Origin of the sequence: Nocardioides aquaticus (genome assembly GCF_018459925.1) — a bacterium.
GTDB lineage: Bacteria > Actinomycetota > Actinomycetes > Propionibacteriales > Nocardioidaceae > Nocardioides > Nocardioides aquaticus.
Window position 1 is genome coordinate 3429137 of record NZ_CP075371.1, and the last position, 57671, is coordinate 3486807.

46 protein-coding genes and 1 pseudogene (2 of these 47 running past the window's edge) are annotated in these 57671 nt (G+C 74.4%); 10 read left to right on the top strand and 37 right to left on the bottom strand.

Annotated elements, in window-relative coordinates; genetic code table 11:
* The 7 genes from ENKNEFLB_RS16545 to gatC form a co-directional block, all read right to left on the bottom strand.
* On the bottom strand, positions 1–1149 hold the 5' portion of the coding sequence (locus tag ENKNEFLB_RS16545) for an energy-coupling factor transporter transmembrane component T (RefSeq protein ID WP_214056389.1). The gene continues 27 nt to the left of window position 1, outside the view; 1149 of the gene's 1176 nt are visible here — the first part of the coding sequence; the start codon lies at positions 1147–1149; its stop codon lies beyond the left edge, outside the window.
* The gene (locus tag ENKNEFLB_RS16550) at positions 1146–2207 is read right to left on the bottom strand and encodes a hypothetical protein (RefSeq protein ID WP_214056390.1); all 1062 of its coding nucleotides are present in this window, start codon (positions 2205–2207) and stop codon (positions 1146–1148) included. Before ENKNEFLB_RS16550 ends, ENKNEFLB_RS16545 begins: the two co-directional genes overlap by 4 nt.
* Positions 2204–3253, bottom strand: a complete 1050-nt coding sequence (locus ENKNEFLB_RS16555; protein WP_214056391.1) for a prenyltransferase/squalene oxidase repeat-containing protein — start codon at positions 3251–3253, stop codon at positions 2204–2206. The genes ENKNEFLB_RS16550 and ENKNEFLB_RS16555 overlap by 4 nt, the downstream gene beginning before the upstream one ends.
* A gap of 279 nt (positions 3254–3532) precedes the next feature.
* A complete protein-coding gene (locus tag ENKNEFLB_RS16560) occupies positions 3533–4642 on the bottom strand; it encodes a prenyltransferase/squalene oxidase repeat-containing protein (RefSeq protein ID WP_214056392.1) in 1110 nt (369 codons plus the stop codon).
* The gene (gatB, locus tag ENKNEFLB_RS16565; protein WP_214056393.1) at positions 4639–6147 is read right to left on the bottom strand and encodes an Asp-tRNA(Asn)/Glu-tRNA(Gln) amidotransferase subunit GatB; all 1509 of its coding nucleotides are present in this window, start codon (positions 6145–6147) and stop codon (positions 4639–4641) included. The genes ENKNEFLB_RS16560 and gatB overlap by 4 nt, the downstream gene beginning before the upstream one ends.
* On the bottom strand, positions 6144–7676 hold the full coding sequence (gene gatA / locus ENKNEFLB_RS16570; RefSeq protein ID WP_214056394.1) for an Asp-tRNA(Asn)/Glu-tRNA(Gln) amidotransferase subunit GatA: 1533 nt from the start codon (positions 7674–7676) through the stop codon (positions 6144–6146). Before gatA ends, gatB begins: the two co-directional genes overlap by 4 nt.
* Complete coding sequence (gatC, locus tag ENKNEFLB_RS16575; protein WP_214056395.1) at positions 7673–7978, bottom strand: Asp-tRNA(Asn)/Glu-tRNA(Gln) amidotransferase subunit GatC; 306 nt, start codon at positions 7976–7978, stop codon at positions 7673–7675. Before gatC ends, gatA begins: the two co-directional genes overlap by 4 nt.
* A gap of 98 nt (positions 7979–8076) precedes the next feature.
* On the opposite strand from gatC, the gene wrbA reads away from it, so the two are divergent.
* From wrbA to ENKNEFLB_RS16590, 3 genes are all read left to right on the top strand, one after another.
* Positions 8077–8676: an NAD(P)H:quinone oxidoreductase gene (gene wrbA / locus ENKNEFLB_RS16580; protein ID WP_214056396.1), complete on the top strand. Its 600-nt coding sequence runs from the start codon at positions 8077–8079 to the stop codon at positions 8674–8676.
* 124 nt (positions 8677–8800) lie between these two features.
* On the top strand, positions 8801–9322 hold the full coding sequence (locus tag ENKNEFLB_RS16585) for a SigE family RNA polymerase sigma factor (protein ID WP_214056397.1): 522 nt from the start codon (positions 8801–8803) through the stop codon (positions 9320–9322).
* Positions 9315–10475 (top strand): YncE family protein, encoded by a 1161-nt coding sequence (locus ENKNEFLB_RS16590; protein ID WP_214056398.1) that lies wholly within the window; start codon positions 9315–9317, stop codon positions 10473–10475. The genes ENKNEFLB_RS16585 and ENKNEFLB_RS16590 overlap by 8 nt, the downstream gene beginning before the upstream one ends.
* On the opposite strand, the gene ligA is transcribed toward ENKNEFLB_RS16590, so the two are convergent.
* Positions 10463–12604, bottom strand: a complete 2142-nt coding sequence (ligA, locus tag ENKNEFLB_RS16595) for an NAD-dependent DNA ligase LigA (protein WP_214056399.1) — start codon at positions 12602–12604, stop codon at positions 10463–10465. The two genes, ENKNEFLB_RS16590 and ligA, sit on opposite strands and share 13 nt — an antisense overlap.
* A gap of 86 nt (positions 12605–12690) precedes the next feature.
* Between ligA and ENKNEFLB_RS16600 the strand changes: the two genes are divergently transcribed.
* Entirely contained in the window at positions 12691–13335 is a 645-nt protein-coding gene (locus ENKNEFLB_RS16600) for an alpha/beta hydrolase (protein WP_246535619.1), read from the top strand.
* Positions 13336–13360: 25 nt separating this feature from the next.
* Here ENKNEFLB_RS16600 and betT read toward each other — a convergent pair whose 3' ends face one another.
* The 3 genes from betT to ENKNEFLB_RS16615 are packed head-to-tail and all read right to left on the bottom strand — an operon-like array spanning position 13361 to position 18706.
* Complete coding sequence (betT, locus tag ENKNEFLB_RS16605; RefSeq protein ID WP_214056400.1) at positions 13361–15424, bottom strand: choline BCCT transporter BetT; 2064 nt, start codon at positions 15422–15424, stop codon at positions 13361–13363.
* 43 nt (positions 15425–15467) lie between these two features.
* Positions 15468–17201: a choline dehydrogenase gene (betA, locus tag ENKNEFLB_RS16610; protein ID WP_214056401.1), complete on the bottom strand. Its 1734-nt coding sequence runs from the start codon at positions 17199–17201 to the stop codon at positions 15468–15470.
* Positions 17198–18706 carry an aldehyde dehydrogenase family protein gene (locus tag ENKNEFLB_RS16615; RefSeq protein ID WP_214056402.1) on the bottom strand — a complete coding sequence of 503 codons (1509 nt, stop codon included), beginning with the start codon at positions 18704–18706 and terminating at the stop codon, positions 17198–17200. Before ENKNEFLB_RS16615 ends, betA begins: the two co-directional genes overlap by 4 nt.
* Before the next feature lie 108 nt (positions 18707–18814).
* Between ENKNEFLB_RS16615 and ENKNEFLB_RS16620 the strand changes: the two genes are divergently transcribed.
* Both ENKNEFLB_RS16620 and ENKNEFLB_RS16625 read left to right on the top strand, forming a co-directional pair.
* On the top strand, positions 18815–19864 hold the full coding sequence (locus tag ENKNEFLB_RS16620) for an aldo/keto reductase (RefSeq protein WP_214056403.1): 1050 nt from the start codon (positions 18815–18817) through the stop codon (positions 19862–19864).
* Between the two features lie 100 nt (positions 19865–19964).
* Positions 19965–20948: a DUF4349 domain-containing protein gene (locus ENKNEFLB_RS16625; protein ID WP_214056404.1), complete on the top strand. Its 984-nt coding sequence runs from the start codon at positions 19965–19967 to the stop codon at positions 20946–20948.
* A 6-nt stretch (positions 20949–20954) separates the two neighbouring features.
* On the opposite strand, the gene ENKNEFLB_RS16630 is transcribed toward ENKNEFLB_RS16625, so the two are convergent.
* The 12 genes and pseudogenes from ENKNEFLB_RS16630 to ENKNEFLB_RS16685 all read right to left on the bottom strand — a co-directional run bounded on the left by ENKNEFLB_RS16630 (position 20955) and on the right by ENKNEFLB_RS16685 (position 36631).
* The gene (locus ENKNEFLB_RS16630; protein WP_214056405.1) at positions 20955–21959 is read right to left on the bottom strand and encodes a uroporphyrinogen decarboxylase/cobalamine-independent methonine synthase family protein; all 1005 of its coding nucleotides are present in this window, start codon (positions 21957–21959) and stop codon (positions 20955–20957) included.
* Positions 21956–23077 (bottom strand): tRNA 2-thiouridine(34) synthase MnmA, encoded by a 1122-nt coding sequence (gene mnmA / locus ENKNEFLB_RS16635; protein WP_214059547.1) that lies wholly within the window; start codon positions 23075–23077, stop codon positions 21956–21958. The genes ENKNEFLB_RS16630 and mnmA overlap by 4 nt, the downstream gene beginning before the upstream one ends.
* 23 nt (positions 23078–23100) lie before the next feature.
* On the bottom strand, positions 23101–24303 hold the full coding sequence (locus ENKNEFLB_RS16640) for a cysteine desulfurase family protein (RefSeq protein ID WP_214056406.1): 1203 nt from the start codon (positions 24301–24303) through the stop codon (positions 23101–23103).
* 13 nt (positions 24304–24316) lie between these two features.
* Positions 24317–25309: an endonuclease/exonuclease/phosphatase family protein gene (locus tag ENKNEFLB_RS16645; protein WP_214056407.1), complete on the bottom strand. Its 993-nt coding sequence runs from the start codon at positions 25307–25309 to the stop codon at positions 24317–24319.
* 85 nt (positions 25310–25394) lie between these two features.
* Positions 25395–26525 carry a glutamate 5-kinase gene (gene proB, locus ENKNEFLB_RS16650; protein ID WP_214056408.1) on the bottom strand — a complete coding sequence of 377 codons (1131 nt, stop codon included), beginning with the start codon at positions 26523–26525 and terminating at the stop codon, positions 25395–25397.
* Entirely contained in the window at positions 26522–28060 is a 1539-nt protein-coding gene (gene obgE / locus ENKNEFLB_RS16655) for a GTPase ObgE (protein ID WP_214056409.1), read from the bottom strand. The genes proB and obgE overlap by 4 nt, the downstream gene beginning before the upstream one ends.
* A gap of 110 nt (positions 28061–28170) precedes the next feature.
* Entirely contained in the window at positions 28171–28425 is a 255-nt protein-coding gene (gene rpmA / locus ENKNEFLB_RS16660) for a 50S ribosomal protein L27 (protein ID WP_214056410.1), read from the bottom strand.
* Positions 28426–28469: 44 nt separating this feature from the next.
* Positions 28470–28772 carry a 50S ribosomal protein L21 gene (gene rplU, locus ENKNEFLB_RS16665; RefSeq protein WP_160008619.1) on the bottom strand — a complete coding sequence of 101 codons (303 nt, stop codon included), beginning with the start codon at positions 28770–28772 and terminating at the stop codon, positions 28470–28472.
* Positions 28773–29637: 865 nt separating this feature from the next.
* A pseudogene (locus tag ENKNEFLB_RS23235) lies at positions 29638–31521 on the bottom strand (Rne/Rng family ribonuclease); the annotation flags it as partial.
* A 1240-nt stretch (positions 31522–32761) separates the two neighbouring features.
* On the bottom strand, positions 32762–33517 hold the full coding sequence (locus tag ENKNEFLB_RS16675) for a TIGR03936 family radical SAM-associated protein (protein ID WP_246535620.1): 756 nt from the start codon (positions 33515–33517) through the stop codon (positions 32762–32764).
* The gene (locus tag ENKNEFLB_RS16680) at positions 33514–34665 is read right to left on the bottom strand and encodes a winged helix DNA-binding domain-containing protein (protein ID WP_214056412.1); all 1152 of its coding nucleotides are present in this window, start codon (positions 34663–34665) and stop codon (positions 33514–33516) included. Before ENKNEFLB_RS16680 ends, ENKNEFLB_RS16675 begins: the two co-directional genes overlap by 4 nt.
* Before the next feature lie 7 nt (positions 34666–34672).
* Positions 34673–36631 (bottom strand): TIGR03960 family B12-binding radical SAM protein, encoded by a 1959-nt coding sequence (locus tag ENKNEFLB_RS16685; RefSeq protein WP_214056413.1) that lies wholly within the window; start codon positions 36629–36631, stop codon positions 34673–34675.
* Between the two features lie 155 nt (positions 36632–36786).
* Here ENKNEFLB_RS16685 and ENKNEFLB_RS16690 point away from each other — a divergent pair, with 155 nt between their 5' ends.
* Both ENKNEFLB_RS16690 and ENKNEFLB_RS16695 read left to right on the top strand, forming a co-directional pair.
* Positions 36787–38730 (top strand): hypothetical protein, encoded by a 1944-nt coding sequence (locus tag ENKNEFLB_RS16690; protein WP_214056414.1) that lies wholly within the window; start codon positions 36787–36789, stop codon positions 38728–38730.
* A 31-nt stretch (positions 38731–38761) separates the two neighbouring features.
* Positions 38762–39991, top strand: coding sequence for an alpha/beta fold hydrolase (locus tag ENKNEFLB_RS16695; protein WP_214056415.1), 1230 nt, complete (start codon positions 38762–38764; stop codon positions 39989–39991).
* 72 nt (positions 39992–40063) lie between these two features.
* Here the strand turns inward: ENKNEFLB_RS16695 and rodA are convergent, their stop codons facing one another.
* From rodA to ENKNEFLB_RS16730, 7 genes are all read right to left on the bottom strand, one after another.
* On the bottom strand, positions 40064–41239 hold the full coding sequence (gene rodA / locus ENKNEFLB_RS16700) for a rod shape-determining protein RodA (protein ID WP_214056416.1): 1176 nt from the start codon (positions 41237–41239) through the stop codon (positions 40064–40066).
* Positions 41236–43353, bottom strand: coding sequence for a penicillin-binding protein 2 (gene mrdA, locus ENKNEFLB_RS16705; RefSeq protein ID WP_214056417.1), 2118 nt, complete (start codon positions 43351–43353; stop codon positions 41236–41238). The genes rodA and mrdA overlap by 4 nt, the downstream gene beginning before the upstream one ends.
* A complete protein-coding gene (mreD, locus tag ENKNEFLB_RS16710; protein ID WP_214056418.1) occupies positions 43350–43871 on the bottom strand; it encodes a rod shape-determining protein MreD in 522 nt (173 codons plus the stop codon). The genes mrdA and mreD overlap by 4 nt, the downstream gene beginning before the upstream one ends.
* On the bottom strand, positions 43868–44857 hold the full coding sequence (gene mreC / locus ENKNEFLB_RS16715) for a rod shape-determining protein MreC (RefSeq protein WP_214056419.1): 990 nt from the start codon (positions 44855–44857) through the stop codon (positions 43868–43870). The genes mreD and mreC overlap by 4 nt, the downstream gene beginning before the upstream one ends.
* Positions 44857–45885 carry a rod shape-determining protein gene (locus ENKNEFLB_RS16720; protein ID WP_214056420.1) on the bottom strand — a complete coding sequence of 343 codons (1029 nt, stop codon included), beginning with the start codon at positions 45883–45885 and terminating at the stop codon, positions 44857–44859. The genes mreC and ENKNEFLB_RS16720 overlap by 1 nt, the downstream gene beginning before the upstream one ends.
* Positions 45886–46027: 142 nt before the next feature.
* Positions 46028–46435, bottom strand: a complete 408-nt coding sequence (gene ndk, locus ENKNEFLB_RS16725; RefSeq protein WP_214056421.1) for a nucleoside-diphosphate kinase — start codon at positions 46433–46435, stop codon at positions 46028–46030.
* 10 nt (positions 46436–46445) lie between these two features.
* The gene (locus ENKNEFLB_RS16730; protein WP_214056422.1) at positions 46446–47156 is read right to left on the bottom strand and encodes a pyridoxamine 5'-phosphate oxidase family protein; all 711 of its coding nucleotides are present in this window, start codon (positions 47154–47156) and stop codon (positions 46446–46448) included.
* Positions 47157–47222: 66 nt separating this feature from the next.
* Between ENKNEFLB_RS16730 and pdxR the strand changes: the two genes are divergently transcribed.
* Positions 47223–48578, top strand: a complete 1356-nt coding sequence (gene pdxR, locus ENKNEFLB_RS16735; protein WP_214056423.1) for a MocR-like pyridoxine biosynthesis transcription factor PdxR — start codon at positions 47223–47225, stop codon at positions 48576–48578.
* 11 nt (positions 48579–48589) lie between these two features.
* On the opposite strand, the gene ENKNEFLB_RS16740 is transcribed toward pdxR, so the two are convergent.
* From ENKNEFLB_RS16740 to ENKNEFLB_RS16750, 3 genes are read right to left on the bottom strand one after another with little or no spacing between them, the layout of a single operon-like run.
* Positions 48590–49012: a DUF4233 domain-containing protein gene (locus ENKNEFLB_RS16740; protein WP_246535621.1), complete on the bottom strand. Its 423-nt coding sequence runs from the start codon at positions 49010–49012 to the stop codon at positions 48590–48592.
* Positions 49009–50397 carry a bifunctional folylpolyglutamate synthase/dihydrofolate synthase gene (locus ENKNEFLB_RS16745; RefSeq protein WP_214056424.1) on the bottom strand — a complete coding sequence of 463 codons (1389 nt, stop codon included), beginning with the start codon at positions 50395–50397 and terminating at the stop codon, positions 49009–49011. The genes ENKNEFLB_RS16740 and ENKNEFLB_RS16745 overlap by 4 nt, the downstream gene beginning before the upstream one ends.
* A 48-nt stretch (positions 50398–50445) precedes the next feature.
* Positions 50446–51339 carry a GNAT family N-acetyltransferase gene (locus ENKNEFLB_RS16750; protein WP_214056425.1) on the bottom strand — a complete coding sequence of 298 codons (894 nt, stop codon included), beginning with the start codon at positions 51337–51339 and terminating at the stop codon, positions 50446–50448.
* A 65-nt stretch (positions 51340–51404) separates the two neighbouring features.
* Between ENKNEFLB_RS16750 and valS the strand changes: the two genes are divergently transcribed.
* On the top strand, positions 51405–54032 hold the full coding sequence (gene valS / locus ENKNEFLB_RS16755; protein WP_214056426.1) for a valine--tRNA ligase: 2628 nt from the start codon (positions 51405–51407) through the stop codon (positions 54030–54032).
* 92 nt (positions 54033–54124) lie between these two features.
* Here the strand turns inward: valS and ENKNEFLB_RS16760 are convergent, their stop codons facing one another.
* The 4 genes from ENKNEFLB_RS16760 to ENKNEFLB_RS16775 all read right to left on the bottom strand — a co-directional run.
* Positions 54125–55051, bottom strand: a complete 927-nt coding sequence (locus ENKNEFLB_RS16760) for a hypothetical protein (protein ID WP_214056427.1) — start codon at positions 55049–55051, stop codon at positions 54125–54127.
* A 146-nt stretch (positions 55052–55197) separates the two neighbouring features.
* Positions 55198–56481: an ATP-dependent Clp protease ATP-binding subunit ClpX gene (gene clpX / locus ENKNEFLB_RS16765; protein ID WP_214056428.1), complete on the bottom strand. Its 1284-nt coding sequence runs from the start codon at positions 56479–56481 to the stop codon at positions 55198–55200.
* Between the two features lie 87 nt (positions 56482–56568).
* Positions 56569–57183 carry an ATP-dependent Clp protease proteolytic subunit gene (locus ENKNEFLB_RS16770; RefSeq protein WP_214056429.1) on the bottom strand — a complete coding sequence of 205 codons (615 nt, stop codon included), beginning with the start codon at positions 57181–57183 and terminating at the stop codon, positions 56569–56571.
* A gap of 4 nt (positions 57184–57187) precedes the next feature.
* Positions 57188–57671, bottom strand: partial view of an ATP-dependent Clp protease proteolytic subunit gene (locus ENKNEFLB_RS16775; protein WP_214059550.1) — the 3' portion only. The gene runs 122 nt beyond the window's last position; the window shows 484 of its 606 coding nt (coding positions 123–606); its start codon lies beyond the right edge, outside the window; it ends in the stop codon at positions 57188–57190.

Consider the following 57671-nt stretch of genomic DNA (forward strand, 5'->3'; position numbering starts at 1 on the left):
CCGCAGCGCCACGGGGTCGGGCCGCGCGGCCAGGACCGGCGGCGGCGCGGCCAGCGCCGCGACCAGCCCGAGCAGCGGACCGACGAGCGCGAGCAGGGTGACCGGCGGGACGGCGGAGAGGTCGGGGTAGGCCACGGCGACCTGGGGGTCGAGGAGGAACCGGCCGTCCACCTCGATGCCCCGGGCGAGTGCGACGCCGGCCACCGCCACGGCGACCCCGCTGACCGCGACCACGACCTCGGGCCAGCGCCACCGGTCGGGCCGGTAGCGGGTGCGCTCCACCCGGCGCCCGGCGCTGACCAGGCCGCCGGCGGCGAGCAGCAGCCCGCCGAGGAGGAACCCGCGCCCGACGGGCCGCGACACGGCACCGGTCTGGTCGAGCAGCGCGTACGTCCCGACGCAGACCCCCAGCAGGCCGCTGAGCATCAGCGCGCCGGTGGTGCGCCGCTGACCCGGCGTGGCCGAGCCGGCGCGGCCGTACCCCCGGGTGTCCATCCCGGCGGCGAGCGCCAGGGACCGCTCGAAGGCGTCCTCGAGGACGGGCACCACGATCCGTCGCAGGCCACGCACGCGGCCACGGCTCGCGGGGTCCCCGGCACGCAGCGCCTGCGCCGCTCGGACCCGGCGCACGCTGTCGGCCAGCTGCGGCAGCACGCTGACCGCGACCACCAGCGCCGTGCCGATCTCGTAGAGCGCCGGCGGGACCGAGCGCAGCAGCCGCTTGGGGTTGGCCAGCGCGTTGGCCGCGCCGACGCAGACGATGATCGCCGCCAGCCGCATCCCGTCGTACAGCCCGCCGAGCAGCGACTCGAGGGTCACCGGGCCGAGGAACGTGATCGCGAGGACCGGCTCGGGCAGCGGCAGGGACCAGGCCGGCAGGTCGAGCACGACGGTGCCCGGGTAGCCGCTGCCGACCAGCACCCGGAAGACGACCCGGACCACCACGACGAGCAGCCCGAGCCACAGGTAGAGACGGAAGGACCGGCTCCACGGCTGGTCGCCGCGGCGGGCCAGCACGGTCAGCGTCGCCGTGCCGACCAGCAGGAGCAGCAGGTACGGGTTGGTGGTGAGCGACGCCGCCACCGCGAGACCGATCGCCCACAGCCACCAGGCCACGGGGTGCAGGTCGCGGGGCAGGCGCGCGCTCACGGTCGGCCCGGGGCTCCCCGGAACCGTCGGACGCCGGCCACGGCGCCACCGACCAGGAGCAGCCCGACCACCAGCACCGGCGCGACCCAGACGGGCAGGCCGTCGGCCGCGGCGGCCTCGGCGGCCTGCGGGTCGACCGGGTCGTCGACCAGGGTGGTCTCCTGCTCGGTCTCCGGCTCGGCCGAGGGTGCCACCGCGGCGTCGCGGCGGTCCCTCGCACCCTTGCGGTCCTCGTCGGGCCTGGCCTTCTGCTCGGCACGGTCGCGGCCGAGCCCGTCGCCCGGTGCCGCCCGCCGGCGGTCGCCGCGGTCGTCCTGCGCGTCGGGCGCGCCCGACGCCGTCGGGGTCGGGGTGGCCGGGGTGGCCGGAGACGCGCTGGGCGTCGGGGCCGTGGCCGACGGCGCGGGCTTCGACGGAGCGGCGGCACCGCCGCTGCCGGCACCTGCACCCGCACCGCCGGAGCCGCCCGAGCCGCCCGAGCCGCCGGAGCCGCCCGAGCCGCCCGAGCCGCCCGAGCCGCCCGAGCCGCCCGAGCCACTGGAACCGCCCGAACCGCCGCTCACGGTCCTGACCGGCGGGTCCACCGAGGGCGGGGTCCTGTCACCGTTGTTGAAGCGGAAGGCCACCGAGCCGCCGGCGGGGACCGTGAGGCTGCGGACCCCGAGGGTGGAGTACTGCCAGCTGCCGGACTTCCCGTCCGACCACCACAGGCCCCAGTACGCGTCGGCCGGCGAGGCGTTCACGCACGGGTCGTCGGCGGGTGTGCCGCCCACGCGACAGACGAACCCGGGATCGCGCTGCGCGTACTTCAGGGCCGCGCCAGGGCCGGCGTCGGAGAAGTTGTCGGTCGCCGTCCCGCCGTCGCCGTCGCACCCCGTGGTCGTACCGCCGCCCAGGTTGGTGCGGTCCACGACCACGGTGACGCCCGGCCCGCCGCCGCAGGTCGCGGCGGCGGCGGGCCCGGCGGTCAGCACGGACGCCGCCGTCACCGGGACGGCGAGGCCGCCCACGGCGAGGGCGAGCGCCGCTGCGGACCGGGCGAGGCGGGCGGTGCTCACGCCCGGCAGGCCTTCACGCGGAGGTACTCCAGGCCGGGGGCGGCCTGGGCGGTCGCCCGACGGAACTGGTCGCGGGTCTGCGGGGTGACCCCGTCGCCCAGCGCGGCCCGGTAGGACGGACGGTCGTAGGCGATCGCCCCGTTGGCGAGCTGGAACCCGCGGACCCACCCGGCGGCCGCGGCCGCCGGGCGGCAGCGCCCGGCCTGCCCCAGCGCCCAGGCGGCGAGCCCGGTGCTGTTGGTGTTGGGAACCGCGGTCGGGCCCGTGCCGACGAAGCTGCCGTTGCGCCGCTGCTGGTCGGCCACCCAGGCCAGGCCCGCGGCGGTCGCCCGCTTCACGGCGCGGGTCGGGCCGTCGACCGCCTGCAGGTTGAGCAGGGCGAGGGCGGTGACGTCGAGGTCGGCCTCTCCCCCGGCCGCGTCGCAGCCCTGGTCGGTCGCGTCCGGGTCGGAGAACGAGAGGCGGAAGTAGCCCTCGCGGCACTGCTGCTGCAGCAGGAAGGAGGTCGCGGCGGCCGCCTCGCCCGATCCGGCCGCGTGGAGCCCGCGCACGGCGAAGGCCTGGCCGATGGTGTTGGCGTAGTCGGGGGTGCCGGAGTCCGCGAGGCGACCGGTGTCCGAGACCCGGGCCTCGAGGCGCTCCACCAGGTCGACCCCGCCGAAGCTGCGCGGACGCGCCCGCGGTGCCTCGGTCGCGAAGGTCAGCGCCTTGGCCACGGACCCGGCGTAGACGTCGTCGCTGCCGAAGTCGACGCCGGTGGTCCAGCTGTCCACGTTCGCGGCGAGCGCCTGGCGGACCTGCTTGACCTTGCGGGCCTTGCCACCGACCTCGATCAGCGCGAAGCCGGCGTCGGCGGTGAGGCCGTAGTCGTCGAAGTCGAACTGGTCGTTGACCATGAGCCCGCCGCGGAGCTCGGAGGCGAGCCAGCCGGCGGCGTCGTCGGCCGGGGCCGCCGAGGCGGTGGGGGCGGAGCTGAGGACGCCGGTGACGGCGAGGGCGCCGGTGGCCAGGGTGAGCCCGGCGCGGCGCCAGAGGGTCTGAGACATGGGCGGTGCTTCCTTCCCGCTGCACAGCGGGTGGTCGCACGCGGGCCGGTGCCGCGGGTCGATCCCCGCTGCTTTCCACGACAGCGATGTGATCAGGGACGCGTCGTGGCAGGCGTTCCGGCTCGCCCCGCGAGGGGGCCTACGGTTGCGGGTCAGCGCCGGACTCGGACCGGCTTCCCCCGCCACGGGCGTACGAGGTGGTGCGAGCCGCACTGTACATCTGTGCGGGCCCGACCCGCGCCGCGTCGACGGCGCCGATCCGGGCCGGTCAGGCGCGGGTCAGGCGCCGGGCACCGCGGCCAGGGCCAGGACGGCCTGGGCGGTCGTGCGCCGCCACTGGTCCTGCTGGGGCACCGTGATGCCCTGCCCGGCGCCGCGGTCGAGCGCGTCCTGGTCGTAGGCCACGGCCCCGACCTCCTCGGCCAGCGGCCCCGGGGCGTCGGCGTCGACCTGCAGCCCCGAGACCCAGCGCGCGGCCTGCCCGGCCGCGTCGTCCTCACCGGCCAGGGCGAGCGCCTGGCCGGCCAGGCCGGTGCTGTTGGCGTTCGGCTCGGGGTCGTCCTGGGCGCCGACGACGCCACCGGCGAAGGAGCCGTCGTCCCCCTGCTCGGCCAGCAGCCAGGAGAGGGCCTCCTCGGCGGCCGCGGCGGCCTTCTCGTCGTCGTCACGGCCGAGCAGCGCGACCACGGCCAGGGCGGTGGTGTCGGTGTCGGGCACGTCGGCGTCCCCGCACCCCTGGTCGGCGGCCCGGGGGGCGCTGAAGGTGCTGCGGAAGCCTCCGTCGTCGCACTGCTGCTGGACCAGGAAGGCGGACACGTCGTCGGCCAGGTCGCCGTCGCCCGCACCGTCGAGGGCGCGCACGGCGAAGGTCTGCCCGACCACGTTGGCGAAGTCGTCGGGTCCGGCGTCCACCACGCGCCCGACGGTCGGACCCTCGGTCGAGACCAGGCCCTCGAGCCGCGCCGGCAGGTCGAGGCCGCCGACGTCGGTGGGGTCGAGGTCCAGCGTCGTCGCGAGCACCGCCGCCTTGGCGGTCGCCCCGGCGTACGCCGCGGTGTCCGGGTCGCCGACGTACCCCGCGAGCGTGCGCGGCTCCGTCACGGCGTCCCCGACCGCCGCGGCGGTCACCGGGTCGACGTCGGCCAGCCCGAGGGCGACGTCGATGCTCAGCCCGACGTCGGCCACGTCGTACTGCTCGTTGACGACGAGGCCGTCGGTCAGCTGGCCGCCCAGCCAGTCCGCGGCCGCCACGGCGTCCGGGGACGGCGCCGGGGAGGACGGCGGCGCCGACGGGTCCGCGGTGGGCCCGGACGACCCGCCGGAGCAGCCCGCCAGGGCCAGCGACCCCACGACCAGCAGCGCCGGCAGCCCGGCGTGACCCCGCCTCACGTCAGCTTCTCGAGCACCAGCTCGCGCACCCGGGCCGCGTCGGCCTGGCCGCGCATCTCCTTCATCACGGCGCCGATCAGGGCCCCGGCTGCGGCGTGCTTGCCGGCCCGGATCTTGTCGGCCACGTCGGGGTTGGCCCCGATCGCTGCGTCCACGGCGGCCGAGAGCGCGCCCTCGTCGGAGACGACGGCCAGCCCACGGGCGGCCACGACCTCGTCGGGGGTGCCCTCGCCGGCCACGAGGCCGTCGATCACCTGGCGGGCCAGCTTGTCGTTGAGGGTGCCCTCGTCGACCAGGGCCTGCACGCGGGCCACGTCGGCGGGGGCGACGCCGAGCGCGGCGATGTCCTTGCCGGAGTCGTTGGCCGCGCGGGCCAGCTCACCCAGCCACCACTTGCGCGCGGCCTGCGGCGACGCACCGGCCGCGACGGTCTCCTCGACCACGCCCAGGGCGCCGGCGTTGGCGGTGTCGCGCATCTCGAGCTCGGAGAAGCCCCAGGCCCCCTGCAGGCGCGCCCGGCGTACGGCCGGGGGCTCGGGCAGCGCGGCACGCAGCTGCTCGACCCACTCCCGCGAGGGCGCGACCGGCACCAGGTCCGGCTCGGGGAAGTAGCGGTAGTCCTCGGCGTCGGACTTCTCGCGACCCGAGGTGGTGACCCCGGTGTCCTCGTGCCAGTGCCGCGTCTCCTGCAGGATCGACCCGCCGTCGCCCAGGACGGCCGCGTGCCGCTGCATCTCGTAGCGCACCGCCCGCTCGACCGAGCGCAGCGAGTTCACGTTCTTGGTCTCCGTGCGCGTGCCGAGGCCCCCCTGGTCCTTCGGGGCCAGCGACAGGTTGACGTCGCAGCGCAGCGAGCCCTGCTCCATCCGCACGTCGGAGACGCCGAGGCCGAGCAGGATCTCGCGGAGCGCGGCGACGTACGCCTTGGCCACGTGCGGCGCGCGGGCGCCGGTGCCCGTGACCGGGCGGGTGACGATCTCGATCAGCGGGATGCCGGCGCGGTTGTAGTCGACCAGCGAGTGGTCGGCCCCGTGGATGCGGCCGGTGGCGCCGCCGACGTGCAGCGACTTGCCGGTGTCCTCCTCCATGTGCGCGCGCTCGATCTCGACCCGGACCGTCTCGGTGCCGCCGTCCTCGGTCGGCACGGCCACGTCGAGGTAGCCGTCGAAGCAGATCGGCTCGTCGTACTGGCTGGTCTGGAAGTTCTTCGGCATGTCGGGGTAGAAGTAGTTCTTCCGCGCGAAGCGGCACCACTCGGCGATGTCGCAGTTCAGCGCCAGGCCGATCCGGATCGCGGACTCCACCGCGGTCGCGTTGACCACCGGCATCGCCCCGGGCAGGCCCAGGCAGGTCGGGCAGACCTGGGTGTTCGGCTCGGCACCGAACTCCGTGGCGCACCCGCAGAACATCTTCGAGGCGGTGTTCAGCTCGACGTGCACCTCCAGCCCGAGGGCGGGGTCGTACGCCGCGAGGACGTCGTCCCAGGCGACCAGGGTGTCGCTCACAGCGATCCTCCAGGGGTGGTCAGGGCGGGGGCGCGGTCCAGGAGCGGGCCGCCCCACTTCTGGGTCAGCAGCGCCTCGGCGGCGGCGCCGACGCGGTAGCAGCGGTCGTCGGCCAGGGCCGGGGCGAGGACTTGGAAGCCCGCAGGCAGCCCGTCCTCGTCTGCCAGGCCGCTGGGCACCGAGATGCCCGGGAGCCCGGCCAGGTTGGCCGGGATCGTCGCGAGGTCGTTGAGGTACATCGCGATCGGGTCGTCCAGCTTCTCGCCCAGCTTGAAGGCGGTGGTGGGCGCGGTCGGCGAGACCAGCACGTCGACCTGCTCGAAGGCGGCGGCGAAGTCGCGGCTGATCAGCGTGCGCACCTTCTGGGCCTGGCCGTAGTAGGCGTCGTAGTAGCCGCTGGACAGCGCGTAGGTGCCGATCATGATCCGACGCTTCACCTCGTCGCCGAAGCCGGCGTCGCGCGAGGCGCGCATGACCTGCTCGGCCGACGGCGAGTCGACGCCCTCGGGCAGGACCCGCAGACCGTAGCGCATGGCGTCGAACTTGGCCAGGTTGCTGGAGGCCTCGGCCGGCAGGATCAGGTAGTAGGCGGCCAGCGCGTGCTCGAAGCTCGGGCAGGACACCTCGACCACCTCGGCGCCGGCCCCGACGAGCAGGTCGACGGTCTCGGTGAACCGGGTCAGGACGCCGGCCTGGTAGCCCTCGCCGCCGAGCTCGCGGATCACCCCGACGCGGACGCCGGTCAGGTCGCCCTGGGCACCCTGGCGGGCGGCGTCGAGCAGACCGGTGAGCGGCTGCTCGACCGAGGTGGAGTCGCGGGGGTCGTGGCCCCCGATCACCTCGTGCAGCATCGCGGCGTCCTCGACGGTGCGGGTCACCGGACCGACCTGGTCCAGGGAGTTCGCCAGCGCGACCAGCCCGTAGCGGCTGACCGCGCCGTAGGTCGGCTTCATCCCGACGGTGCCGGTCACGGCGCCGGGCTGGCGGATCGAGCCGCCGGTGTCGGTGCCGAGGGCCAGCGGGGCCTGGAAGGACGCCACGGCCGCGGCGGACCCGCCACCCGAACCGCCGGGGATCCGGTCGAGGTCCCACGGGTTGTGGGTGGGGCCGTAGGCGGAGTGCTCGGTGGAGGAGCCCATCGCGAACTCGTCCATGTTGGTCTTGCCGAGGATCGGCAGGCCCGCGGCGCGCAGCCGGGTCACCACGGTCGCGTCGTACGGCGGGCGCCAGCCCTCCAGGATCCGCGAGCCGCAGGTGGTGGGCAGGCCCTGCGTGGCCAGCACGTCCTTGACCGCGACCGGCACGCCGTCCAGGGGCGAGGCCGGCTGCCCGGCGGCGCGACGGTCGTCGGAGGCGGCGGCCTGCGCCAGCGCGCCCTCGGCGTCGACGTGGAGGTAGGCGTGGACGCTGCCGTCGACCTCGGCGGTGCAGTCGAGCGCGGCCTGCGTCAGCGCGACCGACGTGGTCTCCCCGGCGGCCAGCGCGGCGGCCAGGGCGGCGGCGCTGCTGCGGGTGGGGTCGGCGCTCACTGCTCGTCCCCCAGGATCCGCGGGACGGAGAAGCGCTGCTGCTCGGTCGCGGGGGCGCCGCCGAGGGCCTGCTCGGGGCTCAGGCCCGGCTCGACGACGTCGGCGCGGAACACGTTGGTCAGCGGCAGCGGGTGGGAGGTCGGCGGCACGTCGTCGCCGGCGACCCCGGCGATGGAGGCCACCGACTCTAGGATCACGGACAGCTGGGGGGCGAGGTGGTCCAGCTCGGCGTCGTCGAGGTCGATCCGGGCGAGGTCGGCGAGGTGGCGCACCTCCTCGCGGGTGATCCGGGCTTCAGGCATGCCCGCCATCCTAGGAGCCGTCGCCCGGCGGCTCCTCAGGGGTCGGTGGGTACACTCGGTTGAAAGTTCAAGTTTCTAGCTCCTCAGGAGGACGCTCCATGACGAAGGTCGCGATCATCTACTACTCGGGCTACGGCGCGGTCCACGCGATGGCGCAGCGCGCCGCGCGCACCGCCGAGCAGGCCGGGGCCGAGGTGCGCCTGCGCCACGTCGCCGAGACCGCCCCCCGCGAGGCCGTCGAGTCGCAGGACGCCTGGAAGGCGCACGTCGACGAGGTCGCCGACCAGCCGACCGCCACCCCGGACGACATCGACTGGGCCGACGTGGTCCTGATGGGCTCCGGCACCCGCTACGGCCACGTGACCAGCCAGCTGCAGTCCTACATCGACACCCTCGGCCCGCTCTGGGGCCAGGGCAAGCTGGCCGACAAGGTCTACTCGGCCTTCACCGCCAGCCAGACCCTGCACGGCGGCCAGGAGACCACGCTCCAGGCGATGCACACCACGTTCGCCCACTTCGGCGGGATCATCGTCCCCCCCGGCTACACCGACCCGATCAAGTTCGGCGCCACGGACGGCAACCCGTACGGCGTCGGCAAGGTGACCGGCGCCGGCAGCGAGCTGACCGACGACGACCACGCGAGCATCGACCACCTGGTCACCCGCTGCCTCTCGGTGTCCGCGAAGCTCACCGCCTGAGCGCCTGCAGGACCCGCAGCACCCGCGACCCGCCACCGTCCCCGGTGGCGGGTCGTGCTGCGTCCGGCCCAACCGGACGGGGGGTCCACCGCATCTGGGAGGGTGACCGACCGAGGAGGTCCGGATGCCCCGATCCCCCAGTGACGACGAGTTCACCGCCCTGGTGCACGCGTCGTGGCCCTCGCTCTACCGCACCGCCTACCTGCTGGTGGGTGATCGCGGGGAGGCCGAGGACCTCGTCCAGACCGCGCTGGCGAAGACCTACGCCTCGTGGCCGAAGGTCCGCGACGTCGCGGCGGCGCCGGGCTACGCCCGCACCGTCCTGGTCAACACCGCGACGTCGTGGTTCCGACGCCGGTCGTGGAACGCCGAGTCGCCGCACGACGTGCTGCCCGAGCGGCCCGGTCCGGTCGGCGACCCGGACGACCGGCCCCTGCTGGTCGCGGCCCTCGCCACCCTCGCCCCACGACAGCGGGCCGTCGTGGTCCTGCGCTACTACGAGGACCTGTCCGTCGCGGAGACCGCCCGCCTGCTCGGCGTCAGCGACGGCACGATCAAGTCCCAGACCTCCGACGCCCTCGCCCGCCTCCGGACGCTGCTCGGCGACGCCGTCGTCCCCTCCTCCCTGGGAGCCACCCGTGACTGACCGCCTGCAGCAGATGCTCCGCGACGAGGCCGACGGCCTCACCGTCCCCCCGGCCCCCGCCGGGGCCGTGCTGGTGGCCGGTCGGCGACGCCGACGGCGCCGCACCGTGGCCGCCGCAGCCGCCGCGGGGGCGCTGACGGTCGTCGTCGCGGGTGCTGCCGTGGGGCTGGGTGGTCTCGACCGGGACGCCCCCTCCCCCGACACCGCCTCCGACCCGGCAGCCGGCTCCGGTGCGGTCTTCTCCGTCGGTCGCACGGTCTACCTCGACGACGGCGCGACGTCCGCGCGGGTCGACGACACGGTCGTGAAGTCGCTCTACTACACCTCCGCGGGAGTCCTGGTACGTCACGGGGACGACCCCGCCAGCGACGGCGGCGGGCCCCAGCGCTTCTCCCTCGTCCGGCCCGACCGCTCGGTCAGCCCGGTCTCGGTCGAGACCGAGGAGACCGCGCACGCCACCGACCCCGCCCAGCCCTACCTGGCGTGGGCCGAGGCCACGCCCGGGGGCGCCGAGGTCGTCGTGCGCGACGTCGGCACCGACACCGAGGTCGCTCGCGTCCCCGTACCGGGCCGCTTCTCCTGGTCGCCGCCACCCGTCTCGCTGGACGGCGACACCGTCTACGTCGGCGGCGGCCGCACCACCTGGGCCGTCGACTGGCGCACCGGCGAGGTGGTCGACAGCGGGCTCGACACCCTCCTCCCCCAGGTGGCCGGCGGTCACGCCGTCAGGACGGACCGGGGTGGCAGTGGCGTCGTCGACGTGGCCACCGGGGAGGTGCTGGTGGACGTGCCGACCGAGGACGGGATCTTCGTCGACGTCCGGCTCTCGCCCGACGGGCGGTACGCGTTGCTCGTCCCGGAGCAGGACTACACGACCGGCGGGTCCGAGGGTACGGAGGCCTCCGTCGTCGACATCGCCACCGGCAGCGCGGTCCTGCTCCCGCCCGAGGTCGGGCAGGGGTTCCCCGGCTGGACCCCGGAGGGCGAGCCGTTCGTCGTCACCGGGGACACGCTGCTCGCCTGCTCGCCGGTGGACGGCGCGTGCACCCGGACCGGGCTCGAGATCGAGGACCTGCCCGACCAGGGCGACGACGCCCCCGCCCCGGGCTCCAGCCAGGAGCTGCGCCTCGGCGGGGTGACCTACGAGTCCTGAACCGGGTCCTCGGGCGGGTCCTCGGGGACCGGCTCGGGGGCCGGCGGGGGTCCGTCGGCGAGCAGCGCGGTGAACCCCGCCTCGTCGAGGACGGGGACGCCGAGCTGCTCGGCCTTCTCGGCCTTGGTGCCGGCGTTCTCGCCCACCACGACGAAGTCGGTCTTCTTCGAGACCGACCCCGAGGCCTTCCCGCCGCGGGACAGGATCGCCTCCTTGGCCGAGTCGCGGCTGTAGCCCTCGAGCGAGCCGGTCACCACGACGGTGAGGCCCTCCAGGGTGCGCGGGACGGACTCGTCGCGCTCGTCGGCCATGGAGACGCCCGCGCGGGTCCACCGGTCGACGATCGAGGCGTGCCAGTCGACGCGGAACCACTCCGTGACGGCCTCGGCGATCGTCGGCCCGACGCCGTCGGCGTCGGCGAGCTGCTCCTCGGTGGCCGCGCGGATGGCCTCCATCGAGCCGAGCTCGGTGGCCAGCGCCCGGGCGGCGGTGGGGCCGACGTGGCGGATCGAGAGCGCCACCAGCACCCGCCACAGCGGGACCTCGCGCGAGGCCGCCAGCCCGGCCAGCAGCGAGCGACCGTTGGCCGACAGGACCCGGCCGCGCTCGTCGGCGTCCTCGCCCTTCTTGGCCGCACGCGTGAAGAGCTCGGTGCGCAGCAGCTTGTCCTCGTCGAGGTCGAAGACGTCGCCCTCGTCGGTGATCACGCCGGCCGTCAGCAGGGCGTGCGCCGCCTCCGAGCCGAGACCCTCGATGTCGAAGGCCCCGCGCCCGGCCACGTGGAAGACCCGCTCGAGCGCCTGGGCCGGGCAGGCCCGGTGGTTGGGGCAGCGCAGGTCCTTGTCTCCCTCCTTCTGCTGGGTCAGCGGGGTGCCGCACGAGGGGCACTCGGTCGGCATCTGCCACGCGGGCAGGCCCTCGGGACGCAGCGCGAGCACCGGCCCGACGATCTCGGGGATCACGTCGCCGGCCTTGCGCAGCACGACGGTGTCACCGGGGCGCACGTCCTTGCGGCGCACCTCGTGGGCGTTGTGCAGGGTGGCCATCTCGACGGTCGACCCGGCCACCCGGGTGGGCACCATCCGACCGAACGGGGTCACCCGGCCGGTCCGCCCGGTGTTGACCTCGATGGCCAGCAGCTCGGCGTTGACCTCCTCGGGCGGGTACTTGAAGGCGATCGCCCACCGCGGCGCGCGGCTGGTCGAGCCGAGCCGGCGCTGCAGCGCGTAGTCGTCGACCTTGACCACGACGCCGTCGATCTCGTGCTCGACGTCGTGGCGGTGCTCGCCGTAGTGCTCGACGAACTCGCGCACCTCGGCCAGGCTGTCCAGCACGCGGACCCGGTCGGAGACCGGGAGGCCCCAGGCGGCGAGGGCGTCGTACGCCCCCGACTGCGACCCGGGCTCGAAGCCCTCGCGGGCGCCGATGCCGTGGCAGACCATCCCCAGCGCCCGGGTCGCGGTGACCCGCGGGTCCTTCTGCCGCAGCGAGCCGGCCGCGGCGTTGCGCGGGTTGGCGAAGACCGGCTTGCCGGCCTCGGTCATCGCCTCGTTCAGCCGCTCGAAGGCCGCGGTCGGCAGGAACACCTCGCCGCGCACCTCCACCAGGTCGGGCACCGGGTGCTCGTCGGTGCCGCTCAGCCGGGTGGGGACGCCGTCGATCGTGCGGACGTTGGGCGTGACGTCCTCCCCGGTACGCCCGTCGCCCCGGGTCAGCGCCCGGGTCAGCCGGCCGCGCTCGTAGAGCAGGTTGATGGCGAGGCCGTCGACCTTGAGCTCGACCAGCAGCTGTGGGTCGACCACGCCGTCGCGGGCCAGCCGGGCGTGCCAGGAGGCCAGCTCCTCGTCGGAGAAGGCGTTGTCCAGGCTCTCCATCCGGCGCAGGTGGTCGACCGCGGTGAACTCGGTCGAGACCGCCCCGCCGACCTTCTGCGTCGGGCTGTCCGGCGTCCGCAGCTCGGGGTGGGCCTCCTCGAGCTCCTCCAGGCGCCGCATCCGCCGGTCGAAGTCGGCGTCGTCGAGGGTCGGGTCGTCCAGGACGTAGTAGCGCCAGCGCGCGTCCTCGACGTCCTCGACCAGCTGGCGGTGCTCGTCGCGGGCCTCGGTGGGCGCCGGCTCGGGCGTGCTCATGGGTTCATCCTGCCGGGTCCCGCCGACAGCCCCGCTCGCCCGTGCGGGCGACGGCCCCCTTCTACCTGCCGGACACACTGGAGCACGTGCCCGCTCCCTCCCTGACCCGGCTCGACCCGACCTCCGACCCGACCTCCGACCCGACCTCCGCCCCGACCTCGGTGGTGCTGCTGCTGCACGGCGGCAAGCCGCACGGCCGCGACGAGGTCGGGGCGCGGAGCGCGTCCTGGCGCCGGATGGCCGCGCTCCAGCGCGGGGTCACTCCCCGGCTCCACCAGGCCGGCGCGGCCACCTGGCTGGTGCGCTACCGCGAGCGCGGCTGGAACGGCACCGGCGCCTCGGCCACCGAGGACGCGCGCTGGGCCCTGGCCGAGGTGCGCGACGAGCTCGGCGAGGTGCCGGTCGTGCTGCTCGGGCACTCGATGGGCGCGCGCACCGCCGTCCACGTCGCCGACGACCCCTCGGTGGTCGGCGTGGTGGCCCTGGCGCCGTGGTGGGACCGCTCCGACCCGGTCTCCGCCCTCACCGGCCGTCACCTGCGCGCCGCGCACGGCCGCGCGGACCGGATCACCTCGGCCCGGATGACGCGGGACTACGTGCGTCGCGCCGGACCGGTCGCCGCCTCGACGGGCTTCGAGGACATGGGTCGGGTGGGGCACTACATGCTGCGCCGCGTCGCCCGGTGGGAGGACGTGGCCGTCCGGGCCTGCCTGGACATGGTCGGCGCCTGACCGTCCTGGCGCCGGCCCGGCCCGGTCAGGTCCCGGACGCGTCGTGCAGGCGCAGGAACTCCAGGTGCCGCTCGTACTGGTCCAGCACGTCGTCGATCAGCTGGGTCCGGCTGTAGCCCATCACGTCGTAGCCCTGCCCGCCGTCGCGCAGGTGCACCTCGAGGCGGGAGTAGCGCTCGTCGCCGCGGGGCGCCCACCCGCCGTACGACGGGATCGGCTGGTCGCAGCGCTGGACCCGGTAGACGAAGGGCAGCTCGGCACCGACGTCGGTGACCAGCTCGGTCCCGGGCTGGCCGTCCTCGTCGGCGCGCTCGACCACCTCGACGCCCACGCCCTGGCTCCGCAGCTCGTCGGCGACCTCCGCCAGCGCGGGACCCACGACGGAGGCGAGGTGGTCGTCGGCCTTCGCGCGGTCCGGGAACGTCATGACCCGGCGTACCCGGGCCTGCCAGGGCACGTGGCTGGGCCGGCCGGCCGGCTCGGCGGACCCGCTGCGGCTCGACAGCATGCCCGGCAGCATCCCGGACCGGCTCTCCGCGACCTGGGCCTCGACCGACAGCGCCCGGTACAACCCCCACATCACCGGGACCAGCACGATCGCGAACGGCAGCCCCACGATGATCGTGGCGTACTGCAGGGCGAAGATGCTCCCGGCCTGCAGGATCGCCAGGGTCAGCGCGCCGGTGGCGGTCGCCCAGAAGATCCGCAGCCAGGCCGCGCCGTCGTCGCTGCTGGAGCGGAGGGTGGAGGACAGGTTGGCCATCACCAGGGCGCCGGAGTCGGCGGAGGTGACGTAGAACAGCAGCCCGACCAGGATCGCCAGGGTCGCGACCACCGGGAAGGCGGGGTACTCCTGCAGCAGCGCCCACAGTCCCTCGGACGGGTCGACGCCCTCCTCGATGACCGTCTGGAAGGACGCGTTGCCGCTCCGGATCTGGTCGAGGGCGGCGTTGCCGAAGATGCTGACCCACATCACGATGTAGGTGAAGGGGATGATCAGGGCGCCGAGCACGAACTGCCGGATGGTGCGCCCGCGCGAGATCCGCGCCAGGAACATCCCGACGAAGGCGGACCAGGCGACCCACCAGGCCCAGAAGAACAGGGTCCACAACCCCATCCAGCCGCTGTTCTCCTCGAAGGCGAAGGTCTGGTTGGTCATCTCCGGGAAGAGCCGCGCGTAGTCACCGACGTTGAGCACCAGTGCGTCGAGCAGGTACGCCGTGCGCCCGGTGACCAGGATGAACAGCGCCAGCGCGATCGCCAGCAGCACGTTGATCTGGGAGATGATCTTGATCCCCTTCTCGACCCCGGTGGTGGCCGAGACGGCGGCGATCACGACCGCCAGGATGATCAGGGCGGACTGGGTGGCCAGGCCCTCGGGCAGGCCGAAGACGATGTTCAGCCCGACGTTCAGGCTGACCACGCCGATGCCGAGCGAGGTGGCCACCCCGAAGATGGTGCCGAGCACGGCGGCGATGTCGGTGGCGTGCCCGATCGGACCGTCGATCTTCTTCCCGATCAGCGGGTAGAGCGCCGAGCGCACCGCGAGCGGCAGGTTCATCCGGTAGGCGAAGTAGCCCAGGGCCATCCCCATCAGCGTGTACATGCCCCAGCCGGACAGGCCGTAGTGGAACAGCGTCCACACCGTGCCCTCGCGCGCGGCCTGGACCGTGCCGCCCTCGATCGAGGGCGGGTCGAGGTACTGCACGGCCGGCTCGTAGACGGAGTAGAAGATCAGGTCGGTCCCGATGCCGGCCGCGAACAGCATCGACGCCCACGCCGCGGTGGAGAACTCCGGACGGGAGTGGTCGGGCCCGAGCCGGATCGAGCCGTACTTGGAGAACGCCAGGTAGACCACGAACACCAGCACCGAGGTGGTCAGCGCGATGTAGAACCAGCCGAAGCCGGTCGAGACCTGCCCGACCAGGGACGCGAGGGTGGCCTCGGCCCCCTCCGGCCTGACCACGCACCAGACGGTGACCGCCAGCGTGATCAACGCCGCCGGGACGAACACCGGCAGGTTGAGCCGGGAGGCCGGCTCCTCGGGGACCGGCCCGGCCGCCCCGGGTCGTGAGTCGAGATCGGTCATCGCTGTTCTCCTCTTCACCTCGCCGGCCCCGCGGGGCCGGCGCTCAGTGGACCTGGACGGTGCCGGGCCGCGCGTCGTTGCGCGGGTCCCCCTGCGGGTACAGCGGCATGCCGGTTCCGTGACGGTAGAACGGCACGTCCTCGGGCGCCAGTGGCGTGTTCCCGGCGATCAGGTCCGCGGCCTTCTCGGCGAGCATCATCACCGGGGCGTAGATGTTGCCGTTGGTGACGTAGGGCATCACCGAGGCATCCACGACGCGCAGCCCCTCCACGCCGTGCACCCGCATGGTCGAGGGGTCGACGACGGAGTCCGCGTCGGTGCCCATCCGCGCGGTGCAGGACGGGTGCAGCGCCGTCTCGGCGTCCTCGGCGACCCAGTCCAGGATCTCCTGGTCGGTGCTGACGCCGGGGCCGGGCGAGATCTCCCCGGCCGAGAACGGCGCGAACGCCGGCTGCTCGAGGATGTCGCGGGCCGCACGGACCATCTCGATCCACTCGCGCCGGTCGTTCTCGGTCGACAGGTAGTTGAACTGCAGCGCCGGGTGCTCGAACGGGTCGGTGCTGCGGATCTTCAGGGTCCCGCGCACGTCGGAGTACATCGGGCCGATGTGCACCTGGTAGCCGTGCTCGGCGGCCGGCTGCGAGCCGTCGTACCGGATCGCGATGGGCAGGAAGTGGAACATCAGGTTGGGGTAGTCCACCTGGTCGTTGCTGCGCAGGAACCCGCCGGCCTCGAAGTGGTTCGACGCCCCCACCCCGCGTCGGCCGAAGAGCCACTCGGCGCCGATCCGGGGCTTGTGCCGGTGCTTGAGCCACGGGGCGATCGAGACCGGCTGCTTGGCGGCGTGCTGGATGTAGACCTCGAGGTGGTCCTGCATGTTGGCCCCGACGCCGGGCAGGTCCGCGATCACGTCGATGTCGAGCCGCTTGAGCAGCTCGGGGTCGCCGATCCCGGCCAACTGGAGCAGCTGCGGGGAGTTGATCGCGCCGCCGCAGAGGATGACCTCACCGGCCTCGACGCTGCGTCGCGCCCCGCGCCGTCCCACGCCGCGCACGTAGTCGACCCCGGTGACGCGGGGCCCGCCGGCCTCCCGGGCGACCCGCAGGCCGGTGACCTGCGCGAGCGTGTGGACGTCGAGGTTGGGCCGGCTCATCACCGGGTGCAGGTAGGCCTGGCTGGCCGAGAGGCGCCGCCCGCGGCTGACGTTGCGGTCGAAGGGCGCGAAGCCCTCCTGGCGGTAGCCGTTGACGTCGTCGGTCAGCGGGTGGCCGGCCTGCTGGACGGCCTCGAAGAAGGCACCGAAGAGCGGCGAGGACGCCGGCCCCCGCTCGAGCACCAGCGGCCCGGCACCGCCGCGCCACGCGTCGGCGCCCGCGGTGGTGGTCTCCATCCGCTTGAAGTACGGCAGGCAGTGGGCGTAGTCCCAGTGCTCCATGCCGGCGTCGGCGCCCCAGCGCTCGTAGTCGAGCGGGTTCCCGCGCTGGAAGATCATCCCGTTGATGCTGGAGGAGCCGCCCAGGATCTTGCCGCGGGCGTGGTAGACCGTCCGCCCGCCCATGTGCGGCTCCGGCTCGGAGGTGTACTTCCAGTCGTAGAGCCGGTTCCCGATCGGGTACGGCAGCGCGGCCGGCATGTGGATGAACGGGTCGAGCTTGGTGTCGGTGCGACCCGCCTCGAGCACGAGCACCCGGGTGCCGGGGTCGGACGACAGCCGGTTGCCCAGCGCGGAGCCGGCCGAGCCGCCCCCCACGATCACGTAGTCGTAGCGCTCGCTCATGACGGGTCTCCCTCGCTCGGTCCGAACCAGCCCTGGGGGACGGGGCGGGTGTTGTGCCACACGTGCTTGGTCTCGCGGTACTCGTCGAGGCCGGCCAGCCCCAGCTCGCGACCGACGCCGCTCTGCTTGTAGCCGCCCCACTCGGCCTGGGGCACGTACGGGTGGTAGTCGTTGATCCAGATCGTGCCGTGGCGCAGCCGCCCCGCGACCCGCTCGGCGCGTCCGGCGTCGCGGGTCCAGACCGCGCCGGCCAGGCCGAAGATGGTGTCGTTGGCGATCGACACCGCGGCGTCCTCGAGGCCGCCGGCGTCGGCACCGGTGAAGGTCTCGACGGTCAGCACGGGTCCGAACGACTCGTCCTGCACGCAGCTCATGTCGGCCGCGCAGCCGTCGAGGATCGTGGGCCGGTAGAACCAGCCCCGCTCGTAGGCCTCCCCCTCGGGCCGCGACCCGCCGGCGCGGAGGACCGCGCCCTCGGCGAGGCCGGCCGCGACGTAGGCCTCCACCTTGTCGCGGTGCGCCTCGGAGATCAGCGGGCCGGTCTCGGCGTCGCCGTCGAAGGGGCCGCCGAGCCGGATCTGCTCGGTGCGCGCCACCAGCGCGTCGACGAACTCGTCGTGGATGGAGTCCTCGACGACCAGCCGGGCCCCCGCGGAGCAGACCTGGCCGGAGTCGAGGAAGACCGCGGTCAGCGCCATGTCCAGCGCGGTCTCCAGGTCGGCGTCGGCGAAGACGATGTTGGGGTTCTTGCCGCCCAGCTCGAGGGCGACCTTCTTCACGGTCTCCGCGGCCGAGGCCATCACCCGTCGCCCGGTGACCAGCCCGCCGGTGAACGAGACGAGGTCCACCTCGGGCGCGGTGGTCAGCGTCGGGCCGACGCGGTCGCCGGCGCCGAGCACGAGGTTGGCGACGCCGTCGGGCAGCCCGGCGTCGGCCAGCGCGCGCATCAGCCAGATCGCGGTGGACGGCGTCAGCTCGCTGGGCTTGAGCACGAAGGTGTTGCCCGCGGCCAGGGCCGGGGCGACCTTCCAGGAGGTCTGCAGCAGGGGGAAGTTCCACGGGGTGATCAGCGAGCACACGCCGACCGGCTCGTGGACGACCTTGCTCACCACGTCGGGCATGCCGGTGTCGACGACCCGCCCGGCGTCGGCCTGCGCCAGCCCGGCGTAGTGGCGGAAGACGGTGACGATGTCGTCCACGTCGAGGCGCGACTCGACCATCCGCTTGCCGGTGTCGAGGGACTCGAGCCGGGCCACCTCCTCCTTGTCGGTCTCGAGGCGGTCCGCCAGGCGGTGCAGCAGCGCGGCCCGTTCGGGCGCGGGCGTGCGTGGCCAGGGGCCGTTGTCGAAGGCGCTGCGGGCCGCCACGACGGCGGCGACCGCGTCCTCGGCGGTGGCCTCGGAGACCTCCGCGACGACCTGGGTGGTGTCCGCGGGGCAGCGGACCTGGCGCGTGGAGCCGTCGGAGGCGTCGCGCCACCGACCGGCGATGAAGAGCTCGGGCACCCCCTGACGCAACCGCACCGGACCGGCCAGGTCAAACCCGGGTCCGCCCCACGCCGCCGGGTCGTGACGAACGTCCCAGGGTGTGGGCACATGGCCTAGCGTCGAGGCATGGACTACAGGAGCCTCGGACCCACCGGCATGATGGTCAGCCCCCTCTGCCTCGGCGCGATGATGTTCGGCGCCTGGGGGGAGCCGGACCACGACGAGTCGACGCGGATCATCCACCGCGCGCTCGACGGCGGGATCAACGTCGTCGACACCGCCGACATCTACTCCCGCGGCGAGTCCGAGGAGATCGTCGGCAAGGCGCTGGAGGGCCGGCGCGACGAGGTCGTCCTGGCCACCAAGTTCCACGGGCCGATGGACGTCGACATGGGTCAGACCGGCAACCCGCTGAACCGCGGCAACTCGCGCCGCTGGATCGTCCAGGAGGTCGAGGCCAGCCTGCGCCGGCTCCGCACCGACTGGATCGACCTCTACCAGGTGCACCGCCCCGAGCGGGAGACCGACGTCGAGGAGACCCTCGCCGCGCTGACCGACCTCCAGCGCCAGGGCAAGATCCGGGCGTTCGGCTGCTCGACCTTCCCGGCCGCCGACGTGGTCGAGGCGCAGGGGATCTCGCAGCGGCGCGGTCTGGGCCGCTTCGTGACCGAGCAGCCGCCGTACTCGATCCTGGCCCGCGGGATCGAGGCCGACCTGCTGCCGGTGACCGAGCGGTACGGCATGGGCGTCATCCCGTGGAGCCCGCTCAACGGCGGCTGGCTGACCGGCCGCTTTCGCACCGGCCAGGACGCGCCCGACAACCACCGCTCGCGGATGCGGTCGAGCCAGTACGACCTCACGCGCCCCGAGAACCAGGCCAAGCTCGAGGCGGCCGAGGCCCTGGCCGTCCTGGCCGAGGAGACCGGCGTGACGCTGGTGCACCTCGCGCTGGCCTTCGTGATGCAGCACCCGGGCGTCACCGCCCCGATCGTCGGCCCCCGCACGATGGAGCAGCTCGAGACCCAGCTCGGCGCCGTCGACGTCACGCTGTCGACCGACGTGCTGGACCGGATCGACGAGATCGTCCCGCCGGGCGTCAACCTCGCCCGCGACGACGCCGGCTACCTCCCGCCGTCGCTGCAGGACCCCTTCCTCCGGCGCCGCCGCACCGCCTGAGCCCGCCCGGACGGCACGTTCGTGGGCGCCGGTACGGCGTGTCGCCCCACGAACGTGCCGTACGGCGGAACCGGGACGAGGCCGCGGCCGTCGGACCGGCATGACCACCACCGGCACCACCGTGAAGCGCCTGCCGTCCCTGGGCCTGGCCCTCCTCCTCGCGACCGGGCTCGGGCTCGCCGGCTGCTCCTCGGGCGGCGGTGAGTCGTCGTCCGCCGGGTCCGTGGCCGCGGACACCGAGGTGCGCGAGGAGCGGGCCGGCGTCGGTTCCGACGCGCTGTCCGACAGCGCGTCGTCCCTCGACGTCGCCTCGGACGCGCGGCGCGCCGCACCGGTCGAGCAGGCGGCCGACACCGGTCCCGCCGCCGATCCCGCCACCGGTCCCGCGATCATCCAGACCGGCACGCTGACGGTCGAGAGCAACGACGTCGCCGGGGCGCGGTTCGACCTCGACAAGCTGCTCGACACCTACGGCGGGTCGGTCGCGGACGAGAGGACCACGGCCGGCGACGAGGGGCAGGTACGGCTCTCCCGGGTCGAGCTGCGGGTGCCCAGCGAGGAGTTCGACGCCGCGATGACCGGCATCGGCGGGCTCGGCACGGTCACCGAGTCCACCCGCAAGGCCCAGGACGTCACCGGCGAGGTGATCGACACCGAGGCGCGCATCCGGGCCCAGGAGCAGAGCCTCCAGCGGGTCGAGGTGCTCTTCGGCCAGGCCGAGGACCTCCGCGACATCGTCGCGATCGAGGCCCAGCTGAGCCGGCGGCAGGCCGAGCTCGACTCGCTGAAGGGGCGGCTGGCCTACCTGCAGGACCAGACCACGCTGTCCACGATCACCGTCTACCTCGAGCAGGCCGACGACGAGGCCGCACCGCCCCGGCCCGAGGACGACGACCTCGCCTTCGTGGGCGGCCTGAAGGACGGGTGGCAGGCCCTGGGCCGGCTCGGGGCGGGCGTCGCCGTCGTGGCGGGCGCGCTGCTGCCCTTCGCCCTCGTCCTGGCCCTGCTCGGGGTGCCGGCGGTGGTCGCGGGCCGCCGCCTGCTCGCCCGGCGCCCGACCCGCGGTCCGGTCGCCGAGGCCTGAGCAGCCCTACGGCGTGAGGTTGCGGGCGGTCGCCGCGGCGAGCCGCAGCGCGTCCCGCGCCCACCCGGCCGACGCGCCGGCCAGGCCGCAGGACGGGGAGACGCCGAGCTGGTCGCCGACGACCTCGGGGTCGAGCCCGAGCATCTCCAGCCACCGCTCGACGCGCGCGGTGACGTCCTTGTCGGAGGGTCGGGTGGCCGGGTCGGTCGGGGGCAGGACGCCGAGCACGACCGACTCCCCCGCCTCGAGCGCCTCGCCGAGCTGGTCGTGGTCCTCGGCGGCGAGCTGGTCGAGGTCGACGACGAGACCGCGGGCTCCCGCGCCGCGGAGCAGGTCCAGCGGGGTACGCGGGGCGCAGGCGTGGACCCACGGCTCGCCCCCGGCCGCGACGACCGCGGCGAGCACGGCGGCCAGGGTGTCGGAGGCCTCGGGCAGGTCGACGCTGCGGTGCCGGTGCAGGCCCGACGCGGTGGGCACCCGCCCGCCGAGCACCGACGGGAGCGCCGGCTCGTCGACCTGCACGACGAGGCGCTCGACGCCGGGCAGCCGGCGCCGGACGTCGGCGACGTGGTCGACGAGGCCCTCGGCCAGCGCCTGGGCCAGCTCGCGGCGCGCCCCGTGGTCCCCCAGGACCGCGTCGCCGCGCGGACGCTCCACGGTGGCGGCGAGGGTCCACGGCCCGGTGACCTGGATCTTGAACGCCCCCGTCAGGCCCTGGGCCTGCTCCTCGAGGCTGTCGAGGTCCTGGCCGACGAGGCTGCGCGCCCGCCGCTGGTCGACCCCGGAGGCGCCCTGGCCCGTGAGCCGCCAGCCCGCCGGCTGCAGGTCGGCGCCGAGCTCGGCCACGAGCGCGAGCGCGCGGCCGGTCATCGCGGCGCCGGCACCCCGGCCCGGCACCTCGGGCAGGTGCGGCAGCTGGCCGACCAGCTCGCCGAGCACCAGGCCGACGGCGTGGTCGAAGGACCGCTGGTCCTCGCCGGGCATCGAGCCCACCGCGGTCGCGTGGGTCATCGCTGCTCCTCCTGGGGTGACGCGCCGGCGGCGGTGCCGGTGCGGTCGATCGTGGCGCTGCCGACCACGCGGGTGCCGTCGTAGACGACCGCGGTCTGGCCCGGGGCGATGCCGTACGCCGGCTCGAGCAGCTCGACCTCGACCCGGTCCCCGTCGACCCGGACGACCGCCGGCAGCTCCGCGCCGTGGGCGCGCAGCTGCACGGTGCCGCGCAGGAGGCCCGGCGCCGCACCGCACCAGCGGGGGTGCGTGCAGGTGAGCCGGTCCACGGCCAGCCGCTCGTGCGGGCCGACCGTCACCGTGCCCGACACCGGCTCGATGTCGAGCACGAACCGGGGACGGCCGTCGGGGGCCGGGCGACCGATCCGCAGGCCCTTGCGCTGGCCGACGGTGAAGCCGTAAGTGCCGTCGTGGCGGCCGAGGACCTCCCCGGTCGCGTCGTCGACGATGTCGCCACCGTCGTTCGGGGCGCGCTCGCCGAGCTTCTCGCGCAGCCAGCCGGCGTTGTCGCCGTCGGCGACGAAGCAGATGTCGTGCGAGTCGGGCTTGTCGGCGACCAGCAGCCCGCGCTCGGCGGCCTCGGTGCGCACCTTCGCCTTCGGGGTGTCGCCGAGCGGGAACAGCGAGTGCGCGAGCTGGCGCTGGTCGAGCACGCCGAGGACGTACGACTGGTCCTTGCCGTGGTCCTCGGCCCGGTGCATCTCGACGGTGCCGTCGCCCGCGCGACGCAGCTGCGCGTAGTGGCCGGTCGCGACGGCGTCGAACCCCAGGGCGAGCGAGCGCTCGAGGACGGCCTCGAACTTGATCTTCTCGTTGCACCGCAGGCACGGGTTGGGCGTCCGGCCGGCGGCGTACTCGTCCATGAAGTCCTCGACGACGTCGGCGTGGAAGCGCTCGGAGAGGTCCCAGACGTAGAACGGGATGCCGATCACGTCGGCGGCCCGGCGCGCGTCGTTGGCGTCCTCGACGGTGCAGCAGCCCCGGGCCCCGGAGCGGTACGACGCGGGGTTGCGCGACAGCGCGAGGTGGATGCCGGTGACCTCGTGACCGGCCTCGACCGCGCGCGCCGCCGCGACCGCGGAGTCGACGCCGCCGGACATGGCGGCGACGACCCGCAGCGGGCCCGGGCCGGTGTGGGCGGTCACCGGCGGGCCGCGCGGGCCCGTTCGACGCACGGGCCGATCGCGGCGACGAGCGCGTCGACGTCTGCCTCGGTCGAGGTGCGGCCCAGCGAGAAGCGCAGCGAGCTGCGGGCGAGCTGCTCGTCGCGCCCCATCGCCAGCAGCACGTGGGAGGGCTGCGGGACGCCGGCCGAGCAGGCGGAGCCGGTCGAGCACTCGATGCCCCGGGCGTCGAGCAGCATCAGCAGCGAGTCGCCCTCGCAGCCGGGGAAGGACAGGTGGGCGATGCCCGGGAGGCCGGCGCCGGGGTCGTCCAGGGGCGCACCGTTGAGGACCGCCTCGGGGACGACCTGCTGCACCCCGCGCACCAGGCGCTCGCGCAGGACCGACATCCGCGCCGCGTGCTCGACCTGGCCGGCCACGGCCAGCTCGACGGCCGTGGCCAGGGCGCTGATCGCGGGCGGGTCGAGGGTCCCGGAGCGCACGTCGCGCTCCTGCCCGCCGCCGTGGACCAGCGAGGTGAGGTCCAGCTCCCGGCGCACCAGCAGGGCGCCCACGCCGTACGGGCCCCCGACCTTGTGGCCGGTCAGGGTCAGGGCGTCGACGCCGGAGGCGGCGAAGTCCACCGGGACGGCGCCGACGGCCTGCACGGCGTCGGTGTGCACCGGCACGCCGTGCTCGGCGGCGAGGGCGACCACGTCGTCGAGCGGCTGGAGGGTGCCGACCTCGTTGTTGCCCCACATCACCGACACCGCCGCGACCGACCCCGGGTCGCGCTCCAGGCACGTCCGCAGGGCGTCCACGTCGAGGCGTCCGCGGTGGTCGACCGCGACGTGGTCGACGACCGCGCCCTGGTCGGTCGCCAGCCAGTCGAGCGGGTCGAGCACCGCGTGGTGCTCGACGGCGGTCGTCAGGAGCCGGACGCGGCGGGGGTCGGCCGCACGTCGGGCCCAGGCCAGGCCCTTCAGGGAGAGGTTGTCGGACTCCGTGCCGCCGGAGGTGAAGACCACCTCGCCCGGGCGGCAGCCCAGCGACCCGGCCAGCGACTCGCGCGCCTCCTCGACGACCCGTCGGGCCCGTCGGCCCGAGGCGTGCAGGGAGCTGGCGTTGCCGACCTCGCGCAGCCGCGCGACCAGCGTCCCGACCGCGGCCTCGACCATCGGCGTGGTCGCGGCGTGGTCGAGGTAGACGCTCGCCTCGGGGCGCGGCAGGACTTCGGACATCGCACCGACCAGACTACGCGGGCACCACGGTCGTCACGATCGCCAGGTGGTCGGTGCCCGGCACCGCGACGGTCCCCGTGCTGGTGGCGGTCCACCCCGGGGCCAGCAGCAGGTGGTCGATGGGTGCCGTCGGCGGCAGCCGTCCCAGGACGGGGAAGAACCCGTTGACCGGCCAGGTGGCCGTCAACCCGGTGTTCAGCAGCTCGGCGCTGTCGCGGTAGCCCTCGGCGACGAGGGCCCGCACGGGCGCGTGGTCCAGGGTCGCGTTGAGGTCGCCGACGACCACGTCGGGCCGCTCCGCGACGACCACGTCGTGCAGCACGGCGTGGTCGTCGGCCCAGTCGTCGGGGTCCAGCGGGGCGGCCGGGTGGGCCGCCAGCACGTCCAGGCCGCCGGTGCGCACCAGCAGGTTGTCGAACCGCGTGCCCGCGACGGGCTCCACCCGCTCGAAGGGTTCGGCGGAGAACACCATCGTGCCCTCGTAGGTCTCCCCCGTCCGCCCGGCCCGGTGCGGCAGCAGGTCGTCGAGCCCGGCGTCCTCCATGGCGGCCAGGGTGCGCGGGGTGACCTCGCTGGCCACCAGGACGTCGACGTCGCGCCCGGCGACCTCGCGCACCACCGCGGCGCCGTCGCCGCGCCCGAAGTAGAGGTTGGCACTGAGGACGACCACCCCTTCCCCGGGGCCGGCGGCCGGCGACGGGGCGCGCCCCTCCCCGGTGTAGGACGGCAGCAGCCAGCTGACGTGCAGGCCCGCCGCGGCGAGCACCAGGACCGCGACCCCGGCCGGCACCAGCCGCCGCGGGCCGCGCCGGGCGAGCAGGACGCCGAGCACCACCGCCGCCAGCGCGTAGGGCACCAGGGCGAACGGGGTGAACGCCTGCGCCTGCACCAGCAGCCCCGCCGACGGGTCCGTGAACCGGAGCACCGTCAGCGCACCGGCCGGCACCAGCAGGAGCACGAGCACCACGACCAGCACCGCGCGGGCCACGGCGGGGGGCGTCGGCATGACTGCGAACGTACCGACCCGGTGGCCACCACCGACCGTCCCGACGCGTCGCCCCGGCGACGCCGCGGTGAACGCCCGGGACCTCCTACAGCAGGACGAGGTCGTCGCGGTGCACGACCTCGCGGTCGTACGCCGGGCCGAGCTCGGCCACCAGGTCCGGGGTCGAGCGGCCGAGCAGCGCCGGGAGCTCGTCGGCGTCGAAGCCGACCCGTCCCCGGGCGAGCACCGCTCCGGCCGGGTCCACGAGGTCGACGGGGTCGCCGGCGGCGAAGGCCCCCTCGACACCGGTCACGCCGGCCGCGAGCAGCGAGGTGTGCCGCTGGGTGACGGCGCGGACCGCACCGGCGTCGAGCACGAGGCGGCCCTGGGGCTCGGTGGCGTGCGCCAGCCACAGGAGCCTGGTCGGGCGACGCCGGCCGGTGGCCCGGAACAGCGTGCCCACGTCGGCGCCGGTCAGCGCCTCGGCGGCCTGCGGGGCGGCGCTGAGCACCACCGGGATCCCGGCGCCGGTCGCGATCATCGCGGCGTCGACCTTGGTGCGCATCCCGCCGGTGCCGACCCCGGCCGTGCCGGCCGCACCCAGCCGGACCCCACCCAGGTCCTCGACCGACTCCACGACCGGGACCCTGCGCGACCCGGCCTCGGCGGGCGGGCCGTCGTACAGGCCGTCGACGTCGCTGAGCAGCACCAGCAGGTCCGCGTGGACGAGGTGGGCGACCAGGGCGGCGAGACGGTCGTTGTCACCGAACCGGATCTCGCTGGTGGCCACGGTGTCGTTCTCGTTGACGATCGGCAGCACCCCGAGCTCGAGCAGGCGGGCGAAGGTCTGGTGGGCGTTGCGGTAGTGCGTGCGCCGCACGACGTCGTCCGCGGTCAGCAGGACCTGTCCCGCGGTCACGCCGTGACCGGCGAGCTCCTCGGTGTAGCGGTGCACCAGCAGGCCCTGGCCGACCGACGCCGCGGCCTGCTGGGAGGGCAGGTCGCTGGGGCGCCGGCGCAGGCCCAGCGGGGCGAGCCCGGCGGCGATGGCGCCCGAGGAGACCAGGACGACCTCGACCCCGCGGTCGCGGGCCGCGGCGACGACGTCGACCAGCGCGCGCACCCGGTCGGGGTCGATGCCCCCGGCGGCCGTCGTCAGCGAGGACGAGCCGACCTTGACCACGACCCGGCGCGCCGCGACGACCTCCGGCCGGGCGCCCGAGGGCGCCACGCTCATCGCTCGGAGCCGCCCGGGCCCGCCGGGTCGGCGGGGGCGGCGTCCGGGTCCGCGTCGGAGCCGATCTCGTAGGAGGTCGGGCCCCGGTCGTAGCGGCGGGCGACGTCGGCGCGGGTCTCGTTCTCCCCGCGGTCGGGCATGGCCTCGTCGATGGCCCGGCGCCGGCGCGCAGCCGGCCGGTCCTCGGTGAGGCGCACGTCCTCGCCACGGCGCGAGAGGATCTCGCCGCCGGCGTCCATCCCGGGGCGGAAGTCGAAGACGACCGCGTCCTCGGGGTCACCGATCAGCACGGCGTCGCCCTCCACCGCCCCGAGCGCCAGCAGCTTGCGCTCGACGCCCAGGCGGTCGAGCCGGTCGGCCAGGAAGCCCACGGCCTCGTCGTTGGAGAAGTCGGTCTGCCGCACCCAGCGCTCGGGCTTGGTGCCGCGCACGCGCCAGCCGGCGCCGGTGGCGCGCACGCTGAAGTCCTCCTCGCGCACGGCCTGCGGCCGCAGCACGATCCGCTCGGCGACCACGCTCTCGCGCTCGGTGCGCGCGGCCTGGACGATCTCGGCCATCGCGAAGCCCAGCTCGCGCAACCCCTCCCCCGACGCCGCGGAGACCGGGAAGACCCGCAGCCCGCGGGCGGTCAGGTCGGCCAGGACCATGTCGGCGATCTCCCGGCCGTCGGGCACGTCGACCTTGTTCAGGGCGACCAGCCGAGGCCGGTCCTCGAGACCGCCGTAGCGGGCCAGCTCGTTCTCGATGATGTCCAGGTCCTCGACCGGGGCACGGTCGGGCTCGAAGGTGGCGGTGTCGACCACGTGCACGAGCGCCGCGCAGCGCTCGACGTGGCGCAGGAAGTCGTGCCCCAGGCCGCGGCCCTCGCTGGCACCCTCGATCAGGCCGGGCACGTCGGCCACGGTGAAGGTGGTGTCGCCGGCGGTGACCATCCCGAGGTTGGGCACCAGGGTGGTGAAGGGGTAGTCCGCGATCTTGGGACGGGCCCGCGACATGGCCGCGATCAGGCTCGACTTGCCCGCACTGGGGAAGCCGACGAGGCCGATGTCGGCGACGACCTTGAGCTCCAGGACGACCTCGAGCTCGTCGCCGGGCTCGCCGAGCAGCGCGAAACCGGGGGCCTTGCGCTTGGTCGAGGCGAGGGCTGCGTTGCCGAGGCCACCGGCGCCGCCCCCGGCCACCACGAGCTCGGCGCCCGGACCGACCATGTCGGCGATCGGGGTGCCGTCGGCGCGCGTCACGACGGTGCCGTCCGGCACGGGCAGCACCAGGTCGCCGCCGTGGGCGCCGTTGCGGTGCGCGCCGGCGCCGTGGCCGCCGTGCTCGGCGGTGCGGCGCGGGCTGTGGTGGTACTCGACCAGCGTGGTGACGTCGGCGTCGACGCGCAGGATCACCGAGCCGCCGGGACCGCCGTTGCCGCCGTCGGGGCCGCCGAGGGGCTTGAACTTCTCGCGGTGCACGGACGCCACGCCGTTGCCGCCGCGACCGGCGCTGACGAACAGCCGCACGCGGTCGACGAAGGTGGGGACGGCCATGGGGTTCCTCTCGGGGTGGTGCTGCGTGAAATGCGCGAAGGCGCCCCGGTCAGGAGCGCCTTCGAGGTCCGGCCGTGGCCGGGGTCCCGGGGCAGGGCCCCCGGGGCGGGTCACTGACCCGCGAGGATGTTGACGACGCGGCGGCCGCGCTTGCGACCGAACTCGACGGAGCCGGGGACCAGGGCGAACAGGGTGTCGTCCTTGCCGCGGCCGACACCGGCACCCGGGTGGAAGTGGGTGCCACGCTGGCGCACGATGATCTCGCCGGCGCCGACGACCTGGCCGCCGAAGCGCTTCACACCGAGGTACTGGGAGTTGGAGTCGCGACCGTTCTTGGTGGACGCGGCGCCCTTCTTGTGAGCCATGAGTTACATCCTTCGCTGTTCTGCGCTGAGAGCCCGGCGGCGTCTCAGAGGGAGATGTCGGTGACCTTGACCTGGGTGTACTTCTGGCGGTGACCCTGGCGCTTCTTGTAGCCGGTCTTGTTCTTGAACTTCTGGATGATGATCTTGGGGCCCTTGGTGGCGCCGAGGACCTCGACGGTCACCGCGGCCTTGTCCAGGCCGGCCGAGGTCACGGACTCGCCGTCGACCACCAGCAGCACCGGGAGCGAGGCCGTCTGACCGACCGGGGTCGCGATCTTGTCGATCGAGATGACGTCGCCCACGGCGACCTTCTGCTGGATTGCGCCAGCTCGCACGATCGCGTACACCGCGGATCTCCTTCGTCGGTTCAGAACACTCAGTCCAGGTCTGCGGCACGCCGGCACGTCCCCCGGGAGGGCGAGGAGTGGGATGCCATGCAGCGGCGGCGCACACCTGGTGCGCCGAGGGTCCATAGTACGGACCCCGCGGCGCCCAGCGCAAAACGTCGCCCTGCCGGGGTCGGTGGCGCCCCTGTCAGGAGCGCCCCGGCTCGGTCTCGGCGGTGCCGGGCTCGACCCGGCCGGTGTCCGGCGGGGTGCCGCCGATCCCGCCGCTCGCCGCAGCGTCGTCGAGCGTCGGCACGGCGGCGCCGCGTCGGCGCGAGCCACGGGTACGGGTGACCACGCGCGGGCCGGCCGGGGCCGGCTCGTCGGTGCCCTGCTGCTCGGCGACCGGCTCCTCCGGCGTCGCGGGTGCGGGTTCGGGTGCGGTCATCACCACGGGCTCGCCCCCCTGCTCGGGCCCACCGGCGGGCCGGCTGGCACTGCGCCGACGCGACCGCGTCACCACCCGTGCCGGCTCGGGCTCGGCGGCCGCCTCGGTGACCTCGTCGACCGCGGGGGCCGCCTCGGTGACCTCGTCGACCGCGGGGGCCGGCTCGGTGACCTCGTCGACCGCGGGGGCCTCCTCGGCCACCGGGCTGTCCTGCGGCGTCACCTCACCCGGCGCCATGGCCGGGTCGGAGGCCGTCGGCTGCTGCTCGGCCGGCTGCTGCTCGGCCGGGGCGTCGTCGGCCGCAGCCTTCTCGGCGGCGCGGGCCATCGCGGCCAGGTCGGCCGGCGAGGGCGCCCGACCGCCCTGCTCGCCGTCGCGGCTGCCGCCGCGGTTGCGGCCGCCACCGTTCGAGCCGCCGGTCCCACCACCGTTGCCGCCGTTGTTGTTGTTACCGCCGCCGTTGTTGCCGCCGCCGTCGCGACCGCGCTTGGGACGTCGGCCGTCGTCGTCCTGGCGCGGCGGGTCGACCGGCTCGCCGTGGACGACCACGCCCCGGCCCTGGCAGTGCTCGCAGGTGTGGCTGAACGCCTCGAGCAGCCCGGTGCCGATCTTCTTGCGCGTCATCTGGACCAGGCCGAGCGAGGTGACCTCGGCGACCTGGTGGCGGGTGCGGTCGCGGCCCAGGCACTCCACGAGCCGACGCAGGACCAGGTCGCGGTTGGACTCGAGGACCATGTCGATGAAGTCGACCACGATGATGCCGCCGATGTCGCGCAGCCGCAGCTGACGGACGATCTCCTCGGCGGCCTCGAGGTTGTTCTTCGTGACCGTCTCCTCGAGGTTGCCGCCGGAGCCGGTGAACTTGCCGGTGTTGACGTCGACGACGGTCATCGCCTCGGTGCGGTCGATGACCAGGGAGCCGCCGGAGGGCAGCCACACCTTGCGGTCGACGCCCTTGGCGATCTGCTCGTCGATGCGGTAGGTCGTGAACACGTCGGTCTCGGACTCGTGGCGCTCGATCCGGTCCGCGAGGTCGGGGGCGACGTGCCCGACGTACTCCGAGACGGTCTGCCAGGCCTCCTCGCCCTGCACGACGAGCCGGGCGAAGTCCTCGGTGAAGAGGTCCCGCACGACCTTCAGCATGAGGTCGGGCTCGCCGTAGAGCATCTGCGGGGAGTTGCCCTTGGCGACCTTGCGCTCGATGTCCTCCCAGCGCGCCTTGAGACGGTCGACGTCCCGGGTCAGCTCGTCCTCGCTGGCACCCTCGGCGGCGGTCCGCACGATGACGCCGGCGCTGTCGGGCACGATCTGCTTGAGCAGGGACTTGAGCCGGTTGCGCTCGGTGTCGGCCAGCTTGCGTGAGATGCCGTTCGTGGTGCCGTCGGGCACGTAGACCAGGAACCGGCCGGCGAGGCTGACCTGGCTGGTCAGGCGGGCACCCTTGTGGCCGACCGGGTCCTTGGTGACCTGCACCAGGATGGTCTGTCCCGAGGACAGCACCGACTCGATCTTGCGGGCCGTGCCCTCCTTGTGGCCCAGCGCCTGCCAGTTGACCTCGCCGGCGTAGAGCACGGCGTTGCGGCCCTTGCCGATGTCGACGAAGGCGGCCTCCATCGAGGGCAGCACGTTCTGGACGCGACCGAGGTAGACGTTGCCGATCATCGACGTCTGCGACTCGCGGGCCACGTAGTGCTCGACGAGGACCTTGTCCTCGAGCACCCCGATCTGGGTGAGGTCGCTGCGCTGACGGATGACCATGGTCCGGTCCACCGACTCGCGGCGGGCCAGGAACTCCGCCTCGCTCACGATCGGCGCCCGGCGGCGACCGGCCTCGCGGCCCTCGCGACGGCGCTGCTTCTTGGCCTCGAGGCGGGTCGAGCCGCTGACCGCGGTGATCTCGTCCTCGGCCGAGCGCGGCTTGCGCACCCGGGTCACGGTGTTCGGGTCGTCGCCCTTGTCGTCCCCACCGTCGCCCTCGCGACGACGACGGCGCCGGCGGCGCGAGGAGCCGCTGCGGCCACCCTCGCCGTCCCCGCGGTCGTTGCCCTCGCTCGCGTCGGCGTCGTCGGTGTCCGCGGACTCGTCGGCGGCGTTCCCGCCGCCCTCACCGGTCTGCTCCTGGTCCTGCCGGCCGCCCTGGCCGCCCTGGCCGCCCTGGCCGCCCTGGCCACCACGACCACCGCGGCTGCGGCGGCGCCCCTGGCGCTGCCGCCCGTCCTGACCGTCCTGGCCGTCCTCCTGCTCGTCGGTGCCGGCGCCCTCGGCCGCGTCGTCACCGTCCGTGGCGGGGTCCTGGTCGTCGGGGGCCGCGTCGGACCGGTCGGTCTTCTCCGCGGACTGGTCCCCGTCGCCGGAGCCTCCGGAACCGCCCTTGCGGCGGCGGCGACCACCGCGGCGACGGCGACGGCGACCGTTGCCGGACCCGCTCTCGCCCTCACCGTCGTCGTCGGTGTCGTCGTCCTCGTCCGTGGCGTCGACGCCGGCCTGCTCGGCCTCCTCGACGGGCAGCGCAGCCTCGACCTCGGCCTCGGCGGCCTCCTCGACGACCTCGGCCGGCACCTCGGCGACCGGCGCCTCGACCGGAGCCTCCTCCGCGGGGGCCTCCTCCGCGGGGGTCGCCGGTGCGGAGGCGACGGTACGGGTGGTGCGCTTGCGGGTCGTCTTCTTCACGACGGGGGCCTGGAAGAGCGGCACCGCGCTGGCGGCCGGTGCGGGCTCCTCCGCGGCCTCGGCGGGGGGCTGCCCGGTGGTGTCGGCGGTGGTGTCGGCGGTGGTGTCGGCGGTGGTGTCGTCGGGCACGGCCGAGTCGGCGGCGGCGGCCACCTCGACGACGGGCTCCACAGCGGGCTCGGCAGCGGGCTCGTCCAGCGGGAGCTCGGGCGCCTCCGCGGCCGGCGCGGCGGCGCTCTTGCGGGTACGGGTGGTCTTCTTGACGGCGGTCTTCTTGGCCGCCGTCTTCTTCGCCGTGCTCTTGCGGGCCGCGGTCTTCTTCGCCGGGGCCGGGGCGTCCGCCACGGCGTCGGCCGGGGCATCCGCCGGGGCGCCCGCCGGGGCGTCGCTAGCGGCGCCGTCCGGCGCGGGCGTCTCGGCGGCCACCGGGGTGGCGGCGACCTTGCGGGTCGTGCGCTTGCGGGTCGTCTTCTTCACCGCGGGGCCGGGGAGGCCTCACCCGCTTCGTCCGAGGACGTGGTGGGGATCTGGTCGTCAGCCATGTGGTGCTCCTGGCCCGGGCGCTCACGCGTTCCTGGGCGGGTCGTGCCCGGCCCCGCGGTGCGGGCGCCGTGGCGTCAAGTCTTCCGGGGCGGCGACACCCTCCGCTGCGCGTCGCTGAGCACCGGTCCCCGCCTGCCGCGGTCGCTGGCCCGTGGGTGGTCGCTCTCACCGATCACCCGGTCCGCGTCGCGGTCTGGCGACGACCTGCACCCACCGTGCCGCCCCCTGCGGGGCCGGCGAGAACGTCGTCGGGCCGGGCCCTCGCGGTCTCCCGCTACGGCCCGTCCTGTGGGGAGTATCGCACAGTGGCCGGGCCGGGCGGGCATCACGCGCCCGGCCGCGACCGGGCTCAGCCCGGGGTCGGGGCGGTGGCGAGGGGGTCCTCGAGCCCGTCCTCGGCCGGGGTCAGCGGTCCCTGGGCCAGCCGGGTCAGCAGCATCCGGTCGGGTGCCGGCAGCTCCGCGGCCGACCGCATCCCGGTCAGCACGTCGTCGGGCCGCACCGACGGCACGGTGTGCCGCAGCAGCAGGTCCAGCGTGCTGCCGGGCCGACCGGCGTCGTCGACCTCGGCGTCGCCGACCTCCAGGTGCAGCACGGCCGCGCGGCAGTCGAAGGTGCGCAGGCCCTTCTTGGTCATCCGCTCGACCGGCACCGACTCCAGGGCGAGGAAGTCGGCCACCCCGGCGCGCGCGGCGTCGACCGGCAGGTCGGTCTCGACCCGCCAGAGGCTGGCCTCGAGCAGCTCGGTCAGGCCACCGGTCCGCGCGGTGGCGACGTCGGCGACCTCCACCACGTCCAGGCCGGGCGGCAGCGAGCCGGCCAGGGTGCGGGCGACGTCGGCCGGGTCCAGCACCTGCGCGAGCCCGATCTCGAGGTACTCCGCCTCGCTGGCGGACCCCGTCGGGGACGCGCCGGCGTAGGAGATGCGCGGGTGCGGGTTGAACCCCGAGGAGTAGGCCATCGGCACCCGGGCCCGCACGAGCGCGCGCTCGAAGGCGCGGCTGAAGTCACGGTGGCTGGTGAACCTCATCCGGCCGCGCTTGGCGTACCGGACGCGGAGCCGCTGGACCGGGGGTGCCTGCTGCTCGGGCTGGGCGCGGCTCACGCGCGGGTCCCGAGGTCGTCTCGTGCTGCCTTCATCGCCGGTGAAGGGTAGACCGTCCCGACCCGCTCCCCCGACAACCAGGCGGTCAGCCGCTCGGCCTCGGCGTCCAGGGCACGCCGACCGTCGGCCGGTACGTCGGTCAGCAGGCTGGGGACGACGACGCCGTCGGGGTCCTGCACCCAGGTCCCGACCACCCGGCCGTCCACCCACGCGGTGGTGCCGGCGTTGCCGTTGCGGTCGAAGACCTGGGGGCCGAGGTCGCCGAGGTGGAAGTCGCGCTCCTTCCAGCCCATCACGGTCGGGTCGAGCACCGGCAGCAGCGCCGCCCACGGGCCGACCTCCGGCGCGGGCTCCTCGTCGCCGGGCAGGACCCAGGCCGGGCGACCGTCCTCGAGGGCGACCTCGACGGCACCGAGGTCGTCGAGCGGCCGTCCGACCAGCCCCTTCGTGCCCCCGAGCCACCAGACCAGGTCGGTGGTGGTCCCCGGCCCGAAGCGGGCGAGCCAGCGCCGCACCAGCTCGGCCCAGCCGTCCTCGACGGTCGCGGGCGCCGGGACCTCGCCCAACCAGTGCTCCATGGCCGTCCACCGCGGCCGGGAGACCCGCCAGTGACCGGTGTTGGTGCCGCGGACGACGTCGGCGGTGAGACCGAGGTGGGTCAGGACCCGCGAGTGCAGGCCGTCGTCGCCGGGCAGGACCGGGCGCACCTCCGCGGCGGTCAGGCCGTCGGGGTGGGCGCGGAGGTGGTCGAGCACCCGCCCCCGCGCGTCGCGGAGCCACGCCTCGCCGTCGACGGCCACGCCGAGCGTGACGACCTCCTTGGCCAGGCGCGCCCCCTCGGCCGCGGCGACCCGGGCCGAGGCGCTCCCCCACGCGGCGGGCAGCAGGTCGCGGGGGAAGCCGAAGAGGGTGCGCCGCATGGCCAGCTGCTTGACCACCGCCCGGTCCTCGTGGAGGACCCGCTCCACGTCCTCGCGACCGACGTCGGCGCGCGCGGCGACCGACAGGTGCACCGTGGCCGGCTCCGTGGCGTGCAGCACCACCACGGAGCGCACCGCCTCCTCGACCGAGCCGACCCGGTGGTCCGGGGCGACCGCGTGGCGTCGGGCGAGCCGGTGCCGGCGCTCGCGGTCGGTGACGGTGCGCACGGACCGGTCAGACCACCGCGAGCGGCAGCAGCCGCTGCCCGGTCGGCCCGATCTGGATGTCGGTGCCCATCTCCGGGCACACCCCGCAGTCGTAGCAGGGCGTCCAGCGGCAGTCCTCGACCTCGCCGGCGGGGCCGTCGGGGTCGTCGCCGGCGGCGAGGGCGTCCTCCCAGTCCGACCAGAGCCAGTCCTTGTCCAGGCCGGAGTCCAGGTGGTCCCAGGGCAGGACCTCGTCCTGCTCGCGGCCGCGGACCGTGTACCAGTCGAGATCGACCCCGGTGCCGGCCAGGCCGACCTCGGCGGCGGCGACCCACCGGTCGTAGCTGAAGTGCTCGCTCCAGCCGTCGAAGCGACCGCCGGCGCGCCAGGACTCCTCGATCACCGCACCCACGCGGCGGTCGCCGCGCGAGAGCAGTCCCTCGACGATGCCGGGGCGGCCGTCGTGGTAGCGGAACCCGATCGCCCGGGCGTACTTCTTGTCCGCGCGGACGTCCTCGCGCAGCTTGCGCAGCCGCTCGTCGGTTGTCTCGTGGTCGAGCTGCTGGGCCCACTGGAAGGGCGTGTGCGGCTTGGGCACGAACCCACCGATCGAGACGGTGCAGCGGATGTCGTTGCGCCCCGAGACCTCGCGACCGGTGGCGATGACGCGCTTGGCCAGCTCGGCGATCTCGAGGACGTCCTCGTCGGTCTCGGTGGGCAGCCCGCACATGAAGTACAGCTTCACCTGGCGCCAGCCGTGGGAGTACGCCGTCGCGACGGTGTCGATCAGGTCGTCGACGGAGACCATCTTGTTGATCACCTTGCGCATCCGCTCCGAGCCGCCCTCGGGGGCGAAGGTCAGCCCCGAGCGGCGGCCGTTGCGGGAGAACTCGTTGGCCAGGGTGATGTTGAAGGCGTCGACCCGGGTGCTCGGCAGCGACAGCGAGACGTTCGTGCCCTCGTAGCGGTCGGCGAGGTCGGTGGCCATCTCGCCGATCTCGGTGTGGTCCGCCGAGCTCAGGGAGAGCAGGCCGACCTCCTCGAAGCCGGAGGCGCGGATGCCGTTCTCGACCATCGCGCCGATGGTGCTGATGGAGCGCTCTCGCACCGGGCGGGTGATCATCCCGGCCTGGCAGAAGCGGCAGCCGCGCGTGCAGCCGCGGAAGATCTCGACCGAGAAGCGCTCGTGGACGGTCTCGGCCAGCGGGACCAGCGGCTTGGCCGGGTACGGCCAGGCGTCCAGGTCCATCAGCGTGTGCTTGGTGACGCGGTAGGGGATGCCGGGCCGGTTCGGCACGACCGCCTCGATCGCGCCGTCCTCGCCGTAGGTGACGTCGTAGAACCGCGGCACGTAGACGCTGCCGAGCATGGCCAGGCGACGCAGCAGCTCCTCGCGACCGCCCGGGCGGCCCTCGCCCTTCCACTCGCGGATCACGTCGGAGATCAGCAGCACCGCCTGCTCCCCGTCGCCGAGGACGGCGGCGTCGATGAAGTCGGCGACCGGCTCGGGGTTGAAGGCGGCGTGCCCGCCGCCGAGCACGATCGGCTCGTCCTCGCCGCGGTCGACCGCGTGCAGGGCGATCCCGGCCAGGTCGAGGGCGTTGAGCATGTTGGTGTAGCCGAGCTCGGTGGCGAAGCTGATCCCGAGCACGTCGAAGTCGCGCACCGCACGGTGGCCGTCGACGGTGAACTGCGGGATCTGCTCCTCGCGCATGACGGCCTCCATGTCCGGCCACACCGCATAGGTGCGCTCGGCGAGGATCCAGTCGCGCTCGTTGAGCACCTCGTAGAGGATCTGCACCCCCTGGTTGGGCAGGCCGACCTCGTAGGCGTCGGGGTACATCAGCGACCAGCGCACGGTCTCCTCGCCCTCAGGGGCGCAGTCCCAGTCCTTCACCGTCGAGTTCAGCTCGCCGCCGACGTACTGGATCGGCTTGGAGACCGACGACAGGCGGGGCTCGAGTCGGGGGAAGAGCGACGCAGTCATGCGGGACAGGGTACGGCGGGGCGGCGCACCGGACGAACCCCGGCAGCGTGGGAGCCCGTGGCCAGGACCAAGGCCTCGTGGGTGACGCCGGTCACGCGCGACTACCGTGGGGCTCCCCCGGCGCACCCCTGCCGCCGTCTCTCTCGGAGGTCCGCATGACCCGCCCGCCCACGCACCGCCCGCGCCGTCGCGCCGTCCCGGCCGTGGCCGCCCTCGCCGCGGTGGCCACCGTGCTGGCCGGCCTGGTGGGCACCGGCCCGGCGGCCGGAGCCGCCCCAGCGACCGCGCCGGTCGCCGCGCCGGCCGGGACCCCCGCCGGGCGCGCGGACCTGGGCCCCCAGGTGCTGGTCTTCGACCCGAGCATGCCCACCGCCGAGATCCAGGCCGCCGCCGACCGCATCGCCGCGCAGCAGGTCGACGACGAGATGGGCACGGGGCGCTGGAGCATGCTGTTCCTGCCCGGCACCTACGGCACCGACGAGGAGCCGCTCCAGATCCAGGTCGGCTACTACACCGAGGTCGCGGGCCTGGGCGCGTCCCCGTCGGACGTCGTGATCAACGGCAAGGTCGAGGTCTACAACCGGTGCCGACCCGACGGCGAGGGCGGCACCAGCTGCATCGCGCTGGACAACTTCTGGCGCACCCTGTCCAACCTCACGATCGACGTCAACGGCACCGGCCAGGACGGCTGCCGGCAGACGGCGAACTTCTGGGCCGCCTCGCAGGCGGCCTCGCTGCGCCGCGTCGACGTGGTCGGCGGGACCCTGTCGCTGATGGACTACTGCACGGCCGGGCCCCAGTTCGCCAGCGGCGGGTTCCTGGCCGACTCCCGCGCCGGCGAGGTCGTCAACGGCTCCCAGCAGCAGTACCTCACCCGCAACGCGGAGATCGGCTCCTGGTCCAACGGCGTCTGGAACCAGGTCTTCTCCGGCGTCGTCGGCGCTCCCGACGACACGACCTTCCCGGACCCGCCCTACACCACCCTCGACGAGACCCCGGTCAGCCGCGAGAAGCCCTACCTCGTCGCCACGCCGCGGGGCGGGTACGCCGTGCGCGTGCCGGACGCCGCCCGCGACACCCGGGGTCCGAGCTGGACCGGCGCCGCCGCCCCGGGCCGTACGATCCCGCTCTCGCGGTTCCACGTCGCCCGGCCCGGTGAGCCCGTGCGCCGGATCAACCGCGAGCTCGCCCGGGGCCGCCACCTGCTGCTGACGCCCGGCCTCTACGACGTCGCGCGGCCGATCGAGGTGAGACGTCCGGGCACCGTGGTGCTCGGGATGGGTCACGCCACGCTGACCGCCGTCGACGGCGCGGTGCCGATGCGGGTGCGCGACCGGGCCGGCACCGTCGTGGCCGGGGTGACCATCGACGCCGGCGAGGAGCTGTCGCCCACCCTGCTCGCCGTCGGGCGCCCGCGCGGCGGGGAGGACCGGCGCCGTCACGACGGCCCGCGGCGTTCCTCGGCGAAGGACCCGCTGACGCTCAGCGACGTCTACTTCCGGGTCGGCGGGCCCCACGTCGGCAAGGCCGACGTGTCGATGCGCGTCGACGCCGACCACGTGCTGGTGGACCACACGTGGGTGTGGCGCGCCGACCACGGGGTGGAGGACTTCACCGCGGGCGTGCGCGGCGACACCGACCGGTGGAACACCAACATCGGACGCACCGGGGTCGTCGTCACCGGCGACCACGTCACCGCGACCGGGTTGTTCGTGGAGCACTACCAGCGGTTCAACACCGTCTGGCGGGGCGAGCACGGCCGGGTCGTGCTCTACCAGAACGAGCTGCCGTACGACCCGCCGACGCAGGCGGACTGGCAACGGCCCGACGGCACCCTGGGCTGGGCCGGGTACAAGGTGGCCGACGACGTGCGTCGTCACGAGCTGTGGGGAGGCGGGTCCTACGTCTTCAACCGCAACAACCCCGACATCGTCTCCGCCCGCGGCTTCGAGGTGCCGGTGACCCGCGGCGTGCGGATGCACCACCTGCTGACGGTCAACCTCGACGCGGGCACCATCCGCCACGTCGTCAACGACACCGGCGACCAGGTCGACGCGACACGCTCCGGTCAGCCCAGCTACGTCCCCGAGTTCCCCTGACCGGGCCGGCCGGCATGGTTGCCTGGACCCCATGGACCAGCGCGGCCTCGTCATCCACGAGCACCGGATCACCGTCCCCCTCGACCACGACCACCCCGGTGACGGCCCCGGCGAGACCCTCGAGGTCTTCGCCCGGGTCGTCGCCGCCCCGGACGGCGGCGACCGGCCGTACCTGCTGTTCCTCCAGGGCGGACCCGGACAGGAGGCGCCGCGCCCGGTGCACGACCCGGCGACGCCCGGCTGGCTCCCGCGGGCGCTGGCCGACTACCGGGTGGTCATGCTCGACCAGCGCGGCACCGGCCTGTCGACGCCGTACGGCGGTCCCGGCCCGGACCCCGCCGCCGACGCCGCCCGCCTGACGCACCTGCGGGCCGACAGCATCGTGCGCGACGCCGAGTGCCTGCGCGAGCACCTCGGTGCGGAGCGTTGGAGCGTGCTGGGGCAGTCGTTCGGCGGCTTCTGCGTCCTGCACTACCTCTCCACCGCAGCGGGCAGCCTGACCGAGGCGTTCGTGACCGGCGGGCTGAGCCCGGTCGGGCGACGTCCCGAGGACGTGTACGCCGCGACGTGGGAGGTCCAGCTCGCGCTCGACGCGCGCTACCACCGGCAGTTCCCGGGCGACCGGGACCGGCTCGCCCGGCTGCTCGACCGCTGCGACGCCGGGGAGGTGCTGACACCGGCCGGGCACCCGGTCAGCCGCCGGCTGATGCGCACCGTCGGCAACGCGCTGGGGATGGACGGCGGCGCCGAGAAGGTCCACCACCTGCTCGAGCGGGACCACCGCTCCCCCGCCTTCCGCCACGACCTGGCCGCGGCGTTCCCGTTCCAGGCCCGCAACCCGCTCTACGCCCTGGTCCACGAGTCGAGCTACGCCGACGGTCACCCGACGTCGTGGGCCGCTCACCGCACGGCACCCGCGGAGGCCACCGCACCGGACTCCCTGGTGCTCTCGGGCGAGCACCTCTTCCCCTGGCACTTCACCGACGACGCCGCGCTGGCGCCCTGGCGGGAGGTCGCCGACCTGCTCGCCGACCACCCCTGGCCGCGGCTCTACGACGCCGACGCCCTGCGTACGGCCGACGTCCCCGTCGCGGCCGCGGTCTACGCCGACGACCCGTTCGTGGTGCGCGGCTTCTCGGAGGAGACCGCGGCGCTGCTGCCACGCGGGCGGACCTGGCTGACCAACGAGTACCTGCACAACGGGCTGCGCGACCCCCGCGTCCTGGACCGGCTGATCGACCTCACCCGGGGCCGTGCCTGACGGTCTGGTGTCCGCGAGCGCCACCTCGACGCGCCGCAACCGTCATCTGGGCTGTCCGGGAGCGTCATCGCGTCAGGCGCGGACGAGGACCCGCGAGGGCGGGCGCATGCGGGCCTGGCGGCCCGAGGCCGAGCGCAGGTGGATGTTCTGCAGGAGGCCCACGGCGAGCATCCCGGCGAACATCGAGCTGCCGCCGTAGGAGACGAACGGCAGCGGGACCCCGGTGACCGGCATGATGCCCAGGCACATGCCGATGTTCTGGAAGGCCTGGAAGCCGAACCAGCAGGCGATGCCCGCCGCGGCGATCCGGCCGAAGAGGTCGTCGGCGTTGGCGGCGATGACCAGGGCCCGCCACAGCACGACGGCCAGCAGCAGGATCACCAGGCCGGCACCGAGCAGGCCGAGCTCCTCACCGGCGACGGTGAAGACGAAGTCGGTGTGCTGCTCGGGCACGAAGCCGGCCCGGGTCTGCGAGCCGTCGAAGAGGCCCTGGCCGAGGAGGCCGCCGTTGCCGACCGCGATCCGGGCCTGCTCGACGTTGTAGCCGGCGCCCTGGGGGTCGAGGTCGGGGTCGGTGAAGGCCAGGAACCGGTCGACCTGGTAGTCGGCCAGCAGCCCGAACGCCACCGCCGCGGCCGCCGCGGTCACGCCGCCGCCGGCCAGCAGGGCCAGCCAGCGCCGCGGGGCGCCGGAGACCGCGAGCACGCCGAAGACGGTCGCGGTCAGCACCAGCATCGTGCCGAGGTCGGGCTGGGCCAGGATCAGCACGGCCGGGACGCCGGCCACGGCCAGCATCAGCGCGACGTCCTTGAGCCCGACCCGCGCCCGCCACCGGCCCTCGGTGCGCTCGGCGACGACGAGCGCCATCCCGATCACCACCGCCAGCTTGGCGAACTCCGAGGGCTGGACCGACAGCCCGCCGAGCATCAGCCAGGAGCGCGAGCCGTTGATCGTCGTGCCCATCACCAGCACGAGCACCAGGCCGATGGCCGAGGCGACGTAGACCAGCGGCGCCAGGATGCGCACCCACCGGTGGTCGACGACGAGCACGACGGTGAGCAGGACCAGGCCCACGCCGACGTTGACCACCTGGCGGATGACGTAGCCGTCGCCCGCCGTGGCGTCCGACCCGCTGGTGGCCGACCAGACCAGCAGGCAGCCCAGCACCGACAGGGCCAGGACGCTGCCGAGCAGCAGCCAGTCGATCCCAGGGACCCGCAGGCCGCGGGCGGGGGGCACGGAGCTCATCGGGTCTCCTCGCGGGCCGGCGGCAGGATGGACCCGTCGCGGGCGAAGGTGGGCAGCTGCTGGGGCGGGGTGGTGCCCGGGATGGCGGCCTCGGCGGGCTTCACCGCGCTGCCCTCGACGCCGTAGAGCGACTCCCAGATCTTGCGGATGTAGGGCCCCGAGGTGCCGGAGCCGGTGCCGCCCTGGCTGACCATCATCACCACGACGTAGTCCTCGGAGTAGGAGGCGACCCACGAGGTCGACTGCTTGCCGTAGACCTCCGCGGAGCCGGTCTTGGACCGGATCGGGACCTCGGCGAGCGGGAAGCCACCCATCCGCCAGGCCATCGTCCCGACGCTGGTGACCTTCTTCAGCGCGTCGTCGATGTAGTCCAGCGTGTCCTGGGGGACGTCGACCGTGCCGACCGCCTCGGGGGCGAAGCGGCGCAGCACCGTGCCGTCCTCGGCCACCACGGCCTTGGCCACCCGCGGCTCGTAGAGCGTGCCGCCGTTGGCCAGCGCGCCGTACGCCCGGGCCAGCTGCAGCGGGGTGACGATCGTGTCGCCCTGGCCGATCGCGAAGTTGACGGCGTCACCGGCGCGGTAGGCGTAGCCCTCGACGCAGAACTCCCCGGCGAAGGTGTAGACGAAGTCGCTGGTCTCGGCGTCCTGGGGCGCGTCGGCGATCCCGCAGTAGTAGTCCTTCATCTGCTCGTAGTAGGCGCGCTTCCACGTCCGGTCCGCGATCCGGCCCGAGGCCTCGCCGGGCAGGTCGATGCCGGTCTCGGAGCCGAAGCCGAACTCCTTGGCCTCCTCCACCAGGGGGTCCGGGGCGTCGACGTCGTCGACGTCGGACCCGAGCCGGGCCCAGTAGTCGTAGCCGATCCGGTAGAAGAACGTGTTGCAGGAGACCTCGAGGGCCTTGTCGAAGCCGATCGAGCCGTAGGCACCGGACTCGTAGTTCTTGAACACCCGGTTGCCCACCGCGAAGCCCGACGAGCAGTCCAGCCGGGTGTCCTCGCTGTAGCCGTGCGTGAGCGCGCCGGCGGTCATGAACGGCTTCCAGGTCGAGCCCGGGGCGAACTGGCCCTGCGTGGCGCGCCCGAGCAGCGGGGTGCCGGCGTCCTCGGAGTACAGCCGGGCCAGCTCGTCGTCGCCGATGCCGCCGACCCAGGTGCCCGGGTCGTAGGTGGGCTGGCTGGCCATCGCCACGACGCGGCCGGTGTCGGCCTCGAGCACCACCGCGGCGCCGGAGTCGGCGACGTAGTTGCGTCCGGTGACCTCGTCGAACGTCGACCGGGCGGTCGTGATGGCCTCGTTCAGCTGACGCTCGACCACGCCCTGCACCTTGGCGTCCAGGGAGGTGACCAGGGTGTCGCCGGGCTGGGAGGCCAGCGACTCGTCGTCGCCCAGCACCCGGCCCATGGAGTCCACGGCCACGCTGCGGTAGCCGGGCATGCCGCGCAGCCACCGGTCGTACTGCTGCTCGACGCCGGCCCGGCCGACCACCGAGGCGCCGTTGACCGACCGGTCGCCGGAGGCCTTGGCGGAGTCGAGCTCGTCGGCGGTCACCGGGCTGAGGTAGCCCAGCAGGTGGGCGGCGTTGACGCCGTACGGCTGGGGGTAGGACCGCACGCTCTGCTGGTCCACGACCACGGCCGGGAAGTCCTCGTTCTGCTCCAGCAGCCGCAGCGCGACCTCGCGGTCGACGTCCTCGGCGACCGGCACCGGCTGGTACGGCGAGCCGTTCCAGCACCGGTCGGCCACGCTGCCGGGCTCCCCGCAGGTCACCAGGGCGTCCTCGAGGCGGCCGGTGTCGGCGTCGAGCTCGGTCGAGAGCCGGTCGATCAGCAGGTCGTCCTGCTTGCCGGGGAGCTTGTCGAGCACGGTCCGGTCGACCGCGACCGTCCAGGAGGTGCGGTTGGCCACCAGCGGCCGGCCCTGGTCGTCGACGATCAGGCCCCGCTCGGGCTGCACGACGATCTCGCGCACCGACTGGGCCGCGGCGCGGGCGGTGTACTCGTCGCCGGAGACGACCTGGAGGTAGTACAGGCGCACGAAGAGGGTGGCGAACAACGAGAAGACCAGGGCCTGGACCACCACGAGCCGCAACCGGCTCCGGTGGGCCGGGCTCACCGCTGCCACGCGAGCGCCCGCACCGGCTCGAGCCGCCGGAACATCGCCATCAGCGGCGGGAGGACCAGCGGCGTCAGCAGCACGTCGAGCAGCAGCGCGAGGCCGACGACCCCGAGCACGGAACCCACCGAGCTGATCGGGTCCCCGAGCAGGGCGCCGGTCAGGGCGAAGACGGTCGTGCCCAGCAGGGAGCAGACGGCGACCGTGGCGACCACCGCGACGGCGCTGCTGCGCGCCTCACGGTTGACCTGGCCGGCGACGAGCCCGACCAGGACCAGCGCGAGGGCCCACTGCCCGGCCACGTGGTCGGCCGGCGGCGCCAGGTCGAGCAGGAGGCCGGCGGCCAGGCCGAGGACCATCGCGAACGAGGCGCCCCGCACCAGGCCGGCGGCCACGACGACGAGCAGGACCAGGTTGGGCACGACACCGTGCCAGGAGACCTGGGACAGCACGGAGACCTGCAGCAGGGCGGCGACCAGCACCGCGGCGGCGGCGGCGAGCACGCGGACGCCGCTCATCGCAGGCTCCCGTCGGCCTCGACAAGGCCGCGGTCCGACACGGTCCCGGACGGCACCACGACCCCGACGACGTCGAGCGACCCGACGTCGACGAACGGCTCCACGACGACCCGCTTGGTGGACTCGCGCAGGCTCTCGTAGACCGCGGTCACGCGGCCGATCGGGATGCCGGCGGCGTACGGCGCGTCGTTGCGGCTGCCCCAGGTGACGACCGTGTCGTCCTTGGCGGGGGTCTCGGCGGCGTCGACCAGCTCGAGGTCGAGGTCGCCGCCCTCGCCGGCCTCGCCACGACCGCGCAGGAAGCCCATCTCCATGCTCTCCCCGACGCGGGCGCCGACGGTCGAGCCGGAGTCCACGACGAGCAGCACGGTGGCGGTGGTGCTGGTGACCCGGAGCACCCGGCCGACGAGGCCGTCGTCGTTGACCACCGTCATGTCGGGGCCGATCCCGGAGGAGGAGCCGGCATCGATGGTCACGGTGCCGGTGAAGGACTGCGACGGGCCGAAGCCGACCACGCGGGCCGGCACCAGGGCGTGCCCGAGGTCGCGGGCCGACGACGTCAGGGCCTCCAGCTCGGCGAGACGGTTGCGGTCGTAGCCGGCCGTGCGGACCTCGGAGCGCAGCGCGGCGTTCTCGGACTCCAGGGCGCCGACGTCGGCGCGCAGCGACGCCTGCGAGCGGAACCACTGCGGCACCACGGAGACCGGGCGCACCGCGGCGGCCACGGCGGACTCGGCGGGGCCGACCACCTCGCCGACCGCGCGGCGCACCGGCTCGACCGGCGAGGAGTCGCCGGCCTGGGTGTCGAGCACCATCAGGCTGGCGCAGGCCATCACGAGGGCCACCACCAGGGAGGTCGGCGGGCGCTGGCCGGAGCCGAGCGGCTGCTCGCCCCAGCGCCGGTCGCCCCTGCTGCGCCCGAGCCCGTGACCGAGCCCGCGGGTGCGGCCGGGGCCACGACGCGCGAGGGGGGAGGTGCGGGCCATCAGCGCCGCCTCGAGTCCGACACGAGCACCTGGGCCAGCGCCTCGAACTCCTCGACGCAGCGGCCCGCGCCGAGGGCGACCGAGGTGAGCGGGTTCTCCGCGACGTGCACCGGCATCCCCGTCTCGTGGCGCAGCCGTTCGTCGAGGCCGCGCAGCAGGGCGCCGCCGCCGGTGAGCACGATGCCGCGGTCCATGATGTCGCCGGCCAGCTCGGGCGGGGTCTGGTCGAGGGTCGCGCGCACCGCGTCGACGATGTCGTGCAGCGGCTCCTCCAGGGCCTGACGGATCTCGGCGCTGGAGACGGTCACGGTCCGGGGCAGCCCGGTGACCATGTCGCGCCCACGGATCTCGGCCTCGGGCTCGCTGGACATCGGGAAGGCGGAGCCGAGGGTCATCTTGACCTCCTCGGCGGTGCGCTCCCCCAGCATCAGGGAGTACTCCTTCTTCATCCAGGCCACGATGGCCTGGTCGAGGTCGTCGCCGGCGGTGCGGATCGACAGCGAGGTGACGATGCCGCCGAGGCTGATCACCGCGACCTCGGTGGTCCCGCCACCGACGTCGACGACCATGTTGCCGGTGGCGCGGTGCACGGGCAGCCCGGCGCCGATGGCCGCGGCCATCGGCTCCTCGACGATGTAGACGCGGCGGGCGCCGGCCTGGTAGCCGGCCTCCTTCACCGCGCGCTGCTCGACCGCGGTGATCCCGCTGGGCACGCAGATGACCATCCGCGGCTTGGCGAAGTAGCGGCGGCGGTGTACCTGGTGGATGAAGAACCGGAGCATCTGCTCGGTGGCCTCGAAGTCGGCGATCACGCCGTCCTTGAGGGGCCGGATCGCGGTGATGTTGTCGGGCGTGCGCCCGATCATCCGCTTGGCCTCGTGGCCGACCGCGAGCACCTCGCCGGTCGTGTCGTTCATGGCGACCACGCTGGGCTCGTCGAGCACGACGCCCTTGCGGCGCACGTAGACGAGGGTGTTGGCCGTGCCGAGATCGACCGCCATGTCGCGACCGATGAGTGAAGAAGCCATCCGGGATTGCCTCGCAGCGGGGTCCGCGCGACCGGGGAAGTGAGCGCGCCGCGCGCACGGTCCCGACGCACCCAGGTGCGACCCTAGGTTCGCCCGGCCGCCGATCGGCGCAGGCTCGCCGCGACGCGCGCGGCGGGAGGTGCTAGAGCCCCGGGAACCAGATCGCGATCTCGCGCTCGGCGGACTCCGGCGAGTCCGAGCCGTGCACGAGGTTCTCGCGGTTCGACAGCGAGTGGTCGCCGCGGACGGTGCCCGGGGCGGCCTTGCGGCCGTCGGTGGCGCCGTTGATCGCGCGGACCACCTCGACCGCCTCGTCGCCCTCGAGCACGAGCGCCACCAGCGGGCCGCTGGTGACGAAGTCGCGCAGCGGCGGGTAGAAGTCGCGCTCGACGTGCTCGGCGTAGTGGCGGTCGGCCTGCGCGCCGTCGATGGTGCGCAGCTCGAGGGCCACCAGGGTCAGGCCCTTGGCCTCGAACCGGCCCAGCACCTCGCCCACGAGCCCGCGGCGGACGGTGTCGGGCTTGAGCAGGACCAGGGTGCGCTGGGTCATGGGGCGGAGCCTAGTGGTCGGCCGGGGCACCCAGGGCGACCGCCCGCCGTCGTACGTCCTCGGGCACCCGGTCGTGGGAGTCGGCACCGTGCTCGGGGGCGCCTGCCACCCGGCGCAGCGGGACCACGCCGCCCCAGGTGCCGGCGGCGACGTCCTCGGCGTCGTCGACGGGGCCCTCGGCCCGGACCTTGACCGACGCCTCGGCCAGCGGCACCGCCAGGACGGCGGTGGCGGCCAGCTCCTTGCGCGTGCTGGGCCTCAGCGTGGCCGCCCTCCCGGGCACCATGTGGTCGACGGTCAGGTCGAGGGCGTGCTGCTTCTCCCCGGCGTCGACGACCACCCGGGCCGCGCCGATCACGACCGCGGAGCGGTAGTTCATCGAGTGGTGGAACGCGGACCGCGCCGCGACCAGGCCGTCGAGCTCGGTCAGCGTGACGCACACCGTCGCGCCGCCGGAGCGGCCGAGCCACCGCGCGGCCACCGAGCCGTGGACGTAGAGCGTGCCCCCGTCGTCGGGCCCGGCGAGGTCGACGGCGAAGGCCACCGGCAGCACGACGGGGTACGGCGCCCCGTCCCCGTCCCCGTCCCCTCCGACGACCACGCCCAGGTGTGCCACGAGCGCGTCGTCGAGCAGCGCGTGCAGCACCTCCCGGTCGTCGGCCGCGCGGGCGTGGCCGCGGCGGACGGTGGTGCGCTCGGTCGGCGACAGCGGGAGGCTCATGGGTCTAGCGTGACGGCTCGGTGGACCGTACGCACGGGCCACTTCGCGACCAGGACGACAGGCCACATGACGCTCGCCACCCCGCCACGACTGCCGGTCCGGCTCGACCGGACCGCCGCCGCACCGCTGCCGGCGCAGCTCGCCGACCGCGTCCGCGCGCTCGTCCTGGCCGGCACGCTGCGCGCCGGCGACCGGCTGCCGAGCTCCCGGGCGCTGGCCTCCGAGCTGGCGGTCTCCCGCGCGGTCACCGCGCAGGCCTACGAGCAGCTGGTCGCCGAGGGCTGGCTGGAGGGACGCCACGGCTCGGGCACGTTCGTGGCCCCGACCGCGCCCGCCGACCGGCCCACGACCGCACCCCGCGCGCGACCGGCCCCCAGCGCCCCGCCCGACCGCCTGGTCCGCCTCGACGCCGGCACGCCGTGGATCGACCCGCGCCACGCCGCGGGCTGGCGCCGGGCCTGGCGGGAGGTGTCCACCGCGACGCCGCCGCGCGGGTACGACGACCCCCGCGGCCTGCCGGAGCTGCGCGCGGCGCTGGCCGAGCGCCTCGGGCGGACGCGCGGGGTGGCGTGCCACCCCGACGAGGTGGCGGTCACCGGCGGCACCACGGACGGGCTGCGGCACCTGCTCGGCGCGGTACGGCCCGGGCCGGTGGCGCTGGAGGACCCCGGCTACCGCGCGGCCGTCGAGACGGTACGGGCGCTGGGCCGACCCGTGCGGGACCTGCCGGCCGTGGGCCCGGTGGACGACCTCGGCGACGCGGTGGCGGCCTACGTGACCCCGGCGCACCAGCACCCGCTCGGCCACGTGATGCCGGCCGCCCACCGGATCGCGCTGCTCGGCGCGGCGGCCCGGGTCGACGCGCTCGTCGTCGAGGACGACTACGACTCCGAGTTCCGCTACGACGTCGCCCCGGTCCCGGCGCTGGCCGCGCTGGACCGCGACCGCGTCGCCTACCTCGGCACCGCGGCGAAGTCGGTGGCGCCGAGCCTGCGACTGGGCTGGCTGGTGGCGCCGTCCGGGCTCGCGGACGCGGTCCAGCGCCGGCGCGTGGTCACCCACGACGCCGCCCCGTGGCCGGTGCAGCGCGCGTTCTGGGCGCTGCTGCGCGACGGCCACCTCGACCGCGTGGTCCGCACCGCCCGCCGCGTCTACGCCGAGCGGGCGCCGCTGGTCACCGCGGCGCTGACGCCGTACGCCGAGGCGGCCGGGCCGACCGCCGGGATGTACTCGACGTGGCTGCTCCCCCACGACCGCGCGGTCGCCGCCCGGGACGCGGCCCGGCTGGCCGGCTTCGAGGTGCCCCTGCTCGCGGGCTACTGCCGCGCGGCGCCGGTGCGCGGACTCGTCGTCGGCTTCGGCGGGGTCACCGACGACGAGCTGGAGCGGGCACTGGCCGCGCTCGTGCGCGGCCTGGCCTGAGGCCTCGGGCCTCAGCCCTCGCCGGCGGCCCGGGCCCGGTCGAAGGCGTCGTAGGCCGCGGCCCGCTCGCGCTCGATCTTGTCGCCGAGCAGCACCGCACCGGCCCACAGCGCGGCGAAGACCGGACCGAGCAGGAACATCACGGGGATCAGGACGCCCAGCGAGATCGCGACGACCTGGACCGCCCAGCCGAGCCCGTAGGCCCACGGTCGGCGCAGCATCCCGGCCAGCAGCACGCAGACCAGGGCCAGCCCGAGCCCGACCGCGAGCGCCGGACCGGCCGGCACCTCGGCGATGACGATCAGCACCGGGGTGGTCAGGCCGAGCGTGACCGCCTCCAGCGACAGCACCGCCGCGGCCATCCCGCGCTTGGGCGAGCGCTGGGGCCGCGCGGTGGGGGCGACGGGGGTCCCGGGGTCCTCGGCGGTGCTCATCGCTCACGACCTCCCCGGGCCCCGGGCGGCAGCAGGAGGGTCCGGGCCTCGCCCACCGTGACGACCGAACCGGTGACCAGCACCGCACCCGACCCGAGCGGGTCCCCGAAGGCCTCCCCGGCCTCGGCCAGGGCGGCGGCCTGGTCGAGGGCGTCGGCCAGGCGGGGCGCCACGGTCACCTTGTCCTCGTCGAAGACCGTGCGCGCCACCTCGGCCAGGGCGTCGGCCGACAGGGCCCGGGAGGTGGAGTTCTGGGTGCAGATGACGTGGGCGAGGTGCGGCTCGAGCTCGGCGAGCAGGCCCTCGGCGTCCTTGTCGTCCATCAGCCCGACCACGCCGATCAGCGGGGCGAAGGTGAAGGAGTCGTCGATGGCCCGCGACAGCGCCTGCGCGCCGTGCGGGTTGTGCGCGGCGTCGAGCACGATCGTGGGGCTGCGGCGCACGACCTCGAGCCGGCCCGGCGACGTCACGTCGGCGAAGGCGGCCGCGACCAGGTCGCCGTCGAGCGGCTGGTCCCCGGCGAACGCCTCGACCGCGGCGAGGGCGACCGCGGCGTTCTGCGCCTGGTGCGCCCCGTGCAGCGGCAGGAAGACCTCGTCGTAGCGGGCGCGCAGGCCCTGCAGCGAGACCATCTGGCCGCCCACCGCCGGCAGCGTCGAGACCACGCCGAACTCCAGGCCCTCGCGGGCCACCGTGGCACCGACCTCGACGGCCCGCGCCAGCACGACCGCGACCACGTCGGGCTCCTGGTCGGCCACGACCACCGTCGCGCCGGGCTTGATGATGCCGGCCTTCTCCGTCGCGATCGCGGCGGCGGAGTCGCCGAGGTAGCGGGCGTGGTCGACCGCGATCGGCAGCAGCACCGCGACCGCGCCGTCGGCGACGTTCGTGGCGTCCCACGACCCGCCCATCCCGACCTCGACGACGGCGACGTCGACGGGGGCGTCGGCGAAGGCGGCGAAGGCCATCGCGACGACGGTCTCGAAGAACGACAGCGGGTGCGTCTCGGCGGCGTCGACGAGGTGGGTGAAGGGGGCGACGTCGTTGAAGGCGCGCACGAACCCGTCGGCGTCCAGGGGCTCGCCGTCGATGCTGATCCGCTCGGTGATGCTCTCGACGTGCGGGCTGGTGAAGCGCCCGGTCCGCAGGTCCAGCTGGCGCAGCAGCGCGTCGACCATCCGGGCCGTGGAGGTCTTGCCGTTGGTGCCGGTCAGGTGGATCACCGGGTAGGCGCGCTGGGGCTCGCCCAGCAGCTCGGTGAACGCCCGGATCCGGTCGAGCGAGGGCTCGAGCCGGGTCTCCGGCCACCGGGAGAGCAGGGCGTCCTCCACCTCGGCCAGGGTCTGGGCGAGGCGGGGGGCGTCGGGGTCGGGCACGTCTGTCATCACCGCCAGTCTAGGCGGGTGCCCGCCACGGCCCGCACGCCCGCGACCTCACTCCACGCGCAGGGACGCGGTGTCGACGTACGCCTCGAACCCGAGCCCGGCGTAGAGCCGGTTCGAGACCGGGTTCGCCTGGTCGGTGAACAGGCAGACCTGCGACCCGCCGGCCCGCAGCAGCGCGGCGACCTGGTGCACGGCGTTGCCGGCGTACCCCCGTCCGCGCAGCGCCTCGGGGGTCAGCACGGGCCCGATCCGGGCCACCCCCTCGGCGGGCGGGTTGGCCCCGACGAGGCAGACCGGGCGCCCCTCGTCCTCCCACCACCACACGACGCCGGCGCGGACCTTGGACCGCAGCGACACCAGGTCAGGATCCGCGTCGGCCCCGGCATCGCGGCCCGCGGCCCGGTCGACCTCGCGCTGGAACGACGCCCACCACCGGGCCAGCTCGTCGAGCTCGTCCTCGCGCACCGGTCGCAGCGCGCCCGGCGCCGGCCGCGGCGGGCGCTGCTCGCCCAGGACGTGCAGCCGCAGCCGCTCGTGCACCCGCGCCGTCCGGCCGGTCAGCCGCGCGGTCTCCTCGGCCACCACCCGGGCGGCTGGCAGCGCCCCGTTCACGGCCGTCACCTCCTCGCCGCGGTCGTGCAGGGCGCCGGCCAGGGCCACCGCGGCCGCGTCCGGCATCGCGTGCACCCAGGGGGCGTACGGCGGGTGCGGCATGGTCCGCATCGCGACCGAGACCGGCTCGCCGCCGGGCCCGTGCACGACCAGCCACCACCGCGGCACGCCGGGCGCCGGGGGTGCGACTCCCCCGGCCGCGGCGAGGCGTGTCCACACCGACAGCACCGAGGTGAGCACCGGCTCGGCGGCCAGCAGCGGCCCGGCCTCGGCCAGGAGCCGGGCGGGGTCCTCGGTGAAGGTCAGGGCGTACGGCTCGGCGGTGTCCACCGGGCCGAGGCTAGGACGCGGACCGGTGGCGGCGCACCGGGTTTCCCGACCGTAGGCTGGGTGCCATGACCGACACCCAGCAGCAGGCCCCGGACCCGACGAGCACCGCCACCGGTGCCGTCGTCGTACCGGACAAGCCGGCCCTGGAGGGCCTGGAGGAGACCTGGTCGGCGCGCTGGAAGGCCGACGACACCTACGCCTTCGACCGCACCCAGCCGCGCAGCAACGTCTTCTCGATCGACACCCCGCCGCCGACGGTGAGCGGGAGCCTGCACGTCGGGCACGTCTTCTCCTACACCCACACCGACCTGATCGCCCGCTACCAGCGGATGCAGGGCAAGTCGGTGTTCTACCCGATGGGCTGGGACGACAACGGCCTGCCCACCGAGCGCCGGGTGCAGAACTACTACGGCGTGCGCTGCGACCCCTCGCTGCCCTACGACGCCGACTTCACCCCGCCGGAGAAGCCCGACCCCAAGAAGCAGGTGCCGGTCAGCCGGCCCAACTTCGTCGAGCTCTGCGAGCGCCTCGTCGTCGAGGACGAGCAGGTCTTCGAGGCGCTCTGGCGCCGGCTCGGACTGTCGGTCGACTGGAGCCAGCACTACACGACGATCGGGCCCAAGGCGCAGGTCGCCAGCCAGCGCGCCTTCCTGCGCAACTTCGCGCGTGGGGAGGCGTACCTGCAGGAGGCGCCGACGCTCTGGGACGTCACCTTCCAGACCGCGGTCGCCCAGGCCGAGCTCGAGGCCCGCGACTACGCCGGCGCGTACCACCGCGTGGCCTACCACCGCGCGGACGGGACGCCGGTGCACGTCGAGACCACGCGCCCCGAGCTGATCGTCAGCGCCGTGGCGCTGATCGCCCACCCCGACGACGAGCGGTACGCCGACCTGTTCGGGACCACCGTGACCTCACCGGTCTTCGGCGTCGAGATCCCGGTCCTGGCGCACCCGGCGGCGGAGATGGACAAGGGCGCCGGCATCGCGATGTGCTGCACCTTCGGCGACCTCACCGACGTCACCTGGTGGCGCGAGCTGCAGCTGCCGGTGCGCACCGTGATCGGCCGCGACGGCCGCTTCACCCGCGAGACCCCCGGCTGGCTCGAGGGCCCGGGCGCGGCGGCGTACGACGGGCTGTCCGGCAAGACCGTCTTCTCCGCCCGCGAGGAGACCGTGCGCCTGCTCCGCGAGGCCGGCGACCTCGACGGCGAGCCCACCCCGACGCAGCGGATGGCGAACTTCTACGAGAAGGGCGACAAGCCGCTCGAGATCGTCGCCACCCGCCAGTGGTACGTCCGCAACGGCGGCCGCGACGTCGGCCTGCGCACCGAGATGCTCGAGCGCGGCGCCGAGATCACCTGGGTCCCCACCCACATGCGCCACCGCTTCGACAACTGGGTCGGCGGGCTGAACGGCGACTGGCTGATCTCGCGGCAGCGGTTCTTCGGCATCCCCTTTCCGGTCTGGTACCCCCTCGACGACGAGGGCGAGCCCGACCACGCCCACCCGCTGATGCCGACCGAGGCCGAGCTGCCGGTCGACCCCTCGACCGACGCCCCGCGCGGGTACGACGAGTCGACCCGCGGCAAGCCGGGCGGGTTCGTCGGCGACCCCGACGTGATGGACACCTGGGCGACCTCCTCGCTGACGCCGCAGATCGCCGGCGGCTGGGAGAGCGACCCCGACCTGTTCGAGCGGGTCTTCCCGATGAACCTGGCCACCCAGGCCCACGACATCATCCGGACCTGGCTGTTCTCGCGGGTCGTGCGCGCGCACTTCGAGAACGGCGTGGCCCCGTGGAGCCACGCGCTGATCTCGGGCTTCGTGGTCGACCCGGACCGCAAGAAGATGTCGAAGTCCAAGGGCAACGTCGTGGTCCCCACCGACATCCTCGACCGGTTCGGCGCCGACGCGGTCCGCTGGCGCGCGGCGATGTCGCGCCCGGGCCTGGACTCGCCCTTCGACGAGAGCCAGATGAAGGTCGGGCGCCGGCTGGCGATGAAGGTCCTCAACGCGTCCCGCTTCGTGCTCGGCAACGTCGGCGCCACCTCGCGGAACGCCTTCGAGGTCGCCGAGCCCGTCGACTGCGCGCTCCTGGGCCGCCTGGCCACCGTCGTGACCCGCGCGACCGAGGCCTTCGACGCCTACGACTACACCACCGCCCTCGAGGTGACCGAGCGCTTCTTCTGGGAGTTCTGCGACGACTACCTCGAGCTGGTCAAGGAGCGGGCCTACGCCGAGGACGGCGGCTCCCCCACCGCGTCGGCACGCGCCACGCTCGCCCTGGCCCTGGAGGTGCAGCTGCGCCTGCTGGCCCCGTTCCTGCCCTACGTGACCGAGGAGGTCTGGTCGTGGTGGCGACCGGGCTCGGTGCACCACGCCGCCTGGCCGGTCGTGGCCGACCTCGGCGCCCCCGCCGCCGCCGACCCGTCGTCGCTGGACGCCGTGGCCTCGACGCTGGCCGGCATCCGGGGCGCGAAGTCCCAGGCCAAGGTGTCGATGCGCACCCCGCTGGGGCGGGTGGAGGTCCGCGGACCGCAGCAGCTCGTCGACGCCGCCGCCACCGCCGAGCCCGACCTCCGGGCCGCCGGCCGCGTGACGGGCGAGATGACCTTCGTGGCCGACGACAGCCGCTCCGAGATCCTCGTCACGGCCGAGGTCGCCCCCGAGGCACCCGGGGCCCCGCAGGCCTGACCCGGCGGCACGCCGCCCGGGACACACAGCAGCGGATCACTGCCACCTGGTGGCAGTGATCCGCTGCTGTCGTGCTGGCAGGAGTTGCGTGGTCAGGCGGCGGGCGCGGGGGCCCCGGCCGGCTCCGCCGGCTCGACGGGGGAGGCCGGCTCGGCCGGCTCGACCGGGGTGGCCGGCTCGACCGGGGTGGCCGGCTCGACGGGGGTGGCGGGCTCGGCGGGCTCCACCGGTACGGCGCTCGGCCCCTCCTCCTCGACGCGCGGCTCGCACACGATCGGCGGCAGCGGCGGCACGATCGGGAGCGCGGGCGCGGCCGGGACCGCCGGGGCCGGCGGCGGGGCCGGGCTGCCGCCGACCGACGGACCCTCGTCCTCGGGGCCACCGTCGCCCGCACCGTCCGGGGCACCGAAGGCCGGGCTGCCACCCTTCACCGGCGGCGTCCAGGGCGCGGCCGGTGCGGCCTCCGGCTGCGAGGCCGGGTCGGTGGGTGCCGGCCCCTCGGCCGGGTCGTCGCTCCCGTCGGCCCCGTCGGCCCCGTCGCCGCCGACGGCTGCGCCAGCGGTGCCACCTGCCGGGCCGGAGGCGGGGCCCGCGGACCCCTGCGCCACGGTCTCCTGGCCGTCCGACGAACCCGCGGCCACCGGTCCCGAGCGTCCGCCCGAGGTGGTGCCGGAGACGGGGCCGGAGACGGGGCCGGACGTGGACGCGCCCTCGCTCGAGGACGCTCCGCCGGTGATCGCCGTCCTGGGCAGGTCAGCCGCGGTCAGCTCGGAGCCGTCCGAGCCGGCCGTGGCGTCCAGGACCGACGCGGCACCGTTCTGCGCGGACGCGTCGGGCGTGTCCGACTCGCGGAGCCGGGACCCGCCGAGCGGGGCGCTCTCGATCAGCCGGGTGGCGAAGGTGCGCGCGTCGATCGGCACCGGTGACGCCTCCCCACGCGCCGTGGCGACCATGACGAAGCCGCACAGGACCGCCACCATGCAGAACACCAGGAACGGTGCTCGTTGGTTCTTGCTCATTGTTCGCTGCCCCCGCAGGTCATGAGGTCGTGACGACCCGAGCCCATTGTCGGGCCACCGCCGCCACGCACCGACCAGAACAGCAGAAATGACTCGAAGTGACTAGCAGGCGACGCCCCCGGGACGACCCGGGGGCGTCGCCGGCCTCAGGCGGACTTCTTCTTCTTGGGCTCGGCCTCGCGCAGCACCAGGGTCGGGGCCACCTCGTCGTCGACCACCTCGCGGGTGATGACGACCTTGGCGACGTCGGCGCGCGACGGGACGTCGTACATGACGTAGAGGAGGACCTCCTCGATGATCGCGCGCAGCCCACGGGCGCCGGTGCCCCGCTCCATCGCCTTGTCGGCGATGGCGAGGACCGCCTCGTCGGTGAACTCGAGCTCGACGCCGTCGAGCTCGAAGAGCTTCTTGTACTGCTTGACCAGCGCATTGCGGGGCTCGGTGAGGATCTGCACCAGGGCCTCCTGGTCGAGCTTGTTGACGCTGGCGATCAGCGGGAGCCGGCCGATGAACTCCGGGATCAGGCCGAACTTGGTCAGGTCCTCGGGGCGCACCTGGGAGAGCAGGTCGGTCGCCTCGCGCTCGGCCTGGCCGCGCACCTCGGCGGTGAACCCGAGCGACTTCTTGCCGACCCGCTGCTCGACGATGTGCTCGAGGCCCGCGAAGGCCCCGCCCACCACGAACAGGATGTTGGTGGTGTCGATCTGGATGAACTCCTGGTGCGGGTGCTTGCGCCCGCCCTGCGGAGGCACCGAGGCGCTGGTGCCCTCGATGATCTTCAGCAGCGCCTGCTGCACGCCCTCACCGGACACGTCGCGGGTGATCGAGGGGTTCTCGGCCTTGCGGGCCACCTTGTCGATCTCGTCGATGTAGATGATCCCGGTCTCGGCCTTCTTGACGTCGTAGTCGGCGGCCTGGATCAGCTTGAGCAGGATGTTCTCGACGTCCTCGCCGACGTAGCCGGCCTCGGTCAGCGCCGTGGCGTCCGCGATCGCGAAGGGCACGTTCAGCATCCGCGCGAGGGTCTGGGCCAGGTAGGTCTTGCCGCACCCGGTCGGCCCGATCACCAGGATGTTGGACTTGGCGACCTCGACGACCTCGTCCTTGCTGTGCTTGCCGCCGGCCGGGACCACCCCGGCCTGGACCCGCTTGTAGTGGTTGTAGACCGCGACCGCCAACGACTTCTTGGCCTGCTCCTGCCCGATGACGTAGGAGTTGAGGAAGTCGAAGATCTCCTTCGGCTTCGGCAGCTCCTCGAGACCGACCTCGGAGCCCTCGTTCAGCTCCTCCTCGATGATCTCGTTGCACAGGTCGATGCACTCGTCGCAGATGTACACACCGGGGCCGGCGATCAGCTTCTTGACCTGCTTCTGGCTCTTCCCGCAGAAGGAGCACTTCAGCAGGTCACCCCCGTCACCGATCCGGGCCACCGGCGATCTCCCCTCTAGACGGACGTACAACCATGGAACGGTACCCCGTGCCACCCCCGGGACCGGCGGGTGACACGGGGGTGGTGCTCAGGTCCCGGCGAGCGCCGGGGTGCCCTTGCGCGAGTCCAGCACGCCGTCGATCAGGCCGTAGTCCTTGGCCTGCGCGGCCGTCAGGATCTTGTCGCGCTCGATGTCGCGGCTGACCTGCTCGATGTCGCGACCGCTGTGCTCGCTGATCATCGTCTCGAGCAGCTCGCGCATCCGGAGGATCTCGTTGGCCTGGATCTCGATGTCCGAGGTCTGGCCGAACGTGCCCTCGGTGTAGGGCTGGTGGATCAGGATCCGGCTGTTGGGCAGGGCCAGGCGCTTGCCGGGGGCCCCCGCCGCGAGCAGGATCGCGGCCGCCGAGGCGGCCTGACCGAGGCAGACCGTCTGCACGTCGGGCTTGATGAACCGCATCGTGTCGTAGATCGCGGTCAGCGCCGTGAAGGAGCCGCCCGGGGAGTTGATGTAGATCTGGATGTCCTGGTCGGGGTTCAGGGACTCCAGGCACAGCAGCTGCGCCATCACCGCGTTGGCGACGTCGTCGGAGATCGGGGTGCCGAGGAAGATGATGCGGTCCTCGAACAGCTTGCCGTAGGGGTCGATGCGACGCACGCCGTAGGAGGTGCGCTCTTCCCACTGGGGGATGTAGTAGCTCATGTCGTCAGTCCTTCGTGTGGGCCGGTCGGCCCTCGTCGGCGGCGTCGCGCGCGTTCTTGACCACCTTGTCGACCAGGCCGTACTCCATGGCCTGGTCGGCGGTGAACCAGCGGTCGCGGTCGGCGTCGGCGATGACCTGCTCGATGTCCTGGCCGGTGTGCTCGGCGATGAGGTCGAGCAGCACCTTCTTGATGTGCAGCGACTGCTGCGCCTGGATCTTGATGTCCGAGGCGGAGCCGCCCATGCCCGAGGAGGGCTGGTGCATCATGATCCGCGCGTGCGGCAGCGCGTACCGCTTGCCCTTGGCGCCGGCGCAGAGCAGGAACTGCCCCATCGAGGCCGCCAGGCCCATCCCGACGGTCGCGACGTCGTTGGGGATGTAGTTCATGGTGTCGTAGATCGCCATGCCGGCGTCCACGGAGCCACCGGGGCTGTTGATGTGCAGGAAGATGTCGGCCTCGGGGTCCTCGGCCGAGAGCAGCAGCAGC

Coding starts and splice junctions, on each gene's coding strand:
- ENKNEFLB_RS16555 (WP_214056391.1), bottom strand. CDS start 3,253: ATGTCTCAGACCCTCTGGCGCCGCGCCGGGCTCACCCTGGCCACCGGC.
- gatC (WP_214056395.1), bottom strand. CDS start 7,978: ATGCCTGAAGCCCGGATCACCCGCGAGGAGGTGCGCCACCTCGCCGAC.
- wrbA (WP_214056396.1), top strand. CDS start 8,077: ATGACGAAGGTCGCGATCATCTACTACTCGGGCTACGGCGCGGTCCAC.
- ENKNEFLB_RS16585 (WP_214056397.1), top strand. CDS start 8,801: ATGCCCCGATCCCCCAGTGACGACGAGTTCACCGCCCTGGTGCACGCG.
- ligA (WP_214056399.1), bottom strand. CDS start 12,604: ATGAGCACGCCCGAGCCGGCGCCCACCGAGGCCCGCGACGAGCACCGC.
- betT (WP_214056400.1), bottom strand. CDS start 15,424: ATGACCGATCTCGACTCACGACCCGGGGCGGCCGGGCCGGTCCCCGAG.
- betA (WP_214056401.1), bottom strand. CDS start 17,201: ATGAGCGAGCGCTACGACTACGTGATCGTGGGGGGCGGCTCGGCCGGC.
- ENKNEFLB_RS16620 (WP_214056403.1), top strand. CDS start 18,815: ATGGACTACAGGAGCCTCGGACCCACCGGCATGATGGTCAGCCCCCTC.
- ENKNEFLB_RS16625 (WP_214056404.1), top strand. CDS start 19,965: ATGACCACCACCGGCACCACCGTGAAGCGCCTGCCGTCCCTGGGCCTG.
- ENKNEFLB_RS16630 (WP_214056405.1), bottom strand. CDS start 21,959: ATGACCCACGCGACCGCGGTGGGCTCGATGCCCGGCGAGGACCAGCGG.
- ENKNEFLB_RS16640 (WP_214056406.1), bottom strand. CDS start 24,303: ATGTCCGAAGTCCTGCCGCGCCCCGAGGCGAGCGTCTACCTCGACCAC.
- ENKNEFLB_RS16645 (WP_214056407.1), bottom strand. CDS start 25,309: ATGCCGACGCCCCCCGCCGTGGCCCGCGCGGTGCTGGTCGTGGTGCTC.
- proB (WP_214056408.1), bottom strand. CDS start 26,525: ATGAGCGTGGCGCCCTCGGGCGCCCGGCCGGAGGTCGTCGCGGCGCGC.
- obgE (WP_214056409.1), bottom strand. CDS start 28,060: ATGGCCGTCCCCACCTTCGTCGACCGCGTGCGGCTGTTCGTCAGCGCC.
- rpmA (WP_214056410.1), bottom strand. CDS start 28,425: ATGGCTCACAAGAAGGGCGCCGCGTCCACCAAGAACGGTCGCGACTCC.
- ENKNEFLB_RS16685 (WP_214056413.1), bottom strand. CDS start 36,631: ATGACTGCGTCGCTCTTCCCCCGACTCGAGCCCCGCCTGTCGTCGGTC.
- ENKNEFLB_RS16690 (WP_214056414.1), top strand. CDS start 36,787: ATGACCCGCCCGCCCACGCACCGCCCGCGCCGTCGCGCCGTCCCGGCC.
- ENKNEFLB_RS16695 (WP_214056415.1), top strand. CDS start 38,762: ATGGACCAGCGCGGCCTCGTCATCCACGAGCACCGGATCACCGTCCCC.
- rodA (WP_214056416.1), bottom strand. CDS start 41,239: ATGAGCTCCGTGCCCCCCGCCCGCGGCCTGCGGGTCCCTGGGATCGAC.
- mreD (WP_214056418.1), bottom strand. CDS start 43,871: ATGAGCGGCGTCCGCGTGCTCGCCGCCGCCGCCGCGGTGCTGGTCGCC.
- mreC (WP_214056419.1), bottom strand. CDS start 44,857: ATGGCCCGCACCTCCCCCCTCGCGCGTCGTGGCCCCGGCCGCACCCGC.
- ENKNEFLB_RS16720 (WP_214056420.1), bottom strand. CDS start 45,885: ATGGCTTCTTCACTCATCGGTCGCGACATGGCGGTCGATCTCGGCACG.
- ndk (WP_214056421.1), bottom strand. CDS start 46,435: ATGACCCAGCGCACCCTGGTCCTGCTCAAGCCCGACACCGTCCGCCGC.
- ENKNEFLB_RS16730 (WP_214056422.1), bottom strand. CDS start 47,156: ATGAGCCTCCCGCTGTCGCCGACCGAGCGCACCACCGTCCGCCGCGGC.
- pdxR (WP_214056423.1), top strand. CDS start 47,223: ATGACGCTCGCCACCCCGCCACGACTGCCGGTCCGGCTCGACCGGACC.
- ENKNEFLB_RS16740 (WP_246535621.1), bottom strand. CDS start 49,012: ATGAGCACCGCCGAGGACCCCGGGACCCCCGTCGCCCCCACCGCGCGG.
- ENKNEFLB_RS16745 (WP_214056424.1), bottom strand. CDS start 50,397: ATGACAGACGTGCCCGACCCCGACGCCCCCCGCCTCGCCCAGACCCTG.
- valS (WP_214056426.1), top strand. CDS start 51,405: ATGACCGACACCCAGCAGCAGGCCCCGGACCCGACGAGCACCGCCACC.
- ENKNEFLB_RS16760 (WP_214056427.1), bottom strand. CDS start 55,051: ATGAGCAAGAACCAACGAGCACCGTTCCTGGTGTTCTGCATGGTGGCG.
- ENKNEFLB_RS16770 (WP_214056429.1), bottom strand. CDS start 57,183: ATGAGCTACTACATCCCCCAGTGGGAAGAGCGCACCTCCTACGGCGTG.